Genomic DNA, 52424 nt, shown 5'->3' on the forward strand with positions numbered 1-52424 from the left:
GCCGCGGCGATCTGGCACAACCACAAGACTGGGCAGCCGGTCATGCGGTCCCTGATCGCCTACGACCACTGATCACATCGGAATGACTCGTCTAGGCGCCGAGATGAGTACCTGCGCGGATGGGCCCGTACCGGCGGGAACGGGAGAGTGGAGACACGGCAAGGGGGCGCGGCCCGGCACCGCCGGCACGGGGCGGCGGAACGGTGCCCGCCCGCCTGCCGCTCCTTCCGCCGACCCGTCGGCGGAAGCGAGGCACGGGGGACCCGGGGCAGACCACCACGGGGGACCATCGGGGGAGAACCGTACGTACGGCAAGCACGGGGGGACGTACGGGAGGCAGGTACGGGGGAAGAGGAAGGCGCCGGTCCGCGAGCGGGCCGGCGCCTTCCTCGTGCCCGGACGCGTGCTCGGACATATGCCCGATGCGGGCTTGGACGGATGCCAGGACGCATGCTCGGACGGATGCCGGGACGCGTGCTCGGTTGCCGGCCGCCCGGCGTTCAGGCCTTGCCGCTCACGCGTCCCTGGAGCAGCCGGGACAGGGCCGCGTGGACGTCGTCGAGGGAGCGCTCCGGCTGGAAGGACTGCCAGTCCAGGGCGGCCACCAGGACCATGCCGACCAGCGCGGCCGCCGTCAGCTGGACGTCGATCTCCTCGCTGAACTCGCCTGCCTCCACGCCGTCGCGCAGTACCCCCTCCACGACGGCGACGGCCTCCTGCCTGACCACCATCAGGGTCGACTGCCAGGCGCGGTTGGTGCGCCACAGCTCGGCCACGTACAGCTGGGTGAAGGCGGGGTAGCGGTCGATGAAGACCAGGCCCGCGCGGACCATGGCGTCCAGCGCGTCCACCTTGCTGCCGCCCTCGGTCGCGGTCCGCTCGGCCGCCTGTCGCAGGGAGGCGGTGAGCAGGCCCACGCCGTGCCGCAGCAGCTCCTCGAAGAGGACCGACTTGCTCGCGAAGTTGTAGTAGACCGTGCCCTTCGCGACCCCGGCCCGCTCCGCGATCTCGTCCACCGTGGTGGCGGAGAAGCCCTGCTCGGCGATGAGCGTGACGGCCGCCTCGTAGAGCTTCTGCCGGGTGGCCTCACGGCGCGTGCTGCCGCCGGACGTGGCGCTGCTGCTTTCCATGGACCCGATTCTCACAGGTACGCGCGCGTGCCGGGACTCCTTGGAGATCACAGGCTCAGCTCCGGATGCAGCCGGTCCAGCGTCCACACCTGGCGGCGCCGGGCCGCCAGCGCGGTGAGGGCGAGGGCACCCGCGGTGAACGCGGCCAGCACGGCGCAGGCCTGCCACACCGGTCCCAGCCCGCCGCCCGTGATCAGCCGGCGCAGGGCGTCCACGATGTGGCTCATCGGCAGGAACGGGTGGATCGCGTTGAAGAAGCCCGGACTGGTCTGCACCGGATACGTGCCGCCCGCCGAGGTCAGCTGGAGCATCAGCAGCGCCAGGACGAGAATCCGGCCCGCCGCGCCGAAGCGGGCGTTCAGCCACTGCACGATGGCCGCGAAGCACGCCGTGACCAGGAACAGGAAGCCGACCGTGCCGGCCGCCCGAGCCATCTGAAGCCCGAGTGCCCAGTGCAGGACGGACATCAGGGCGAGCGTCTGCAGCACGCCGACCGCGACCACCGGCAGCCAGCCCGCCAGCGCGATCCGCCAGGCGGACGAACCGGCCGCCAGGGCGCGCCGGTTGAGCGGCGGGATCAGCATGTAGGCGACCATCGCGCCCACCCACAGGGACAGCGGGATGAAGTACGGGGCGAACCCGGTGCCGTAGTCGGGCGCCTTGTGCAGGTCGTGGGAGGCCAGCTGGACCGGGTCGGACATGACGCCGGTGCGCCGGTCGCGGTCCCGCTCGTCGTAGTCGGGGATCTTCGCGGCGCCGTCGTGCAGACCGCCGGCCAGCTTCCCGGAGCCGTCGACCAGCTTGTAGATGCCGCCGTTGAGGGTCTGGGCGCCGGACTCGGCGGTGGCGATGCCCTTGTCCAGCTTGACCGCGCCCGTGTCGGCGGTGCCGAGGCCCGCGTGCAGCTTCTTCGCGCCGGCGGCGACCTTCGCCGCGCCGTCGTTCAGCTTGTTGATCTTCTTGACGGCGTCGTTCACGTCCTCGTGGAGGTGCGGCGCGCGCTCGGCGAGGGCGTCGGCCTGCTTTTGCAGCGTGCCGAGGTTGTCCCGCATCGTCTTGAGGTCGCCGTTCTGGTTGGCGACCAGGGTGTCGAGGTCGTCGGCGACGGCGGCCACGTCGGCGGCCGCCTGCTTGGCCCGCTTCAGGTCCGGGCAGGCCGGGTCGGGGATCGTCAGGGCCTCGCAGCGGGCCTTGTAGACCTCGGTCAGGACATCGGAGGAGGCGTGGGCCGTCTTGGCGGCGCCGGGCGCGAGCTTCACCATCACGTCGAGGTTGTCCTCGACCGTCTTCGCCGAGTCGGCGACCAGACGGGCCGTGTCCCCGATGGTCTTCTGGTTGTCCTTGAGGAACGGACCGGCCTTCGCGTAGACGCCGTTGACGCTGTCGGCGAGCGTCTGCGTGCCGTCCGCGACCTGTTGCGAGCCGTCCTCCAGGTCGGCCGCGCCCTTGTCGAGCTTCTTCAGTCCCTTGGAGAGCTTGCCGCTGCCCTTCTTGGCGTCCTTCAGGCCGTCGGCGAGGTCCTTGGAGCCCTTCTCCGCCTTGCCGATGCCGCCCTTGAGCCGGTCGGCCCCCTTGGCGGCCGTGACCGTCTTGTCGTGGATGGAGGAGAAGGAGACGAAGATCTTGTCCAGGAACGTGCGGGACGCCTTGGTGGACGCGGCCGAACGGACCTCGCTGAAGACCGTCCGCGAGATCTGGCCCACGATGTAGTTGTTCGCGTCGTTCGTACGCACCTGGAGCGCGCCGGTCCGCGGGGAGTCGCCCGAACTGGAGGCGATGCGCGCGCTGAAGTCGGCGGGCATCGTCAGCGACAGGTAGTAGGTGCCGTCCTCGACGCCCCGGCGGGCCTCGGCGTCGCTCACCTCGTGCCACTCGAAGGTCCGGCTGTCGCGCAGCCCGGCGACGATGTCGTCGCCGGCCGTGACCTTCTTCCCGTCGGCGGTCGCCCCCTTGTCGTCGTTCACCAGGGCGACCGGGATGCGGTCCAGGCGGCCGTACGGGTCCCAGAAGGACCACAGGTACAGGGCGCCGTAGAGCAGGGGCAGCACGAGCAGCGCGACCAGGGCGGCGCGCGGCACCCTGCCCCGCCCGAACCGCTTCAGCTCAAGGGCGGCGAGCCGGGGCGAGCGCATCGGCCTTCTCCTTCCGGTCCTGGTCCTGATCCTGGTCCTCGTCCTGGCCGGCGGGTTGGCCGGTGGGGTGGTCGGCGGACTGGTCAGTGGGGTGGTGGGTGGTGTGGCCGGTGGGTTGGCCGGTGGTCCGGTCGTCGGCGGGTCCCGTGCGGACGGTGACGCAGTCCTCGGGGGCGGTACGGCACACCGCCACGACCGTCGTCCCCGCGCGCGTGAGCGACCGCAGCAGGTCCCAGACCTCGGCGCGTTCGGCGTCCGAGAGCAACAGATCGGTGTCGTCGACCGCGAGCAGCCGGGGCCGGCCGACGAGGGCCAGGGCGATGGCCAGGCGCAGCGCCTCCAGCCGCTCCAGGTCCCGCACGGCCGTGCGGGATCCCTTGGGGAGCGTCTCCACGTCGAGTCCGGCGGCGGCCAGTGCCGCGTCGGCGCGCAGCCGTGCGTCGTACACGCGGTCGGTGCCCGGCCGCAGCACCTCGCGCAGCGAGTCGCCGAACCGGCGCTGCAGCAGGGCCCGCTCGCGCAGGTGCTCGCCGACGGTCAGGGCCGGCTCCAGGTCGGTCACGCCGGGCACGTTGGCCACGGCGCCGATCCGGCGCACGGCCGCCATCTGCCGGGGGAGCCGGAACTCGCCCACGGCGGCGGTGCCTTCGGTGGGCTTCATCCGTCCGGTGAGTGCGAGCAGCAGACACGTGCGGCCGGAGCCGGACGGTCCCTCGATCGCGATCAGCGCGCCGGGCTCCGCCTCGAAGGAGACGTCGCGGAAGGCCCACCCCCGCGGCCCCTTGAGCCCGAGGCCTGTCGCCGTCACGTCCACGCCGTTCATCGCCCCGCCCCTCCCCTATTTGAACTGACTGGTCAGTACAAAAATATGCCCGAACTGTCGATCGATGCAAAAGCCCAGGTCAGAACGGATTGTCAGTGGCATACCTCACGATGGGCACATACGGCACCCGTGCCGTCACCCAGACGACAGGAGGTTCGTCATGGCCAACCCCTCCGCAGCCGCCGCACGCCGGCACCGCGCCACCGGCCCTGCCCCCTCACTGACCGGCCCGGCGAGCGATGTGCACCCCGTGCTCCGCCGGGCCACGGCCCCGCCCGCAGCCCTCGACCTGCTCGCCCAGGCCCGCGCCGGACTGGACGAGGCCGCCGTCCTGGAAACACCCAACGAGCGCTATGCGACGGCCCACCTGGCCGCCCTGCGCACCGCCGCCGCCGTGCTCGCCGCCCGTGGCCGCCCCGAGACCTCGCCGCGCCGCCGGGCCCGCATCCGCAGCGCCTGGGAGGTACTCCCCGAGATCGCACCCGAACTGACCGAATGGAGCGCCCTGTTCGCCTCCGGCGCCGCCCGCCGGGCCCGCGCCGAGGCGGGCATCCCGGGCGCCGCCGGCCGGCGGGACGCCGACGACCTGATACGCGACGCCTCGATGTTCCTCCGCCTCGTCGAGCGGATGCTGGTGCTCCAGCCCGTACTGCCCCAGCCCCGCCAGGACACCGGCAGCACTGGCGGCGCCGGCAGCACCGGCGGTACTAGTGGCACTGGCGGCACCAGAGACGCAGCCGGGCCGGACGGCCCGAGAGCCCGCGACGCGCTCCCGGACGCGGGTTGACCCGTCCGCCGTGCGAGACGCATCGGTTCCCGCACCGGCGCGGTGACCAGGTACGGCGGCAGAGGCAATAGGGTGGAGACGCCTGCAGCCTCCTCGTCTCCCGGTTCCGGGCCGGGGAGGCACCCCGTTCGCGCCGCCGGGCAACAGGCGGTGCCGCGCCGAGGAGTCAACTGTCGTGTCGGACCCGATGCGCCCGCCCGTCGCCCACCAGCACCCGCATACGGCGTCGCTGCGCTCCGACCCTCGTCCGCGTGCCTCGCTCCGCACCGCCGTGGTCTGGGAGGTCCTCCAGGACGCCCTCGACCGCCGGGTCAAGGCCACGGGCCGGGAGTCGCTGGACGTCCTCGACACCGGCGGCGGCAGCGGCAACTTCGCCGTGCCCGTCGCCGGTCTCGGCCACCGCGTCACCGTCGTCGACCCCAGCCCGAACGCGCTGTTCGCGCTGGAGCGCCGCGCCGCCGAGGCCGGCGTGGCCGACCGGGTCAAGGGCGTCCAGGGCGACGCCCACGGCCTGTTCGACGTGGTCGAGCGCGGCGGCTACGACGTCGTGCTGTGCCACGGCGTCCTGGAGTACCTCGACGACCCCGCCGAGGGCGTGCGCAACGTGGTCGCCGCGCTGCGCTCCGAGGGCGTGCTCAGCCTGCTCGCCGCCGGACTCGGCGGTGCCGTGCTCGCCCGCGCCCTCGCCGGCCACTTCACCGAGGCCAAGCAGGCATTGGAGGACCCCGACGGCCGCTGGGGCGCCGGTGACCCGGTCCCGCACCGCTTCACCGCCGGGCAGCTCACCGCGCTGGTCGAGGGCGCGGGCCTGACGGCCGGCGCCGTCCACGGCGTGCGGGTCTTCGCCGACCTCGTGCCCGGCGTCCTGGTGGACACCGAGCCGGGCGCCCTCGACGCCCTGCTGAAGCTGGAGGCCGCCGCGGCCGAGCTGCCGGCGTTCCACTCCGTCGCCACCCAGATCCATGTGCTCGGTGAGACGCGGGGTGCCGCACAGGCCTGAGGGGCCCCCGAGACCCGCCGCTGATCAGGGGCTTGGCAGCAGATGGAGTACGCCACAAGCCCCCCGAACGAGGGGTTTGCGCCGTATGATCGAGGTACACCACCCGGCATGACGGGTCGGCCGCCGGGGAATGGAAGCCTCAGCGAGCCGGGACCGTCATGACGGATTCCGGTTGGCCAATTGGCGTAGAGGGGCGGGTTTCACGGGGGCGATTCCCTGCCTATCCTGAAGGGACCCCCCGGGTCGCCCCGGCGACTGCACGATGAGGAGGACTCCGTGCCGCTCTCGGAGCACGAGCAGCGCATGCTCGAGCAAATGGAGCGAGCGCTGTACGCCGAAGATCCGAAGTTCGCGTCAGCGCTTGAGGGAAACGGGCTGCGGACGTACACCCGGCGGCGGGTCTACCAGGCGGCCGCGGGTTTCCTTGTCGGTATCGCGCTCCTCATGACCGGTATGGCCCTGCAGCAGATCTGGGTCAGTGTGGTCGGCTTCCTGGTCATGCTCGGCTGTGCCGTACTCGCCGTCACGGGCTGGCGCAAGGCGCCCAAGCCAGGTGAACAGCCCGCCGGCGGCCCCGCCCGCGGGCAGGTACGGCAGAAGCGTTCGATGATGGACCGGATCGAGCAGCGCTGGCAGCGCCGCCGGGACGAACAGGGGCGCTGAGCGCCCGCCGCTCCGCGCCCACCCGAACGACATCAGACACCCGTGAGGGACATCAGACACCCATGAGGGGTGACCACCGGCCGGTGGTCACCCCTCATGCGTACGGTCGCGCGCGGCTCAGCCCCGCTGGCGCGACGGCCTGCCCGATGGCCTTCGCAGAGTCGGCCGGGCCCCCGCGACGCGGGTTCTGAGGGCCGCCCACCGGGCCGACACCGCCCACAGTGCCCGTACCGCCGAGCGCGGTGCGAACAGCGCACGCAGCCGGGCCCGCCGGCTCACCGAGGCGTTCAGCGCGGCGATCACCTGGCGCACGTCCCCCGCCAGACCCGCCACCGGACGCGGCCGGGGCGCGTACAGCACCTGCTCCAGCGCCTGGGCCACCCGGTGCACCACGGCCCCGGACGCCGCATCGAGATGCCCGAGATCGACGATCCGCTCCGCCGCCCTGCGCGGCGTCTGCGACTCGTCCGGCACGATGCCCACGTCCCAGGCGCTGTCGGTCAGCTCCAGCCAGGCCGCCAGCGTGTGCGCCGCCGCACCCTCCTCGGTCCGGTCGTGTCCGCCGAGGCGCACGGATCGCACCCTGGCCCGCCACAGCATCGGCGACAGCGGGACGGCGAGGACGACCAGCGCCCCGAGCCCGATCAGCAGGGCCCACAATCCGCCCGGCGTACCACCGCCGCTGTGCGCCACCGGTGCCGCGGACGGGCTGGCGCACATGTCCAGCCGGCGCATCCGGCTCGTGCAGTCGTCGCTCGCGGAGGGCTCCGCCGAGGACGTCGCGTTCGAGCCGTGGGACGGCAGCGTCTCGTCCGGCTGCGCGTTGCCGGGCGTGTCCTGCTGGGTGTACGCCGGAGCGGTGCCGCGGGTCGGCGTCGGCTCGAAGCGGGTCCAGCCCACGCCCTCGAAGTACAGCTCGGGCCAGGCGTGGGCGTCCTTCAGGCTCACCGACACCGAACCGTCCCCCTGCGGGGTGCCGGGCGCGAAACCCACCGCGACCCGGGCCGGGATGCCCAGCGTGCGGGCCATCGCGGCCATCGCGAACGAGAAGTGGACGCAGAAGCCCTGCTTCTTCTCCAGGAACGTCGCGATGGCGTCGGGGCCGGTGCCCACCTTGACCTGGGTGTCGTACTGGAAGCCGCCGTCGACGGCGAAGTAGTCCTGGAGCTTGACCGCCTCCTCGTAGTGGTTCGCCGAACCGGAGGTGACCTCCCTGGCGGTGCGGGCCACCACCGCGGGCAGGCCGGACGGCACCTTGGTGTACTCGCGCCGCAGGGCCGCCGACGGCTCCGGTGCCGCGGCCAGTTGCTCCGCACTGGGCTGCACGTCCAGGCTGGCGACCACGTAGCGCCGGCCACGCGTGTCCTGGCCGCGGTCACCCACGAGCGTCATCCCGACGGGCTCGTACCGCCAGCTGCCGCCGATCCGCACGTCGGCCGGCGGGTACGGCATCGGCAGCCAGGCCTGCGCGTACCAGTCGGCCGCCGTGATCGTCGTGCTCACGACGGTGCGCCGGACGTCCGCGCCGAGGCCCGCGGGCGTGGGGAGGACGTCCGGCACGTCGACGACGGGGCGCCGGGACGCCTTCCAGGTGGTGCCGTCGAAGTCGTCCAGGGAGACGATCCGCATGTACATGCCCGACAGGTCGGTCGCCGTGGTCCGCAGGTTCAGCACCTGCCGGTCGTTCTCCACGTTCAGGCTGTCGCGCAACGACACCAGGAGGTTGACCGCGGAGGGTCCGCTGCCGGGGCCGTCGCCCGGACCGATGCCCGTCCCCGTCTTCTCCAGCAGGCCGCCCTGCATCGCGGGCAGGGCGAGCGGCACCATCAGCGCGACACCGAGGGCGACCGCGCCGATCCGGCGTCCGGTGCGCACCGGCGCCACCGCACCGCCCTCCCGGGCGCCCGGGGCGAGGGGCGCGCCGCCGAAGACACGGCCCCACCGCGCCAGCCGGTCCCGGCCCTCGGCGAGCAGCAGCATCAGATAGCCGGCCGCCGCGACCAGGAACCACAGCCAGTCGGCGGCGCCGTCGGCCAGCCCCGCGGCCACCGAGTACAGCGCCAGCAGCGGCAGCCCGGCCGGGGCCGCGCTGCGGAAGGTCACCGCGATGGTGTCGACCAGCAGATGGATGACCAGGACACCGCCGATCAGCAGCAGTTTGATGCCGTCGGTGAGCGGTGCCGGTATGGCGTACCGGCTGACGTCGTCCGAGCCCTGGTGCAGCAGGTCGCCGAAGTACCGCAGCGCGTCCGGGCCGGGGAGCAGCCCGACGACGGCCTGCTCCCGGGCGAAGACCAGTGTCAGCAGCATCAGCGTGACCAGGGCCTGGGCCGCCACGGTCAGCGGCCGTGCCAGCGGCACCCGCCGGGCCGCCGCGCCCACGCCCGTCTGGACGGCCACCAGCAGGACCGCCTGGACCAGCCAGGTGGGCTGGGCGACCAGGGGCAGCAGGGCGCACGAGGCCATCAGCGTCGCCGCGGCGGCGCACAGCGCCAGTCGTGCCCGCCCGCTCACCGCGGAGCCTTTCCGCTCATCCCCGTGTCTCCCCGTGCCTCCCCGCCCAGCGCGGCCAGACCCGAACGCTCCCGGTCCGCCTGCCGCCACAGCTCGTCCGGCGAGGCGCCGCGCGGCACGCCGACCACCGTCCAGCCGGCCTCGCGCAGCATGCGCAGCCGCTCCTCGTACGGGTCGCCCGCGGGCGGCACGTCGGCCGCCTCCCGCGTCCAGACGCCGGGATCCAGGACGAAGGCGACCGCACCGCCGCTGCGCTGGCGCATCTTGGCCACCCCGGCGGCCTGTTCCTCGTCGAGGTCGCCCAGGAAGGCGACCAGCAGCCCCTCGTTCCCGCCGCGCAGCACGTCGTAGGCGCGGGACAGGCCCGTGCCGTCGGAGTGGTCGATCACCGCGAGGGTGTCCATCATCAGTCCGGCCGCGTCCGCGGTCTCCGGGCCCGAGCCCGCGAACCCGTCGGATCCCTCGCCGGGCACCGAGCTGCCACTGTCCGTCAGCAGGCGCACCGAGAAGCCGCGTTCGAGCATGTGCACCAGGACCGAGGCGGTGCCGGAGACGGCCCACTCGAAGGCGGAGTCGGGGCCCGCGCCCTCGTAGGCGATGCCCCGGGTGTCCAGCAGTACCGTGCAGCGGGAGCGGCGGGGCTGCTCCTCGCGGCGCACCATCAGCTCGCCGTAGCGCGCCGTGGACCGCCAGTGGACCCGGCGCAGGTCGTCGCCGTGCCGGTAGCCGCGCGGGATCACGTCGTCCTCGCCGGCCAGGGCGAGCGAGCGCTGCCGCCCGTCGCCGTAGCCCTTGGCCTCGCCGCTGAAGCGGACCGGGGACAGCGGATGCACGCGCGGGACGACCGTCAGGGTGTCGTGCGCCGAGAAGGAGCGGGTCAGTTCGCACATCCCGAACGGGTCGCTCAGCCGCAGCTGGAGCGGGCCGAGCGGATAGCGGCCGCGCAGGTCCGAACGGACCCGGTAGGACACCTCGCGGCTGCCGCCCGGCTCGACCCGGTCCAGCACGAAGCGGGGCCGCGGCCCGAGGACGTAGGGCACCCGGTCCTGGAGCATCAGCAGTCCGGTGGGCAGCCGGGAGACGTTGTCCATCCGCAGATGGACCCGGGCCTCGCTGCCGGCGGGCACGCGCGCGGGGGAGAGCCGGCGGCTGCCGGCCACCTGGTAGCGGGTGCGGTAGAGCACGGCGGCGCAGAGCAGGGGCAGCACGGCGAGCAGCAGGCCGACCCGCAGCAGGTCGCTCTGGCCCAGGACGTACGCGCAGACGGCCGCGGCGATCCCGGCCGCCAGGAAGGAACGGCCGCGGGTGGTCAGCCCGGCCAGCGCGGTACGGACACCGCCCGCCTCGCCCCGGTCGGCCGCCGGCTCGCCCGTCCCCCCGGCGCTCATCACCGACCCCGCGGCGGCTGCTGGGGATAGGCCGGACCGCCCCGGCCGAGCCCGCCCGAGCCGTGCCCGCCCAGGCCGCTGTGCTGCTGCGGGGCCTGGGGCACCGGGGTGCGCTGCAGGATCTCCAGCACGACCTGCTCGGCCGTGCGGCGGTTGAGCTGGGCCTGGGCGGTGGGCAGCAGCCGGTGGGCGAGGACCCCGACGGCGAGTGCCTGGATGTCGTCCGGCAGCGCGTACTCCCGGCCGCCGAGGGCGGCCGTGGCCTTGGCCGCGCGCAGCAGGTGCAGCGTCGCGCGCGGGGAGGCGCCGAGTCTGAGGTCGGGGTGGTCACGGGTGGCCGAGACCAGCTGGACCGCGTACCGCCGGACCGCCTCCGAGACGTGCACCCCGCGCACCGCCTCGATCAGCTTCACGATCTCGTGCGCGTGCGCCACCGGCTGGAGGTCCTCCAGCGGGCTGACCCCGCCGTGGACGTCGAGCATCTGCAGCTCGGCCTCCACACTCGGGTAGCCGACGGAGACCCGGGCCATGAAGCGGTCGCGCTGGGCCTCGGGCAGCGGGTAGGTGCCCTCCATCTCGACCGGGTTCTGGGTGGCCACCACCATGAACGGGCTGGGCAGTTCGTAGGTCTGCCCGTCGATGGTGACCTGCCGCTCCTCCAGGGACTCCAGCAGTGCGGACTGCGTTTTCGGCGAGGCGCGGTTGATCTCGTCGCCGATCACGATCTGCGCGAAGATGGCGCCCGGCTTGAACTCGAAGTCCCGGCGCTGCTGGTCCCAGATGGACACACCGGTGATGTCCGAAGGCAGCAGGTCGGGCGTGAACTGGATGCGCCGCACCGAGCAGTCGATGGACTTCGCCAGCGCCTTGGCGAGCATCGTCTTGCCCACTCCGGGGACATCCTCGATCAACAGGTGTCCCTCGGCGAGCAGTACGGTCAGCGCGAGCCGTACGACCTCGGGCTTGCCCTCGATCACGCCCTCCACCGACCCGCGGATGCGCTCCGCCGTGCCGGTCAGTTCAGTGAGGCTCGCACGATCGTCATAGGTCGTCACCCGGCCCTCCTCGGCCCGTTATTGCTCGGGCCGACGCGCTGTGACGCGAAACCGGCCCACCCCGAAACACGGGCACCGCGCGGAAAAAGTTCCGCGCGACACCGCACACCCCGCATTCTTGCCGCCGTTACCGATTCGTGTCACTCGCCTGTGGACAACTGCCCGCAGGATGTCGGTCTTACGGTCTTATCGACTGCATTTTCGATACGGGGATTCGGCGAGACGGTGCGACGTGTCTGTGCCTAGCCTGTGCTTTGCCTGTGCCGGGGTGGGCCGACGGAGGTTCAGGAAGGGTCGATCTCGCGGAGCAGACCGTCGCGGACGTCGAAGACGAAGCCGCGCACGTCGTCGGTGTGCAGCAGGAACGGCGAGGTGCGCACGCGCTGCATGGACTGCCGTACGTCCTGGTCGACGTCCCGGAAGGACTCCACCGCCCACGCGGGGCGCTGGCCGACCTCCATCTCCAGCTCGTGCCGGAATTCCTCGGTGAGGGACTCCAGACCGCACCCGGTGTGGTGGATCAGCACCACGCTGCGGGTGCCGAGCGCCCGCTGGCTGATGGTCAGGGAGCGGATCACGTCGTCGGTGACGACGCCGCCCGCGTTACGGATGGTGTGACAGTCACCCAGGTCGAGGCCGAGTGCGGCGTGCAGGTCGAGCCGGGCGTCCATACAGGCCACGACGGCGACGTGCAGGACGGGGCGAGCGTCCATGCCGGGGTCGGTGAAGGCGGCGGCATACCGCTCGTTGGCCTCGACCAGTCGGTCGGTCACGGTGCCGCCGCGCGTTATGGCGCCTTCGGAACCAGTGGGAGCTGCTGCGGAAGTCGTCATGGTGACGACGTTACTGGTCACCTTCGCGCTCGGCCTGCTGTGAGAGTGGACAAAGAACGTCATCATGGCTTGTTGTGAGGTAACCCACACGAAGGGCAAACCTGATCCGGACGGGTGAATCCCTTCGAATTGCGGCTCCGGCCGGGATGCGGTACGCGACGCGCAGGCCGGTTGATTGACCGCGAGACACGGTGGACTAAAGTGACGCGAAGCGGGAGGCGTGGCTCTCCCTGCTGGTGAAATCCCCGGAGACCCCGGCACCCGCCCGGACCGTCTCCCCGCGTGCGCGGCGCGTACGTACGGCTCGGCCTCCTCCCACTCCCGGTCGGCTGACGCTTCCGGCGCCGGCAGGCCTTCGGGTCACAGAGCGGACGGGGACCCGGCGGTGCGTACGGCCCGCTCTGTACTGAGAGGCCCCCTTGAGCCAGAGTCGACACGTCCCGGTGATGCTCCAGCGGTGTCTGGACCTGCTGGCGCCCGCCCTGCGGCGCCCGGGAGCGGTGGTCGTCGACTGCACCCTCGGCCTCGGCGGACACAGCGAGGCGCTGCTGACCCAGTTCCCCGAGGCACGGCTCGTCGCCCTCGACCGGGACAAGGAGGCGCTGCGCCTCTCGGGCGAGCGGCTCGCCCCCTTCGGCGACCGCGCCACCCTCGTGCACGCCGTCTACGACGAACTGCCCGAGGTGCTGGACCGGCTCGGCATCCCGCGCGTGCAGGGCGTCCTGTTCGACCTCGGGGTCTCCTCCATGCAGCTGGACGAGGCCGACCGCGGCTTCGCCTACGCCCAGGACGCCCCCCTGGACATGCGCATGGACCAGACGGCCGGGATCAGCGCGGCCGAGGTCCTCAACACCTACCCGGCCGGCGAACTGGTGCGGATCCTGCGCGCGTACGGCGAGGAGAAGCAGGCCAAGCGCATCGTCTCGGCCATCGTCCGCGAGCGCGAGAAGGAGCCGTTCAGCAACAGCGCGCGGCTCGTCGAGCTGATCCGGGACTCCCTGCCGCAGGCCGCCAAGCGCACCGGCGGCAACCCGGCCAAGCGCACCTTCCAGGCGCTGCGCATCGAGGTGAACGGCGAACTGTCCGTCCTGGAGCGGGCGATCCCGGCGGCCGTGAAGGCCATCGACGTCGGCGGCCGGATCGCCGTGCTGTCGTACCACTCGCTCGAGGACCGGCTGGTGAAGCAGGTCTTCGCCGCCGGCGCCGCGAACACCGCCCCGCCCGGACTGCCCGTCGTGCCCGAGCGGTACCAGCCCCGGCTCAAGCTGCTCACGCGCGGTGCCGAACTTCCCACCGAGGAAGAGATCGCCGAGAACCGCCGGGCCGCCCCGGCCAGGCTGCGCGGCGCCGAGCGGATCAGGGAGGACGCCGAGTGAGCGAGCGGGGTGGGCCGCGCCTCCGGATCCTCCCGGGGGCCGCTGAAACCTTCTGGGGGGCGGCTGGGGCCCGCTCGGGGGTTGCTGGGACCCGCGCAGGGGCTGCTGAGACCCGCTTGGGGGCGGCTGAGGCCCGTCCGGGGGTTGCTGGGATCCGCTCGGGGGTTGCTGAGGCCCGTTCGGGGGTTGCTGAGGCCCGTCAGGGGGTTGCTGGGACCCGTTCGGGGGTTGCTGAGGCCCGCTCGGGGGTTGCTGAGGCCCGCTCGGGGGCTGCCGAGACCCGCGCAGGGGCTGCCGAGACCCGCTCGGGGGTTGCCGGGACCCGCGCAGGGGCCGCCGGGACCCGCCCGGGGGCCTCTCGCACGCTTCGGAGGGCCGGCGAGACTCCCCGGAGGGCCAGTGACTAGGAAACCCGAACTGAGGGGGAGGGCGGCCCGGCTCGCCCGGCTCTTCCCGGCAGGACGCGCCCAGGCGGCCCGCACCCCGTTCGTGCTCCTTGTCGTCCTGCTCCTCGGCGGGGGCCTCATCGGACTGCTGGTGCTGAACTCCGCGCTCAGCGAAGGCTCGTTCCAGCTCGACGACCTGCAGAAACGGACGAAGAGCCTCACCGACGAGGAGCAGGCCCTCCAGCGGGACATCGACGCCTTCTCGTCCCCCGACGCCCTCCAGCGGCGCGCCCGCGAACTCGGCATGGTCCCCGGCGGCGACCCCGCCTTCCTCGGCCCCGGCGGCACCGTCAAGGGCGTACCGAGCGCGGCTCCAAGGTCCGCCAGGCTCACCGGGCCGCTCGCCCCCGAGGCCATGACCCCGGGCGCGAGCCCCGCCACGAATCCCTCGACGGTCTCGCTCGCCCCGTCGGGTCCGTCGGCCCCGTACTCCCCGGGCGCGTCGTCCGCGCCGGCCGCCGGGTCCGCCTCGTCCGCGCCCTCCGCGGGAACGGCCGCCACCTCCACCTCCACGCCCGCGCTCTCGGCGCCGGCCACCGCGCCTGGCGCGGCCGCGCCTCCGCTGTCTACCCTCCAGACCGCCCCCACCCAGACCCCCGGCAGGTGACGGAAGTGTCCGACAGGGAACCGCCGCGCCGCCGCGTGCCACGGCCCGCCCAGCCGTCCCCGAACGCCCGGCGCCGCCCGGAACGGGGTGCGGAACGAGGTCCGGAAAGGAACTCGGAGCGGGGCTCTGAACGGGGCTCGGAGCGAAGTGCGCAGCGGAGTCCGGACCGGGGAGGGGCCCCGCGCCCGCGGGGCGACGCGCGCCGCCGACCGGGTCCGGGCAGCGCGCGTCCGGTGCGCCGCCCGGCCGGTGCCCGGCCCGCGGCCCCGCCCGTCCTCCGGCTCGGCAGCCCCCGGCCCCGCCTGCGCATGGTCAGCCTGGCGTTCACGCTGGTCCTGATCGCCTTCGTCGTCCGGCTGCTCCAGGTCCAGGCCGTGGACGCGAGCACGTACACCGCGAAGGCCGAACAGAACCGCTACGTCGTGCACACCCTCGCCGCCGAACGCGGCGGCATCACCGACCGCAACGGAGTGGCCCTCGCCGTCAGCGAGGACGCCTACGACATCACGGCCGACCCCATGATGTTCGCCCGCGAGCAGCTGAAGGTCGACGACGGACCCGAGCAGGCCGCCGCGCTGCTCGCCCCGATCCTCGGCCAGGACCAGGCCGCGATCGTCGCCGAGCTCCGGCCGAAGAACAAGGAGTCGCGCTACGCCAAGCTCGCCTCCCGGCAGACCCCGCAGGTCTGGAAGCAGATCAAGGACCTGAAGGCCGCGCTCGCCAAGAAGGCCGAGACCGACCGCACCGCCGTCAACGTCCTCGCCGGCGTCTTCGCCGACCCCAGCAGCCAGCGCGTGTACCCGGGCGGCGACCTCGCCGCCGGAGTCCTGGGCTGGGTCAACGCCGAGGGCAAGGGCGGCGGCGGCATCGAGCAGTCGCTGAACAAGCTGCTGGCCGGCAAGGACGGCAAGATCCGCTACGCCCAGTCGGGCGGCCGTGAGGTGCCCACCGCGGGCTCGACCGAGACGCCCGCCGTGTCCGGCTCGGACGTCGAGCTGACCATCGACCGCGACATCCAGTGGGCCGCGCAGAACGCCATCACCCAGCAGGTGAAGAAGTCCCGGGCGGACCGCGGCTACGTCATCGTCCAGGACACCCGCACCGGCCAGATCCTGGCCATGGCCAACTCGCCCGGCTTCGACCCGAACGACCTGACGAAGGCCCGCTCCGAGGCCATGGGCAACGCGGCCCTGCAGGACGCGTACGAGCCCGGCTCCACCGCCAAGGTCATGTCGATGGCGGCCGTGCTGGAGGAGAACGCCGCCACCCCGCTCACCCATGTCGTCGTACCGAACCGGCTGCACCGCGGCGACCGGCTCTTCCAGGACGACGTCGACCACATCACCTGGAACCTCACCCTCAACGGCGTGCTCGCCAGGTCCAGCAACATCGGCACGATCCTCGCCACCGGCCAGCTCGGCAAGATCCAGCCCGAGGCCAACCAGGTCCTCTACGCCTACCTGCGCAAGTTCGGCATCGGCGGCTACACCGGGCTCGGCTTCCCCGGCGAGACCCCGGGCATCCTCGCGCCCGCCGCGAAGTGGTCCACGTCGCAGCAGTACACGATCCCTTTCGGCCAGGGCTTCTCCATCAACGCCATGCAGGCCGCCTCCGTGTACTCGACGATCGCCAACGGCGGCGTCCGCGTCGAGCCGACGCTGGTGCGCGGCACCGAGGGCGCCGACGGCCGCTTCACGCCCGCGCAGCAGCCGAAGAAGACCCGCGTGGTCAGTGAGAAGACGGCCCGGAGCCTCGCCCAGATGCTGGAGTCCGTCGTGGACGACGAGCAGGGCACCGGCATCAAGGCCCGCATCCCCGGCTACCGGGTCGCGGGCAAGACCGGCACGGCCAACCGTGTGGATCCGGCCACCGGCCGGTACCACGGCTACACCTCGTCGTTCGCCGGATTCGCCCCCGCGGACAACCCCCGTGTCACCGTCTACTGCGCCATCCAGAACGCCACGTCCGGCAACTACTACGGCGGCCAGATCTGCGGCCCGATCTACAAGCAGGTGATGGAGTTCGCCCTGAAGACCCTCCAGGTACCGCCGACCGGCGCGAAGCCCGCGAACCTGCCCGTCGACTACAAGCCCTGATGCCAGCCCTGATCAGCTCCCCGGAAAGACCCAGGAACGAACTCGTGACAACGATCACCCCGAAACCCGGGAACCAGGGCGCCCCGAGCCCCTCTTTTCGCCCCGCACCGGGTGCGCCCGGTACGCTCACCGCCGTGCCACACGCTGATCAGTCCCCCATCACCCAGAAGGGCGCTTCCGTGACATATCCGGGGCCGCCGCGACCGGTTCAGACCTCCGCCACACCCCTTGCGGAACTGGCCGATCAGCTGGGTGCCGACGCGCCTCAGAGCCCCGCCGAGGTCACGGGAATCACCCACGACTCGCGCGCCGTCCGCCCCGGTGACCTGTACGCCGCCCTCCCGGGCGCCCGCCTGCACGGCGCCGACTTCGTCACCCAGGCCGCCGGCCTCGGCGCGGCGGCCGTGCTCACCGACCCGACCGGCGCCGAGCGCGCCGCCGCGACCGGGCTGCCGGTCCTGGTCGTCGACGACCCGCGCGCGCGGATGGGTGAACTGGCGGCGACGATCTACGGCCGCCCCGGCCGGGACCTGCTCCAGATCGGCATCACCGGCACCTCGGGCAAGACCACCACCGCCTACCTGGTGGAGGGCGGCCTGAAGACCACCCGCGCCACCGGTCTCATCGGCACCGTCGAGATGCGCATCGGCGAGGAGCGCATCAAGTCCGAGCGCACCACCCCCGAAGCCACCGACCTGCAGGCCCTGTTCGCCGTCATGCGCGAGCGCGGCGTCGAGGCGGTCGCCATGGAGGTCTCCAGCCACGCCCTGGTCCTCGGCCGGGTCGACGGCTGCGTCTTCGACATCGCCGTCTTCACCAACCTCAGCCCGGAACACATGGAGTTCCACTCCGACATGGAGGACTACTACCGGGCCAAGGCGGCGCTGTTCACGCCGGAGCGCAGCAGGTTCGGCGTGCTCAACGCCGACGACGAGTACGGCCGCAGGCTCGCGAAGGAGGCGACCGTCCCGCTCGTCACCTTCTCCGCCGAGGGGCACCCCGACGCCGACTGGCGCGCCGAGGACGTGGAGATCGGCCCCATGGGCTCGACGTTCACCGCCGTCGGCCCCGGCGGCGAGCGGGTGCGGGCCAGGTCGCCGCTGCCCGGCCCCTTCAACGTGGCGAACACCCTCGCCGCCCTCGTCGCCCTCGCCGCGGCCGGCCTCGACCCGCAGGAGGCCGCCGACGGCATCGCCGCCGTCCCGGGCGTCCCGGGCCGTCTGGAGCGTGTGGACGCCGGGCAGCCCTACCTCGCGGTCGTCGACTACGCGCACAAGACCGACGCGGTCGAGTCGGTGCTCAAGGCGCTGCGCAAGGTCACCAAGGGCCACCTGCACGTCGTCCTCGGCTGCGGCGGCGACCGGGACACGACCAAGCGCGCCCCGATGGGCGCCGCCGTGGCCCGGCTCTCCGACACGGCCGTACTGACCTCCGACAACCCCCGCTCCGAAGACCCCCTCGCGATCCTCGCGGCCATGCTCCAGGGCGCGGCCTCCGTGCCCGCGCACGAGCGCGGCGAGGTGCTCCTCTTCGAGGACCGGGCCGCCGCCATCGCGGCAGCCGTGGGCCGCGCGGGACCAGGCGACACCGTGCTGGTCGCCGGAAAGGGCCACGAGCAGGGCCAGGACATCGCCGGCGTGGTCCGTCCCTTCGACGACCGCCAGGTGCTTCGCGAAGCTATCCAGCAGACCCAGGGATGAACTTGTGATCGCCCTCTCCCTCGCCGAGATCGCAGCTGTCATCGGCGGGCAGACACACGACATACCGGATCCGTCCGTGAACGTCACGGGACCGGTCGTCCGGGACTCCCGAGAGGTGGTTCCCGGCAGCCTGTTCGCCGCCTTCGTCGGCGAGCGGGTGGACGGCCACGACTACGCGGCGGCCGTCGTGGAGGCGGGCGCGGTCGCCGTACTGGCGTCGCGCCCCGTCGGCGTGCCCGCGATCGTCGTCGAGGACGTCCAGGCCGCCCTCGGCGCCCTCGCCCGCCATGTCGTCCAGCGGCTCGGTGCGACCCTCGTCGCGCTGACCGGCTCGGCCGGCAAGACCAGCACCAAGGACCTCATTGCCCAGGTGCTGCGGAGCAAGGCGCCGACCGTGTTCACGCCCGGCTCGCTCAACAACGAGATCGGGCTGCCGCTGACGGCCCTGTCCGCCACCGAGGAGACGAAGTTCCTCGTGCTGGAGATGGGCGCCCGTGGCATCGGCCACATCCGCTACCTCGCCGGCCTCACCCCGCCGAAGGTCGGGCTGGTCCTCAACGTCGGCAGCGCCCACATCGGCGAGTTCGGCGGCCGGGAGCAGATCGCCCAGGCGAAGGGGGAGCTGGTCGAGTCGCTGCCCGCGGCGCAGGACGGCGGAGCGGCGATCCTGAACGCGGACGACCCGCTGGTGCGCGAGATGGCCTCCCGTACCAAGGCGAAGGTGGTCCTTTTCGGAGAGTCGGCCGAAGCGGACGTACGCGCCGAGAACGTGCGACTCACGGACAGCGGACAGCCCTGCTTCAGGCTTCACACACCCTCCGGTGCAAGCGATGTGACCATGCGCCTGTACGGTGAGCACCACGTGTCGAACGCGCTCGCCGCGGCCGCCGTCGCTCATGAGCTGGGCATGTCCGCAGCCGAGATCGCCACCGCGCTCTCCGGGGCGGGATCCCTCTCCCGCTGGCGCATGGAGGTTACGGAGCGCCCGGACGGCGTGACCATCGTCAACGACGCCTACAACGCAAACCCCGAGTCCATGCGGGCCGCCCTGCGGGCGCTCGCGGCCATGGGCAAGGGGCGCCGCACGTGGGCGGTGCTCGGCAAGATGGCCGAGCTGGGGGACGAGGCGCTCGCCGAGCACGACGCCGTCGGACGGCTCGCCGTCCGGCTCAACGTCAGCAAGCTCGTCGCGGTCGGGGGGATTGAGGCCTCCTGGCTGCAACTGGGCGCATATAACGAGGGTTCGTGGGGTGAGGAGTCGGTGCACGTGTCCGACGCACAGGCGGCGGTCGACCTGTTGCGCAGCGAGTTGCGCCCGGGGGACGTCGTCCTCGTGAAGGCGTCCCGTTCGGTGGGGCTCGAAGGCGTCGCCCAGGCGCTCGTCGAGACCGGTGCCGAGGGTGAGGTTGCCGCCCGATGATGAAGCAGATCCTGTTCTCGGGAGTCATTGGCCTCTTCCTGACGCTGATCGGCACTCCGCTGCTGATCAAGCTGCTGGCCCGCAAGGGCTACGGCCAGTACATCCGTGACGACGGCCCGCGCGAGCACGCCAGCAAGCGCGGTACGCCCACCATGGGCGGTATCGCCTTCATCCTGGCGACGATCGCCGCGTACTTCCTGAGCAAGCTCATCACCGGCTACCCCCCGACCTACTCCGGACTACTGGTCCTCGGCCTGATGTTCGGCATGGGCCTGGTCGGCTTCCTGGACGACTACATCAAGATCGTCAAGCGTCGTTCGCTGGGTCTGCGGGCCAAGGCGAAGATGGCGGGCCAGCTGATCGTCGGCATCGGCTTCGCGGTGCTCTCGCTGCAGTTCGCCGACGCCCGGGGCAACACCCCGGCCTCCACCAAGCTGTCGTTCATCACGGACTTCGGCTGGTCCATCGGCCCGGTGCTGTTCGTCGTCTGGGCGCTGTTCATGATCCTGGCGATGTCGAACGGCGTGAACCTCACCGACGGTCTGGACGGCCTCGCCACCGGCGCCTCCGTCCTCGTCTTCGGCGCCTACACGTTCATCGGCGTCTGGCAGTTCCAGGAGTCCTGCGCCAACGCGGGCACCCTGACCAACCCGGCCGCCTGCTACGAGGTGCGCGACCCGCTGGACCTCGCCGTGGTCGCCTCCGCCCTGATGGGTGCCTGCCTGGGCTTCCTGTGGTGGAACACCTCGCCGGCGAAGATCTTCATGGGCGACACCGGTTCGCTCGCGCTCGGTGGTGTCCTCACGGGCCTGGCCATCCTCTCCCGCACGGAGCTGCTGGTGGCCATCATGGGCGGCCTGTTCGTCCTCATCACCATGTCGGTCGTCATCCAGGTAGGCTCGTTCCGGCTCACCGGGAAGCGTGTCTTCCGGATGGCACCACTCCAGCACCACTTCGAACTCAAGGGCTGGTCCGAAGTCCTGGTCGTGGTCCGCTTCTGGATCATCCAGGGAATCTGTGTGATCGTCGGACTGGGCCTCTTCTACGCAGGATGGGCAGCGGACAAGTGACCTCCTCGGTGCCTTCCGAGTCCTCCGGATTCCAGGGCAAGCACGTCACCGTCGCCGGGCTCGGCGTCTCCGGCGTCCCGGCGGCCAAGGTGCTGCACGCGCGCGGGGCGATCGTCACGGTCGTCAACGACGGCGACGACGCACGCGCGCGTGAGCAGGCCGCGGAGCTGGAGGCGCTCGGCATCACCGTGCGCCTCGGCGACGGGGCGACGCTTCCCGAGGGCACCGAGCTGATCGTCACCGCGCCCGGCTGGAAGCCGGACAAGCCGCTGTTCACGGCGGCGGCCGAGGCGGGCGTGCCGATCTGGGGCGACGTCGAGCTGGCCTGGCGCCTGCGCGGCCCGGACGCGGCCCCCTGGCTGGCCGTGACCGGTACCAACGGCAAGACCACCACCGTCCAGATGCTGGCGTCCATCCTGAAGGCCGCGGGCCTCAGGACGGCCGCCGTCGGCAACATCGGCGTCTCGGTGCTGGACGCGGTCCTCGGCGACACGGAGTACGACGTCCTCGCCGTCGAGCTGTCCAGCTACCAGCTCCACTGGGCGCCCTCCCTGCGCGCCCACTCCGGCGCCGTGCTGAACCTCGCCCCGGACCACCTCGACTGGCACGGCTCCATGGAGGCGTACGCCGCCGACAAGGGCCGTATCTACGAAGGAAATCGGGTCGCCTGCGTCTACAACGTGGCCGACAAGCGCACCGAGGACCTGGTGCGCGAGGCCGACGTCGAAGAGGGCTGCAGGGCCGTCGGGTTCACGCTCGGCGCCCCCGCGCCCTCCCAACTCGGCGTCGTGGACGGCATCCTGGTCGACCGCGCCTTCGTGGAGAACCGGCACAAGAACGCGCAGGAGCTGGCCGAGGTCGGCGACGTCAACCCGCCGGCACCGCACAACATCGCCAACGCCCTTGCCGCGGCGGCCCTCGCGCGTTCCTTCGGGGTGCCCGCCACGGCCGTCCGTGACGGTCTGCGGGCCTTTAGGCCCGACGCCCACCGCATCGCCCACGTCGCGGACATCGACGAGGTGGCCTACGTGGACGACTCCAAGGCCACCAACACCCATGCCGCGGAAGCCTCGTTGGCGGCATATGAGTCGATCGTATGGATTGCGGGCGGTCTGGCGAAGGGCGCCGTCTTCGACGAGCTGGTCGCCGCGTCGGCGAAGCGGCTTCGCGGGGCGGTCCTGATCGGCGCCGACCGCGCGCTGATCCGCGAGGCCCTCGCGCGACACGCCCCGGAAGTACCCGTCGTCGACCTCGACCGGACCGACACTGGGGCGATGCTCCAGGCGGTGACGGAGGCGAAGAAGCTCGCGCGGCCCGGCGACACGGTGCTCCTGGCCCCGGCCTGTGCCTCGATGGACATGTTCACCAACTACAACCAGCGCGGTGACGCGTTCGCGGCGGCGGTCCGCGAACTCGGCGCCTGACCCCGGCCGCCCGCCGGGCGGATCTTGGGAGGGACGCGTGGGACGGCCGACGTTCAGTGGAGGCGCTGATGCCCGGTAGCCGTACCGGCGGGCCGCCCGTGCAGCGGGCGGCCCGCCGCCCAGTGACCCCCCGCCCGCCGCGCGACACCCCCCTGCGCAGGCTCGTCGCCCCCCTGTGGCGGCTCCACACCCGCGCGCACAAGGCCTGGGACCGCCCGCTGACCGCCTACTACCTGATCCTCGGCGGCAGCCTGCTCATCACCGTGCTGGGCCTGGTGATGGTCTACTCGGCCTCCCAGATCACCGCGCTGCAGCTGTCACTGCCCGGTTCGTACTTCTTCCGCAAGCAGTTCCTCGCCGCGCTCATCGGCGGCGCCCTGATGTTCGCCGCCGCCCGCATGCCGGTGAAGCTGCACCGGGCGCTGGCCTACCCGATCCTGGCCGGCGCGGTCTTCCTGATGGCCCTGGTGCAGGTGCCCGGGATAGGGATGTCGGTCAACGGCAACCAGAACTGGATCTCCCTCGGCGGCTCCTTCCAGATCCAGCCCAGCGAGTTCGGCAAGCTCGCCCTGGTCCTGTGGGGCGCGGACCTGATCGCGCGCAAGCAGGAGAAGAAGCTGCTGACCCAGTGGAAGCACATGCTGGTGCCGCTCGTCCCGGTCGCCTTCCTGCTGCTCGGGCTGATCATGCTCGGCGGCGACATGGGCACCGCGATCATCCTCACCGCGATCCTGTTCGGCCTGCTGTGGCTCGCGGGAGCGCCCACCCGGCTCTTCGTCGCCGTGCTGTCGATCGCGGGCGCGATCGGTGTGATCCTCATCAAGACCAGCCCCAACCGGATGGCCCGGCTCGCCTGCATCGGCGCCACCGAACCTCAGTCCGGCGTCGCCGACTGCTGGCAGGCCGTGCACGGGATCTACGCCCTCGCCTCCGGCGGACTCTTCGGATCCGGACTCGGTGCGAGTGTGGAAAAATGGGGCCAACTCCCGGAAGCCCACACCGACTTCATCTTCGCGGTCACCGGTGAGGAACTGGGTCTCGCGGGGACGCTGTCGGTGCTCGCCCTGTTCGCGGCTCTAGGCTATGCGGGTATCCGCGTGGCCGGATGCACGGAGGACCCCTTCGTGAGGTACGCCGCGGGAGGCGTGACCACCTGGATCACCGCCCAGGCGGTGATCAACATCGGTGCGGTGCTCGGCCTGTTGCCGATCGCCGGTGTCCCGCTCCCGCTGTTCTCCTACGGAGGGTCCGCCCTGCTGCCGACCATGTTCGCCATCGGGCTGCTGATCGCCTTCGCACGCGACGAGCCCGCTGCGCGGGCGGCGCTTGCGATGCGGCAACCTCGCTTTGGTAGAAAGCGGGGTGCCGGGGGACCTTCGGGGTCCCGGAGATGGAACACGATGCGACGGCGCGCCTCGGTGGCGCGCCCGTCCGGAGAGCGGTGAATTTCGGTGCATGTCGTACTCGCCGGCGGGGGTACCGCGGGCCACATCGAGCCCGCGCTCGCCCTCGCGGACGCCCTGCGCAGGCAGGATCCGACCGTGGGGATCACGGCCCTGGGCACGGAGCGCGGCCTGGAGACCAGGCTCGTCCCGGAGCGCGGCTATGAGCTGGCGCTGATCCCGGCGGTCCCGCTGCCCCGCAAGCCCACGCCCGAGCTGATCACCGTCCCGGGCCGGCTGCGCGGCACGATCAAGGCCGCAGAGCAGGTCCTGGAGCGCACCAAGGCCGACTGCGTGGTCGGCTTCGGCGGCTACGTCGCCCTGCCCGGCTACCTCGCGGCCAAGCGCCTCGGGGTGCCCATCGTGATCCACGAGGCCAACGCCCGCCCCGGTCTGGCCAACAAGATCGGCTCGCGGTACGCGGCCCGGGTCGCCGTCTCCACCCCGGACAGCAAGCTGCGCGACGCGCGCTACATCGGCATCCCGCTGCGCCGCTCCATCGCCACCCTGGACCGCGCCGCGGCCCGCCCCGAGGCCCGCCACATGTTCGGCCTCGACCCGAACCTGCCCACGCTGCTCGTCACCGGCGGCTCGCAGGGCGCCCGCCGGCTCAACGAGGTCGTCCAGCAGGTCGCGCCCTGGCTCCAGCAGGCAGGCATCCAGATCCTGCACGCGGTCGGCCCGAAGAACGAACTGCCGCAGGTCCACCAGATGCCGGGCATGCCCCCCTACATCCCGGTAAGTTACCTGGACCGGATGGACCTCGCGTACGCCGCTGCCGACATGATGCTCTGCCGCGCGGGCGCGATGACCGTCGCCGAACTCTCCGCCGTCGGACTGCCGGCCGCCTACGTCCCGCTGCCCATCGGCAACGGCGAACAGCGGCTGAACGCCCAGCCGGTGGTCAAGGCGGGCGGTGGACTCCTTGTCGACGACGCGGAACTCACGCCCGAGTGGGTCCAGCAGAACGTGCTGCCCGTGCTCGCCGACCCGCACCGGCTGTACGAGATGTCCCGCGCGGCAAGCGAGTTCGGCCGCCGGGACGCCGACGAGCTGCTCGTCGGCATGGTGTACGAGGCGATCGCCTCGCGCCGTTAGGACCGTATGACGAAAGGGTAGTAAGCGTGGCCGGACCGACGACCGCCGAGCGCGGTGAACGCCAGCAGGAGTCGTCCGGCCCGCCGCCCGCCCGCGGGTTGAGGCGGCCGCACCGTCGTACGGTCGTCGTCCTGGCCGTGGCCCTCGTCCTTCTCGGCGCCGGTACCACCTGGGTGTTGTACGGCAGTGAGTGGCTGCGCGTGGAGCGCGTCCCGGTCTCCGGCACCGAGGTGCTGACCCCGGACGAGGTGCGCTCGGCCGCCTCCGTGCCGCTCGGGGCACCGCTGGTCTCCGTGGACACCGACGCGATCGAAGCCCGACTTCGCCAGAAATTGCCCCGAATTGACACCGTTGATGTCGTCCGGTCCTGGCCCCATGCGATCGGCCTGAAAGTGACCGAGCGCACTCCGGTCCTCCTTGTCCGAAAAGCCGGGAACTTTGTCGAAGTCGACAAGAACGGTGTCCGTTTCGCTACGGTTTCCCGGGCGCCGAAAAGCGTGCCGGCACTGGAATTGACCGCGTCGCGGTCGGGTTCGGGCGCCGCCAGTCTCCGGCGCTTCGGGACCGACCGGCTGGTGCGCGAGGCCGTCAAGGTCGCGGGCGATGTGCCGGCCCCGGTGGCGAAGGACACCCGGAGTGTCCAAGTCCGTTCCTACGACGCCATCTCGCTGAGGCTGGCCGACGGCCGCACGGTGGCGTGGGGGAGCAGCGAGGACGGCCGGGCCAAGGCGCTGGCCCTCACCGCTCTCATGAAAGCAGCTCCCGGCGCACGGCACTTCGACGTCAGCGTTCCCACCGCCCCTGCGTCAGCGGCGAGTTGACGCACATCAGCGCAGGCCAGCACCCTGGTTGGGCACTGCTACGGCTGATCACATAGGGTGAAAAGAAAAACGGGAGGTTCGGCGTGTTCGTTGAACGGGCGCCACTTGTCGACTTAGTGTCCTGTTCGGAAGAGTCCAAGGAACAGGCACACTGGTAACCCTAAACTTCAGCGTTAGGGTTCGGGTCGGCGTTCGGACCGTCCCATTCGGCATCTGCCGTCCCGGCGCGGGCAACCGCGCGGAGGCGGCGACGTAATTCGAGGCGAGAGGCCTTCGACGTGGCAGCACCGCAGAACTACCTCGCAGTCATCAAGGTCATCGGTGTCGGCGGCGGTGGTGTCAATGCCATCAACCGGATGATCGAGGTCGGTCTCAAGGGTGTCGAGTTCATCGCCATCAACACCGACGCACAGGCGCTGTTGATGAGCGACGCCGACGTCAAGCTCGACGTCGGCCGTGAACTCACCCGAGGGCTCGGCGCCGGCGCCAATCCGGCAGTGGGCCGCAAGGCCGCCGAGGATCACCGCGAGGAGATCGAGGAGGTCCTCAAGGGGGCCGACATGGTCTTCGTGACCGCCGGTGAAGGCGGCGGCACCGGCACCGGCGGCGCGCCGGTCGTGGCCAACATCGCCCGCTCGCTGGGCGCCCTGACCATCGGCGTGGTGACGCGCCCGTTCACCTTCGAGGGACGGCGCCGCGCGAACCAGGCCGAGGACGGCATCGCGGAGCTGCGCGAAGAGGTCGACACCCTCATCGTCATCCCCAACGACCGGCTGCTGTCCATCTCGGACCGCCAGGTCTCGGTCCTCGACGCCTTCAAGTCGGCCGACCAGGTCCTGCTCTCCGGTGTCCAGGGCATCACCGACCTCATCACCACCCCCGGCCTGATCAACCTCGACTTCGCCGACGTCAAGTCGGTCATGTCCGAGGCCGGTTCGGCCCTCATGGGCATCGGCTCGGCCCGCGGCGACGACCGCGCGGTGGCCGCCGCCGAGATGGCGATCTCCTCGCCGCTGCTGGAGGCGTCCATCGACGGCGCCCGCGGTGTGCTGCTGTCCATCTCCGGCGGCTCCGACCTCGGCCTGTTCGAGATCAACGAGGCGGCCCAGCTGGTCAGCGAGGCCGCCCACCCCGAGGCCAACATCATCTTCGGCGCGGTCATCGACGACGCCCTCGGCGACGAGGTCCGGGTCACCGTGATCGCGGCCGGCTTCGACGGCGGCCAGCCGCCGTCCCGCCGGGACAACGTCCTCGGCTCGGCCTCCGCCTCCAACCCGCCGCGGCGCGAGGAGCCGGCCCCGGCCCGCCACCAGCAGCCGGTCTCGTCCTTCGGCTCGCTCGGCAGCGTGACCCCGAAGGAGGACCCGGAGCCGGCGCCCGAGCCGGTGGCCGACATCCCGGTCGCCCCGCCGGTCACCCCGGCACCCCGGACCTACGCGGACAGCGCGGCCGAGGAACTGGATGTCCCGGACTTCCTGAAGTGATAGGACTGCGCGAGAGCGTGAGCGGCGCGCACTTCGCCTTCACCGACCGGTGGGGCGGGGTGAGCGCCGCTCCGTATGAGGGGCTCAACCTCGGTGGAGCCGTCGGCGACGACCCCGACGCCGTACGCGCCAACCGGGAACTCGCGGCCACGTCGCTGGGCGTCGACCCGGCGCGGGTGGTCTGGATGAACCAGGTGCACGGCGCCGACGTCGCCGTGGTGGACGCGCCCTGGGGGGAGCGCCCGGTGCCGCAGGTCGACGCGATCGTCACCGCCCGCCGCGGGCTCGCCCTCGCCGTCCTCACCGCGGACTGTGTGCCGGTACTGCTGGCGGACCCCGTCGCGGGAGTCGTCGCCGCGGCCCACGCGGGCCGGCCCGGGATGGTCGCGGGGGTCGTCCCCGCCGCCGTCCGGGCCATGTCCGAACTCGGCGCCGAACCGGCCCGGATCGTCGCCCGCACCGGACCGGCCGTCTGCGGCCGGTGCTACGAGGTGCCGGAGCGGATGCGCGCCGACGTCGCCGCCGCCGAACCGGCGGCGCACGCCGAAACGAGCTGGGGTACACCCGCGGTCGACGTGGGCGCCGGAGTGCACGCGCAGCTCGACCGGCTCGGGGTGCGCGACCGGGCGCAGTCGCCGGTGTGCACGCTGGAGTCGGATGATCACTTCTCGTACCGCCGCGACCGCACCACGGGGCGGCTCGCGAGCTATGTCTGGCTGGACTGATGGGACATGACGGACCGTAAGACCGAACTCGCCGCGAATCTGGCGAGAGTGGAGGAGCGCATCACCGCCGCGTGTGTGGCGGCGGGGCGCAAGCGGGAGGAAGTGACCCTCATCGTGGTCACCAAGACCTACCCGGCGAGCGATGTGCGGATCCTGTCGGAACTCGGTGCGCGTCATGTCGCCGAGAACCGGGACCAGGATGCGGCGCCCAAGGCCGCGGCTTGTGCGGATCTGCCCTTGAAGTGGCATTTCGTGGGCCAGTTGCAGACCAACAAGGTCCGTTCTGTGGTCGGTTACGCCGATTTCGTGCAGTCCGTCGATCGCGCCCGGCTCGTCTCGGCGCTGTCGAAGGAGGCCGTGCGGGCGGAGCGCGAAGTGGGCTGTCTCGTCCAGGTCGCGCTCGACGCCGGCGTGAGCGGGCGCGGTGAGCGCGGGGGCGTGGCGCCGGGCGGAATCGAAGAGTTGGCCGACCTCATCGCCGAGGCGCCCGGACTGCGGCTCGACGGACTGATGACCGTCGCTCCGCTCACCGGCGAGTACGCGGGACGCGAACAGGCGGCGTTCGAAGGGCTCATGGATTTGTCGACCGACCTGCGCCGCGCTCATCCGGCTGCAACCATGGTGTCGGCAGGGATGAGTGCGGATCTCGAGCAGGCCGTTGCGGCCGGGGCGACACATGTGCGCGTCGGCACTGCGGTACTCGGAGTCCGCCCCAGGCTCGGGTAACGTCGCCAGGAAGTCGGACCACAGCAGAAAATATGGTCAATGCCGCCGAAGGTGGCGCAACGACCACGTGGATCGCGGGCACTTGGCAGTCGTCAGCCGATCCACCACAGAGCGGAGGACTCGGAGCATGGCCGGCGCGATGCGCAAGATGGCGGTCTACCTCGGCCTCGTGGAGGACGATGGGTACGACGGCCGCGGATTCGACCCCGACGACGACTTCGAACCCGAGTTGGACCCGGAGCCGGAGCGGGACCATCGACGGCATGAATCGTCACATCAATCACACAGTGCACATCAGCCCCAAAGGGGCGAAGAGGTGCGAATCGTGCAACCGCCCGCGCAGCGCGAGCCGGTGGCCCGGTCGGCTTCGCTCGCGGCGGAATCCGGACGTCCGGCGCGCATCGCGCCCGTGGCGTCCATCACACAAGAACGTCAGTCCCTGGAGAAGAACGCACCGGTGATCATGCCCAAGGTCGTGTCGGAACGAGAGCCTTACCGGATCACCACACTTCACCCGCGGACGTACAACGAGGCCCGTACCATCGGGGAACACTTCCGTGAGGGCACCCCGGTGATCATGAATCTGACTGAGATGGATGACACAGATGCGAAGCGACTTGTCGACTTTGCGGCTGGTTTGGTGTTTGGTCTTCACGGCAGCATCGAGCGGGTGACGCAGAAGGTATTCCTGTTGTCTCCTGCTAACGTCGATGTCACGGCGGAGGACAAGGCCCGCATCGCAGAGGGCGGGTTCTTCAACCAGAGCTGAGACGCACGACCGGTGGAAAGTACGGAACAGGGGAGAGGGAAACACAGACCATGAGCGTGTTCGCGCAGGTGATCTACATCGCGCTGATGGTGTTTCTCGTCGTGCTCATCTTCCGGCTGGTCATGGACTACGTGTTCCAGTTCGCCCGCTCGTGGCAACCCGGCAAGGCGATGGTGGTCGTACTGGAGGCCACCTACACTGTCACCGATCCACCGCTGAAGCTTCTGCGGCGGTTCATTCCGCCGCTGCGTCTCGGGGGCGTGGCGCTCGACCTGTCCTTCTTCGTACTGATGATCATCGTCTACATCCTCATCTCCGTGGCACGGAGCTTCGTGTGATGAGAGTGGACGATACGGTCTTGCCGACTGCCGATGACTACGTTGAGGTGAAGAGATGCCGTTGACCCCCGAGGACGTGCGGAACAAGCAGTTCACGACCGTCCGCCTCCGAGAAGGCTATGACGAGGACGAGGTCGATGCCTTCCTCGACGAGGTCGAAGCCGAGTTGACCCGACTGCTCCGCGAGAACGAGGACCTGCGCGCCAAGCTGGCCGCTGCCACGCGCGCCGCTGCCCAGAACCAGCAGAACATGCGCAAGGGTCCCGACCCGCAGGACCAGCAGCAGGGGATGCCTCAGCAGGGGATGCCGCAGCAGGGGATGCCCCACCAGGGCATGCCGCAGCAGGGCATGCCGCAGCAGGGCATGCGAGGTCCCGGCGCTCCGGTGCCCGCCGGCATATCGGGCCCGCCGCAGCAGCAGATGGGTGGCCCCATGGGTGGCCCCCCGCAGCTGCCGAGCGGCGCCCCGCAGCTGCCCGCCGGTCCCGGCGGTCAGGGCGGCCCGCAGGGTCCCGGCCCGATGGGCCAGGGTCCGATGGGCCAGGGTCCGATGGGCCAGGGTCCGATGGGTCCGGGCCCCATGGGTGGTCAGCCGCCCATGCAGCAGATGGGCGGCCCCATGGGCGGTCCGATGGGCGGTCCGATGGGCGGCCCCGGTCAGGGCCCCGGTGGCGACAGCGCCGCCCGCGTCCTCTCGCTGGCCCAGCAGACCGCCGACCAGGCGATCGCCGAGGCCCGTTCCGAGGCCAACAAGATCGTCGGCGAGGCCCGCAGCCGCGCCGAGGGTCTGGAGCGTGACGCCCGTGCCAAGGCCGACGCCCTGGAGCGGGACGCGCAGGAGAAGCACCGCGTCGCGATGGGCTCCCTGGAGTCCGCCCGCGCCACGCTGGAGCGCAAGGTCGAGGACCTGCGCGGCTTCGAGCGCGAGTACCGCACGCGCCTGAAGTCGTACCTCGAGTCCCAGCTGCGTCAGCTGGAGACCCAGGCCGACGACTCCCTGGCCCCGCCGCGCACCCCGGCCGCCGCGTCCCTGCCGCCGTCCCCGGCGCCCTCCATGGCTCCGGCCGGCGCGAGCGCCCCGTCCTACGGCGGCAACCAGACGATGGGTGGTGCCCCGGCGCCGTCCGCCCCGTCCTACGGCGGCCAGCAGCAGATGACCCCGGCCATGACCCAGCCGATGGCTCCGGTCCGCCCGCAGGGTCCGTCCCCGATGGGCCAGGCCCCCTCGCCGATGCGTGGGTTCCTGATCGACGAGGACGACAACTGACGGCCGCATACGGCCAGTAGCGCCACAGGCGTCGGCAGCGCCCAGGGCGGGCCCCCGGACTTCGGTCCGGGGGCCCGCCCTTTTTACGCGTGTTGACACAGGGAACTGACGTACTGCGTCGACGCATTGAGTCGATGGGCTAAGCCGACGGGCTGAGTCGATGGGCTCAGTCGACGGGCTGGGGGTGCGGGGTCGAGAAGCCTGGCCGAGGGAGCCGGGTGGCCGGCCCGCGGGACGCGGAAGGGCCCGGCCTCCGCGCGGAGACCGGGCCCTTGCCGGACGGCCGGCGCTTACGCCTTGCGCAGGCGGAACGTGAGGGACAGGCCCTCGTCGGTGAACGGCTCGCCGTACGACCCGTCCGCCTCGCCCTGGGCGAAGTCGGTCGCGAGGACCTCGTCGGAGATCAGGGCCGTGTGCTCGGCGAGGGCCGCGAGGACCGCCGGGTCCGTCGACGTCCAGCGCAGGGCGATCCGGTCGGCGACGTCCAGGCCGCTGTTCTTGCGGGCCTCCTGGATCAGCCGGATCGCGTCACGGGCCAGGCCCGCCTGCCGCAGCTCCTCGGTGATCTCCAGGTCGAGGGCGACCGTGGCACCCGAGTCGGAGGCCACCGACCAGCCCTCGCGCGGGGTCTCGGTGATGATCACCTCGTCCGGGGCGAGGGTCACCGTCTCACCGTCGACCTCCACCGACGCCGTGCCCTCGCGCAGGGCGAGGGAGAGCGCGGCGGCGTCGGCCGCGGCGACGGCCTTCGCCACGTCCTGCACCCGCTTGCCGAACCGCTTGCCCAGGGCACGGAAGTTGGCCTTGGCGGTGGTGTCCACCAGGGAGCCGCCCACCTCGGAGAGCGACGCCAGCGAGGAGACGTTCAGCTCCTCGGTGATCTGCGCGTGCAGCTCGCGGTCGAGGGACTCGAAGCCGGCCGCCGCGACCAGCGCGCGCGACAGCGGCTGACGCGTCTTGACACCCGACTCCGCGCGCGTGGCACGGCCCAGCTCCACCAGCCGGCGGACCAGGACCATCTGCTTGGACAGCTCCGGGTCGATCGCGGACAGGTCCGTCTGCGGCCACGACGCCAGGTGCACCGACTCCGGCGCGCCCGGGGTCACCGGCACGACCAGGTCCTGCCACACCCGCTCGGTGATGAACGGGGTGATCGGGGCCATCAGCCTGGTGACCGTCTCCAGCACCTCGTGCAGCGTGCGCAGCGCGGCCTTGTCGCCCTGCCAGAACCGGCGGCGCGAGCGGCGCACGTACCAGTTCGAGAGGTCGTCGACGAACGCGGACAGCAGCTTGCCGGCGCGCTGGGTGTCGTACGCCTCAAGGGCCTGGGTCACCTGGTCGGTGAGCGCGTGGAGTTCGGACAGCAGCCAGCGGTCGATCAGCGGGCGCTCGGCCGGGGCCGGGTCGGCCGCGGACGGCGCCCAGTTCGACGTACGGGCGTAGAGCGCCTGGAAGGCCACCGTGTTCCAGTACGTGAGGAGCGTCTTGCGGACGACCTCCTGGATGGTGCCGTGGCCGACCCGGCGGGCCGCCCACGGGGAGCCGCCGGCCGCCATGAACCAGCGCACCGCGTCCGCGCCGTGCTGGTCCATGAGCGGGATCGGCTGCAGGATGTTGCCCAGGTGCTTGGACATCTTGCGGCCGTCCTCGGCGAGGATGTGGCCCAGGCAGACGACGTTCTCGTACGACGACCTGTCGAAGACGAGCGTGCCGACGGCCATCAGCGTGTAGAACCAGCCGCGGGTCTGGTCGATCGCCTCGGAGATGAACTGCGCCGGGTACCGGCTCTCGAACAGCTCCTTGTTCTTGTACGGGTAGCCCCACTGCGCGAACGGCATCGAACCCGAGTCGTACCAGGCGTCGATGACCTCGGGCACGCGCGTGGCCGTCTTCCCGCAGCCGTCGTGCCGGCAGGCGAAGGTGACCTCGTCGATGTAGGGGCGGTGCGGGTCCAGGTCCGACTGGTCGGTGCCGGTCAGCTCGGTCAGCTCCGCGCGCGAGCCGACGACCGTGAGGTGGTCGTCCTCGCAGGCCCAGATCGGCAGCGGGGTGCCCCAGTAGCGGTTGCGGGACAGCGCCCAGTCGATGTTGTTGCTCAGCCAGTCGCCGAAGCGGCCGTGCTTGACGGTCTCCGGGAACCAGTTGGTCTTCTCGTTCTCCGAGAGCAGCCGGTCCTTGACGGCCGTGGTGCGGATGTACCAGGAGGGCTGCGCGTAGTAGAGCAGCGCGGTGTGGCAGCGCCAGCAGTGCGGGTAGCTGTGCTCGTAGGGCAGGTGCCGGAAGAGCAGGCCGCGCTGCTTGAGGTCCTCGGTGAGCTGTTCGTCCGCCTTCTTGAAGAAGACGCCGCCGACCAGCGGGACGTCCGCCTCGAAGGTGCCGTCCGGGCGGACCGGGTTCACGACCGGCAGGCCGTAGGCGCGGCAGACCTTGAGGTCGTCCTCACCGAAGGCCGGGGCCTGGTGGACCAGACCCGTACCGTCCTCGGTGGTGACGTAGTCGGCGTTCACCACGAAGTGCGCCGGCTCCGGGAACTCGACCAGCTCGAAGGGACGCTGGTACGTCCAGCGCTCCATCTCGGCGCCGGTGAAGGACTGCCCGGTGGTCTCCCAGTCCTCGCCGAGCGCCTTGGCGACCAGCGGCTCGGCGACGACGATCTTCTCCTGGCCGTCGGTGGCGACGACGTAGGTGACGTCCGGGTGCGCGGCGACCGCCGTGTTGGACACCAGGGTCCACGGGGTCGTCGTCCACACCAGGAGCGAGGCCTCGCCGGCGAGCGGACCGGAGGTCAGCGGGAAGCGGACGTAGACGGACGGGTCGACGACCGTCTCGTAGCCCTGCGCCAGCTCGTGGTCCGACAGGCCGGTGCCGCAGCGCGGGCACCAGGGGGCGACGCGGTGGTCCTGGACCAGCAGGCCCTTGCCGAAGATCTCCTTCAGCGACCACCAGACCGACTCGATGTACTCGGGGTCCATCGTGCGGTAGGCGTCGTCCAGGTCGACCCAGTAGCCCATGCGGGTCGTCAGGTCGGCGAAGGCGTCCGTGTGCCGGGTCACCGACGCGCGGCACTTGTCGTTGAACGCGGCGATGCCGTACGCCTCGATGTCCTGCTTGCCGGAGAAGCCCAGCTCCTTCTCGACCGCCAGCTCCACCGGCAGGCCGTGGCAGTCCCAGCCGGCCTTGCGGCCCACGTGGTAGCCGCGCATGGTGCGGAAGCGGGGGAAGACGTCCTTGAAGACGCGCGCCTCGATGTGGTGGGCGCCGGGCATGCCGTTGGCGGTCGGCGGGCCTTCGTAGAACACCCACTCGGGGCGGCCCTCGGACTGCTCCAGGCTCTTGGCGAAGATCTTCTGGTCGCGCCAGAAGTCGAGCACGGAGTGCTCAAGAGCGGGCAGGTCGACCTGAGCGGGCACCTGGCGGTACGTCGGCGCTGTCATCTGCGAGCATCCTCCAACGGACTTGCTGCCTTCCGTCGGAGGGACGAGAGCCTTCGATCCTGGACGCCGTGTGCGGCGCGCTCCCGCGGTACCACCCTCCTTGGCCCCCCGCCGCGCCGTACACGCCGGTGAGCCCCCTCATTGGGGTTGCGAAGCCGGTTCTACGGCCCTGGCCGGCTGACGGGGCGAACCCTCATCCGCTGTCCACGGCTTCTTCCGGCGGCTCCGGGGTGATCTTCACGTCGCGCTCGCCCCCGGGCTCACACCGTCCCCGGGTCGCTCTGGGCTGCGTACGCCGCTACTCGTCCCCATCCACGCTTTTCGCTCCGGCCAGTGTACGGCGCCGCACGGACAGCGGCCGACCGTATTTCGCGCGGTACGGGCGGTGACGGTCGCGGGGCGGCGGGTGACCCGAATGGCGAGGGGGCGGGCGCCCGCCGGCCGGGCGCGTGCGGCTCGGGCGGATTACCCGGCGAGGAGCTGGGCACAACGCATGCAGGTCTGCTGCTCGGGGGGTGCGGGGCAGGCGAATCGGGCGGCGTGCCCCGTTGCCGCGGGACTGAAGTCGATTTATCGTCCCAGCACGATTCGCGTGCAAGATCACAATATGTGAAGGGGCCGCGGCCATGGTGGTGAAGAAGACCGCCGTACAGCAGCCGGCGACCGGCCGGGCCACAGGCGCGGCCGCCCCTGGTGGTACGGCAGCAGCCTCCGGCGGCGAGACCAAGGGCGCCGACGGCAAGAAGAGCACGCGCGCGCGTACGGCTGCGGCCGGCCGCGCCGGGCCGGTGAAGACCCTCCGGACGGCGTCCGCCGAACCGGCGAAGGCTCCCTCCGGCCGGACCCCGGCCGCGATGGACACGGATCCTCCCGTGCGGAAGGCGGCGGCCGGGAAGACCGGGGTCGAACCTACCGGGGTCGAACCTACCGGGGTCGAGAAGACCGGGGTCGAGAAGGCCACCGCCAAGAAGGCCACCGCCAGGAAAGCCGCTGCCAAGAAGGCCGTCGGCAAGAAGGCGGGCGCGAAGGAGTCGGTGGGCGAGGAGAGGCATGCGGCCAAGAAGGGCGAGGTCGAGAAGCCTGCCGCCAAGAAGGCGGCTGTGCGGAAGACCGCGGCCAGTAAGGCTGCCGCGAAGTCTCCTGCCGCCGAGAAGACGGGACCGGCCGGGAAAGCGGCTGTGGAGGACGGGACAGCGGCTGTGGAGGAGGTGACGCCCGAGGAGAAGGCCTCCGGGAAGGCGGCTGCGAAGAAGACGGCCGCCAAGAAGGCCGCCGGGAAGACGGCCGCGCCGAGGAAGGCGGTCGCCGAGGGAGTCCCCACCGGCGCGAAGGCGCAGGGCACGGACGTGAAGGCCGCGAAGAGCACGGCCAAGAGAGCGGGCGCGGCGCGGGCCGCGAAGCAGACGGGAGCCACGACGGTGGTTGCGAAGAAGACTCCTGGCACGGCCGCGGCGGCGCAGACCGCCGTCCCCAAGGCACGGGGCGTCGCGGTGGAGCCCGGCGAGCTGGCGGTGCGCCCCGGTGAGGATCCCTGGACCCCCGAGGAGGTCGAGGAGGCCCGCGCGGAGCTGCTGGCCGAGGCGGAGCGGCTGAAGAACGAGATCAGCTCCTCCGAGGCGTCCCTCGTGGGCCTGATGCGGGACTCCGGGGACGGCGCCGGCGACGACCAGGCCGACACCGGGACCAAGAACATCACGCGTGAGCACGAGATGGCCCTGGCCGCCAACGCGCGCGAGATGGTGATCCAGACCGAACGCGCCCTGGAAAGGCTGGAGGCGGGCACCTACGGCCTGTGCGAGAACTGCGGCAACCCCATCGGCAAGGCCCGCATGCAGGCGTTCCCCAGGGCCACCCTGTGCGTGGAGTGCAAGCAGAAGCAGGAACGCCGGTCCTGAGCAGGGGGGTCCGCGCAGGCGTGCCGTAGTCTCGTCCTCAGTCAGGCACCTAGGTTGAGGGACTCACGTGGCAGAGGCGGAGCGCATCATCGGTACGCCGGACACTCCGGACGACAGCGACGAGCGCGTGGCGCGGGCGGAGGCGGGGGCGCAGGCGTCCGCCGGTCGCGGCGCGTCCGACGAGCCCGGTGCGTCCGGCGAGCCCGGCGCGGGCGAGCAGGACGCCGCCGCGCAGCGGTCGGCCGGGCGCGGGCGCCGGATCGGTGTGCTGTTCGCCGTGGCCGTGTTCGCGTACGCCCTCGACCTGGTCAGCAAGATGCTCGTGGTCGCGAAGCTGGAGCACCACGCGCCGGTCCAGCTGATCGGGGACCTGCTGGAACTGCACGCCATCCGCAACCCCGGCGCGGCCTTCGGCTTCGGCGCGGCCTTCACGGTCATCTTCACGATGATCGCGGCCGCCGTGATCGTGGTGATCATCCGCCTGGCCCGCAAGCTCTACAGCCTGCCCTGGGCGATCGCGCTCGGCCTGCTGCTCGGCGGCGCGCTCGGCAACCTCACCGACCGGATCTTCCGGTGGCCGGGGATCTTCGAGGGCGAGGTCGTGGACTTCATCGCGCCCAAGGGCTTCGCGGTGTTCAATCTGGCCGACTCGGCCATCGTGTGCGGCGGCATCCTGATCGTGCTGCTGTCCTTCCGCGGCCTGGACCCGGACGGCACGGTCCACAAGGCCTGAGGCACCGGTGCCGGCGGGCGGTTGTCCACAGGCTCGTCCGGTGCTCTGCGTCCCGTCCGGCATACTCGACGGGTGAGCACGATTCCCGAGATCCGTACCCTGCCCGTGCCCGACGGCCTGGAGGGCGAGCGCGTCGACGCCGCCATCTCGCGCATGTTCGGCTTCTCCCGCACGAAGGCGGCGGAGCTGGCCGCGGCCGGCAAGGTCCAGGTCGACGGCGCGGTGGTCGGCAAGTCCGAGCGGGTGCGGGGCGGTGCCTGGCTCGAGGTCGAGATGCCGCAGGCGCCCGCGCCGGTGCAGGTGGTCGCCGAGCCGGTCGAGGGCATGGACATCGTGCACGACGACGACGACGTGGTCGTGATCGTCAAGCCCGTCGGCGTGGCCGCGCACCCCTCGCCGGGCTGGAACGGACCGACCGTGATCGGCGGTCTCGCCGCCGCCGGCTACCGGATCTCCACCTCCGGTGCCGCCGAGCGCCAGGGCATCGTGCACCGCCTCGACGTCGGCACCTCCGGCCTGATGGTGGTCGCCAAGTCGGAGCGGGCGTACACCTCGCTCAAGCGCCAGTTCAAGGAGCGCACGGTCGACAAGCGCTACCACACCCTGGTCCAGGGCCACCCGGACCCGACGAGCGGCACGATCGACGCGCCCATCGGCCGCCACCCCCAGCACGACTACAAGTGGGCGGTCACGGCCGAGGGCAAGCCCTCCGTGACCCACTACGACCTCATCGAGGCCTTCCGCGCCGCCTCCCTGCTCGACGTGAAGCTGGAGACCGGCCGCACCCACCAGATCCGCGTGCACATGTCCGCCCACCGTCACCCCTGCGTCGGCGACCTGACCTACGGTGCCGATCCGACCCTCGCCAAGCGGCTGCGGCTGCACCGCCAGTGGCTGCACGCCGTCCGGCTCGGCTTCGAGCACCCGGGGGACGGGCAGTGGGTGGAGTTCGAGAGCGAGTACCCCGAGGATCTGCGCAAGGCCCTCGACCAGGTCCGTGAGGAGACGTGGGCGTGAGCGTGCCGTACACCGTCCGGACCGCCGAGGACCCCGCCGACCGCGAGGCCTGCTTCGCGGTGCGCAAGGCGGTCTTCGTCGTCGAGCAGGACGTCCCGGAGGACATCGAGTACGACGCGTACGACGCGGTGGCCGTGCATGTGCTGGCCGTCCGCGAGGACGGCGTGCCGCTCGGCACCGGGCGCCTGCTGCACGGCGAACCGGCCGCCGCGAAGACCGGCGGGGACGCCTCGGTGGGTTCCCTCGGGCGGCTGGCCGTCGCCCGGGAGGCGCGCGGCCTCGGCGTCGGCGCGGCCCTGGTGCGCGCCATCGAGGAGGCGGCACGCGCACGCGGCCTGGCCGCCGTGGACCTGCACGCGCAGACCCAGGCCCTGGGCTTCTACGAGCGTCTCGGGTACGAGGCCTACGGCCCGGAGTTCCCGGACGCCGGGATTCCGCACCGGGCGATGCGGCGCGCTCTCTAGCGCTCTGCAGTGCTATGCAGTGCTCTGTGGAGCACTGTAGTGCTATGCAGTGCTCCACAGGGGCGATGAGGGGGATCACATGGCACCCTTGAGGCTCGCCGTGTGATCGTCGACTCCCGGAGTGCCGGCCGTGGACCAGTTGGCTCTGTTGTTCCTGCTGCTGCTCGGGGCCGTGGTGAGCGTCCCGGTCGGCGACCGGTTCGGGCTGCCGGCACCGGTGCTGATGACCCTGTTCGGCGGGGTCCTCGCGGTGAGCGACTTCGTCCCCAACGTGAACATCCCGCCCGCGCTGATCCTGCCCGCGGTGCTGCCGCCGCTGCTCTACGCCGCCGTGCGCCGCACCTCCTGGCGGCAGTTCGCGGCCAACCGGCGTCCCATCTTCCTGCTGGCCGTCGCCCTGGTGTTCGTGACGACACTGTGTGTGGCGGGCGCCGCCCACGCGTTGGTGCCCGGACTGTCGGTCGCCGCCGCGGTGGCGCTGGGCGCGCTGATCGCCCCGCCCGACCCGGTGGCCGTCACCGCCGTCGCCGGACAGCTGGGGCTGCCGCGCCGGCTGGTGTCGATCCTGGAGGGCGAGGGGCTCTTCAACGACGTCACGGCGATCGTGCTCTACCACGTGGCGATCGCCGCGGCCGTCAGCGGGGAGTTCTCGGTGTGGCGGGCCGGTCTCGACCTGGTGCTGTCGGCCGTGGTGGCGGTCGTCGTCGGGCTGGTACTGGGCTGGGGTGCCAACCGGCTGCTGGACCTCCTCGGCGACACGACCCTGCAGATCGGGCTGACCCTGCTGGTGCCCTACGCCGCCTACGTGCTGGCCGAGGAGCTGCACGGCTCCGGTGTCCTGTCCGTGCTCACCGCCTCCCTCTTCCTCGCCCAGTACGCCACCGACGCGGACGACGTGCTGACCCGGCTGGCCGGGCAGTCCTTCTGGGACGTCGTCGACACGCTCGTCACCGGGGTCGCCTTCGGCCTGATCGGGCTCGAACTGCACAACGCGATCACGGCGGCGCCGGGCCGCTGGGGCACGCTGCTCGGCTACTCGGCGGCGGTCGCGGGCGTCGTCATCGTTGTACGGCTGCTGTGGCTGCTGCCCGCGACCTGGCTGACCAAGCGGATGCACGCGAGCCGGGACTACGAGGAGGAGATCCCGCTCGGCTGGCGGGAGACCGTCGTCATGTGGTGGTCCGGGATGCGCGGGGTGGCCTCGGTGGCGCTGGCGCTCGCCATCCCGCTGACCACCGAGGACGGGTCGCCCTTCCCGGACCGGAACGAGATCGTGTTCATCGCCTTCGGGGTGATCGCCGTGACGCTGGTGCTCCAGGGGATGACGCTGCCCTGGCTGGTCAAGCGGCTGAGGGTGCGGGCCGATTCGGCGCGGGAGAAGGAGTTCGAGAAGGAGCTGGCCGTACGGGCGATGAAGGCCGCGCGGCAGAAGCTGCGGGACATCGAACAGGTCGAGGAGCTGCCGGAGGACCTGTCGGAGCAGATGCTCCGGCGGGCGTACGACATCGGGATCCGGATCAGCCCGGACATGGCGGAGGAGGAGCGGCGGGAGGCGTACCGGCAGGGGGCCCGGCGGCTGAAGAAGGTGCGGCGGATCCAGGCCGAGATGATGAGCGCGGCGCGGCACGAGGTGCTGGCCGCACGGAATGAGCCGGGGGCGGATCCGGAGATCGTGGATCGGGTGCTGAGGCATCTCGACGTGCGGAGCTTGCGCTGAGCGGTCTTTGCCCACCCACGCCCGCCCGTTTCTGTTTCCCGAGAAGTGGACCTTTGCCGTGGGGGTTCGGCGCCGTCGGCGGCTCACCGTAGGGGTCTCGCGCCGCGGGGTTCCGCGTGGTCGGTGGCTCGCCGTCAGGGTTCCGGGCCGTGGGGGTTCCGCGTGGTCGGTGGCTCGCCGCTGGGGTCCCGCGCCGCTGGGGTCCCGCGTCGTCGGGGTCTCGTGCCGTATGGGTTCCGTGCGGTCGGCGGTCCACCATCGGGGTTCCGGGCTGTGGGGGTTCGGCGCCGTTGGCGGCTCACCGTCGAGGTTCCGCGCCGTGGGGGTTCGGCGCCGTCGGCGGCTCACCGTAGGGGTCTCGCGCCGCGGGGTTCCGCGTGGTCGGTGGCTCGCCGTCAGGGTTCCGGGCCGTGGGGGGTCCGCGTGGTCGGTGGCTCGCTGTCGGGGTCCCGCGCCGCTGGGGTCCCGCGTCGTCGGGGTCTCGTGCCGTATGGGTTCCGTGCGGTCGGCGGTCCACCATCGGGGTTCCGGGCTGTGGGGGTTCGGGCCCGTCGTGGGGCTCGCCGTCGGGGCGTTGCCGTGCGGGTCCCGCGTCATCGGTGGCTCGGCGTTGGGGGGCGTTCGGCTGCACGGGGCTTCGGTGGCGGTTGTTCAGTGGCCGTTGCTGGCGGTTGAGGTCGGTGGCTGCTGGCACCATGGGGGCATGAACATCATGCTTTTCCACTCGGTCCATGGGCTGACGCCTGCCGTGCGTGACGCGGCGGAGCGGTTGAGGGCGGCCGGGCACCAGGTGTGGACGCCGGATCTGTTCGAGGGGCACACCTTCGGGACCGTCGAGGAGGGCATGGAGTTCCAGGAGCGGACCGGCAAGGACGAGCTGCTGAAGCGGGCCGTGCTGGCCGCCGCGCCGTACTCGGAGCGGGGACTGGTGTACGCGGGCTTCTCGCTGGGCGCCTCGATCGCGCAGACCCTGGCCCTCGGCGACGACAAGGCGCGCGGTCTGCTGCTCCTGCACGGCACGTCCGACATCGCGCCGAACGCGACGGCGGAGGACCTGCCGGTGCAGCTGCACGTGGCGGAGCCCGACCCGTTCGAGACGGACGACTGGCTGAGCGCCTGGTACCTGCAGATGGGCCGGACCGGCGCGGACGTCGAGGTGTACCGCTACCCCGGGGCCGGTCACCTCTACACCGACCCCGAGCTGCCGGACTACGACGAGGAGGCCGCCGAGGCCACCTGGCGGGTGGCGCTCGGCTTCCTCGGCACTCTGGAGTGAGCGGTCACACCGGGTCGTAGGTCCGCTCGACCTTCTGCGTACCGCTGAGGGTGCGGTACGAACGCACCCAGTTGGAGGTCGCGCCGGCGTCCGTGCGGTCGGACAGGACGTAGTAGTCCATCTGCGCGCGGGCGGCGGTGATGTCCAGGACGCCGTAGCCGTGGCGGTCGGTGTCGACCCAGTGGACGTGCCGGTTGGCGGCCCGGATGACCGGCGAGGCGATCGCGGAGACGGTGCCCTCGGGGACCTTCACGATGTCGTCGAGGTTGTCGGAGGTGACCGAGGTGACCACGAACTCGGTGGCGGCCGACGCGGACAGCGGGTAGGTGCCCGCGTCGTAGGGCACGTCGTTGGCCCACGCCATGTGGATGTCACCGGTCAGGAAGACGGTGTTGCCGATGGCGTTGGCGCGCAGGTGGCCGAGCAGTTCGCGGCGGTCGTCGGTGTAGCCGTCCCACTGGTCGGTGTTGGTGGCGATCCCCTCCTGCGGCAGCCCGAGCAGCTTGGCGAGCGGCTTGAACAGGTCGGCGGACAGGGAGCCGAAGGAGAACGGCGAGATCATCACCGAGTTGCCGACCAGCCGCCACTTGGTGTCGGAGGCCTTCAGACCGGCCTTCAGCCAGTCGAGCTGGGCGCGCCCGGTGATCGTACGGTCCGGGTCGTCCACGGAGCCGCTGGCCGTGGCCGCCTGCTGGGAGCGGAAGGAGCGCAGGTCCAGCAGGGACAGGTCGGCGAGCTTGCCGAAGCGCAGCCGGCGGTAGGTGGTGCCGGCGACCGCCGGACGGACCGGCATCCACTCGAAGTAGGCCTGCTTGGCGGCGGCCTGACGGGCCGTCCAGGTGCCCTCGGCGCCCTCGGTGTGGTTGACCGCGCCGCCCGACCAGGAGTTGTCGGCGAACTCGTGGTCGTCCCAGATCGCGACGACCGGCGCCTTGTGGTGCAGCGCCTGCAGGTCCGGGTCGGTCTTGTACTTCGCGTGCCTCATCCGGTAGTCGGCGAGGGTGAGGATCTCGTGGGCGGGCGCGTGCGGGCGTATGACCTTCCCGCGGGCCGCGTACGCGCCCGACTCGTACTCGTAGATGTAGTCGCCGAGGTGCAGCCAGGCGTCCAGGTCGCCGCGGGCCGCGAGGTGGCGGTAGGCCGAGAACCAGCCCGCCTCCCAGTCGGCGCAGGAGACGACACCGAAGCGCAGCCCGGACACGGACGCGTCCGCCGCAGGCGCGGTGCGGGTGCGCGCCACCGGGGAGTCCGTGCCGCCGGCCGAGAAGCCGAACCAGTAGTCGGTTGCCGGGGCCAGACCGCGGACGTCGGCCTTCACCGTGTGGTCGGAGGCGGCCCTCGCGACCGTGGAACCGCGGGCGACGACGTTCGTGAGCGCCTTGTCCCTGGCGACGACCCAGCTGACCTGGGTGTCGGGGCCGAGTCCGGAGCCGGGCACCGCCTCGGGGGTGGGGGTCACCCGGGTCCACAGCAGGACGCCGTCGGGGAGCGGGTCACCGGAGGCGACACCGTGCGGGAAGGCGGGGGCGCCCGGGGCGGCGTGGGCCGGCAGGGCGGCGACGAGCGGGCCGGCCAGCACAGCGGTGGCCGCCGCGGCCTTGACGACCGTACGGCGGCTCGGAGTACGCGAGTCGAGGCCCTGGACGGCCCCGGATGATCTGTATCGACTGGTCACGACCGATCAAGTTACTGACCGGTACGTGCGAGAGCGGGCGAACTCCGGAAAGTTCGCCCGCTCTTCACCGGACCATCGGCTTCGGGCAGGTGGTCAGCCCTTGAGGGCGGCGTCCACCACGCGGTTGAAGTCGGCGACCGTCATGGGCGGGTTGCCCTGGCTGTCGGTGGTGAGCTTCTTGCCGTCCATGACGAAGCTCGGGGTGCCGGTCACGCCGTCCTTGTTGGTGTCGAAGGTCTTCGACATGGCCAGGGCCCAGGCGTCGTAAGTGCCGTTCTTGACCGCGTTCTGGAACTTCGCGTTGTTCTTCAGCGCCGGGACCGTGTCGGCGACCTTGATGAGGTAGTCGTCGTTCTTGAACTTGTCGTCGGTCTCCTCCGGGTGGTACTTCGCGGAGTAGAGCGCGGTCTTGTACTCCAGGAAGGCTTCCGGGCTGATGTTGAGCGCGGCGCCCATGGCGCTCAGCGCGTTCTTGGAGCCCTCGCCGCGCGAGCCGATCTGGCCCTTGCCGAGCGCGTCGCCGTCGAGGAACGTGCCGCCGACGTACTGGATCTTGAACTTGCCGTCGTCGATGTCCTTCTTCACCGTCGCGCCGACGGTCTGCTCGAACTGGGCGCAGACCGGGCAGCGCGGGTCCTCGTAGACCTTGAGGGTCTTCGTGGCGGTGTCCTTGCCGATGACGACGTCGGTGCCCTTCGTGCCCGTGGTGTTGGCCGGGGCGACGACCTTGGCGTCCTTCAGGCCCTCCCAGTAGCTGGGCTTGTTCGACTGGACGACGGCGTAGCCGATGCCGCCCGCGGCGGCCAGGACGGCCACCACCGACGCGGCCACGACGACCTGCCGCTTGGCCTTGTCGCGCTTGGCCTGCCGCTCGCGCTCCTCGCGCAGCCGCTCCCGGGCCGCCGTCTTCGCCGCCTGGCTGTTCCGCTTGCTCATAGGTGTTCTCTCCATGTGGGACGCGCACATGTCGTACGCGGGATACGTAGGGGGACTGCTGGTGCTCAGCTGCCGTCGCTCAGGCGAGGGCCGGTGCCGTCGCCCGGCCGAGAGCGGCGAGGGCGGGCGAGCACGGCGGTCCACGCCGTCCCAGGGAGAGCGCGAGGAGGAGTTCGCGTGCGGTGGCCCGGCGCGGGGAGGCCGGGCGCGGCAGCAGGCGGGCCGGGGACAGCCGTACGGTCACGGCGGACGCGGCCACCAGCAGCGGCCGGAACGTGGTCGCGGCGACCGAGCGCACCAGTCGGCCCAGGGCGCGTTCGCCCCGGCGCAGCCAGGCGGCGGCCAGCAGCCCCACCCCGATGTGCGCGGCGAGCAGCAGCCAGGGGGCGGCCGGGCTCGCCTGCGTGAGGAGAGCGCCGGTGCGGGAGCCTGCGGCGACCTGGGCGAGCGGGGTGCCCATGGCACCGCCCTGGCACAGCACGTCCAGGCCGACCGCGTGCAGCGTGCCCGCGACGGGGCCGCCGGCCCGGCCGTAGCAGGCGTGCTGGCCCGTGGTGAACACCGTGTCGGCGGTCAGCTCCAGCGGGATCAGCAGGGCCGCGATCCGGCCGAAGCCGCGCTCGCGGCCCGCCAGCGCGTACGCGGCGGCGAAGACCCCGGCGGCGACCGTGAGCACGGCCCCCGCCGGCAGCGGGGTCCGGGACAGCAGCACGTGCGACGCGGTGCTGAGCGTCACGACGAAGGCCGTGAACAGCGCCGCGCGCACGGCTCTGAGCTGGGTCCCGGATATGTCCATAGCGAAAGGAGAGTCTGTCACGGACCGAGGTAAGGGACCCCTAAAGAGTGGCTGTGGGTCCGGGAAGGTTACAGGCCCGGAATCCGGCCGTTGCGGAACAGGTCGACGAAGATCTGGTGGTCGGCACGCGCGCGTGCGCCGTAGGAGTGCGCGAAGTCCACCAGCAGGGGCGCGAGGCCCTCCTCGTCGGCCGCGAGCGCCGCGTCGATGGCCCGCTCGGTGGAGAACGGCACCAGGGACTCGCCGGAGGTGTCGTCCGCCGCCGCGTGCATGGTCGCGGTGGCCCGGCCCAGGTCGGCGACGACGGCCGCGATCTCCTCCGGGTCGTCGATGTCGCCCCAGTCCAGGTCGACGGCGTACGGCGAGACCTCGGCGACCAGCTGGCCGGTGCCGTCCAGCTCGGTCCAGCCGAGCCACGGGTCGGCGTGCGCCTGCAGGGCGCGCTGCGAGATCACCGTGCGGTGGCCCTCGTGCTGGAAGTAGCCGCTGATGGCCGGGTCGGTGACGTGCCGGGAGACGGCCGGGGTCTGGGCCTGCTTGATGTAGATCACGACATCGTTCTCCAGGGCGTCGCTGTGGCCCTCCAGGAGGATGTTGTACGACGGCAGGCCGGCCGAGCCGATGCCGATCCCGCGACGTCCCACGACGTCCTTCACGCGGTACGAGTCCGGGCGGGCCAGCGAGGTGTCCGGCAGCGTCTCCAGGTAGGCGTCGAAGGCGGCCAGCACCTTGTAGCGGGTGGCCGCGTCCAGCTCGACGGAGCCGCCGCCCGGGGCGAAGCGGCGCTCGAAGTCGCGGATCTCGGTCATCGAGTCCAGCAGCTCGAAGCGGGTCAGCGCGCGGGCGTCACGCAGCGCGTCCAGCAGCGGGCCCTGCGCGGTGTCCAGCGTGAAGGGCGGCACCTCGTCGTTCTTGGCGCCGGTGGCCAGGGCGTGGACGCGCTCGCGGTAGGCGTCCGCGTAGATCGTCACCAGCTCGGCGATCTGCTCGTCGCCGAGCGCCTTCGCGTACCCGAGGAGGGCCACGGAGGCCGCGAAGCGCTTGAGGTCCCAGGTGAACGGGCCGACGTACGCCTCGTCGAAGTCGTTGACGTTGAAGACCAGGCGGCCGTTGGAGTCCATGTACGTGCCGAAGTTCTCGGCGTGCAGGTCGCCGTGGATCCACACGCGCGAGGTCCGCTCGTCCAGGTAGGGGCCGCCCCGCTTCGACCCGAACTCCTTGTTCGCCGTCAGGTCGTGGTAGAAGAGGCACGCCGTGCCCCGGTAGAACGCGAAGGCCGAGGCGGCCATCTTCCGGAACTTTACCCGGAACGCGGCCGGGTCGGCGGCCAGGAGCCGGCCGAAGGCGGTGTCGAAGACGGCGAGGATCTCCTCGCCGCGCTGCTCGTCACTGAGCGTGGGGACCGACATCGCGGGGTGCCTCCTGGTGCAATCGCCTGTACGACAGCGTCTCTGCCGTACCCAACGCACGAAGGTACGGGTGAGTGCCCGCCGGGTGTCAGTCCCGGGGCATAGACTTCGGCGCTGACCCCAGAACTGTCCGCCCGCCCGTCCCCCAGTGTTCGCCGTTGGAGGCCATACCGTGTCAAAGCCGCCCTTCACGCACCTGCACGTCCACACCCAGTACTCGCTGCTGGACGGTGCCGCGCGGCTCAAGGACATGTTCAATGCCTGCAATGAGATGGGCATGACACACATCGCCATGTCCGACCACGGCAACCTCCACGGGGCGTACGACTTCTTCCACTCGGCGAAGAAGGCCGGAGTCACCCCGATCATCGGGATCGAGGCGTACGTCGCCCCCGAGTCCCGGCGCAACAAGCGCAAGATCCAGTGGGGCCAGCCGCACCAGAAGCGGGACGACGTGTCCGGTTCCGGCGGTTACACCCACAAGACGATGTGGGCCGTGAACAGCACCGGCCTGCACAACCTGTTCCGGCTCTCCTCGGACGCGTACGCCGAGGGCTGGCTGCAGAAGTGGCCCCGGATGGACAAGGAGACCATCGCCCAGTGGTCCGAGGGGATCGTCGCCTCCACCGGCTGCCCCTCCGGCGAGGTCCAGACCCGGCTGCGCCTCGGCCAGGTCGACGAGGCCCTCAAGGCCGCCGCCGACTACCAGGACATCTTCGGCAAGGACCGCTACTTCCTGGAGCTGATGGACCACGGCATCGACATCGAGCACCGGGTCCGCGAAGGCCTCCTGGACATCGGCAAGAAGCTCGGCATCCCCCCGCTGGTCACCAACGACTCGCACTACACCTACGCCCACGAGGCGGGTGCCCACGACGCCCTGCTGTGCATCCAGACCGGCAAGAACCTCTCCGACCCGGACCGCTTCAAGTTCGACGGCACCGGCTACTACCTGAAGTCCACGGACGAGATGTACGCCATCGACTCCTCGGACGCCTGGCAGGAGGGCTGCGCCAACACGCTCCTCGTGGCCGAGATGGTCGACACCACCGGCATGTTCGAGGCCAGGAACCTCATGCCGAAGTTCGACATCCCCGACGGCTACACCGAGGTCACCTGGTTCAAGGAGGAGGTCCGCCGCGGCATGGAGCGCCGCTTCCCCGGCGGCATCCCCGACGACCGCCAGAAGCAGGCCGACTACGAGATGGACGTCATCATCCAGATGGGGTTCCCGGGCTACTTCCTCGTCGTCGCCGACTTCATCATGTGGGCCAAGAACAACGGCATCGCGGTCGGACCCGGGCGAGGCTCCGCGGCCGGCTCGATCGTCGCCTACGCCATGGGCATCACCGACCTCGACCCGATCCCGCACGGCCTGATCTTCGAGCGGTTCCTGAACCCCGAGCGCGTCTCCATGCCCGATGTCGACATCGACTTCGACGAGCGCAGGCGCGTCGAGGTGATCCGGTACGTGACCGAGAAGTACGGCGCCGACAAGGTCGCCATGATCGGCACGTACGGAAAGATCAAGGCGAAGAACGCCATCAAGGACTCCGCGCGCGTGCTGGGCTACCCGTACGCCATGGGCGACCGGCTCACCAAGGCGATGCCCGCCGACGTCCTCGGCAAGGGCATCGACCTGAACGGCATCACCGACCCCTCGCACCCGCGCTACAGCGAGGCGGGCGAGATCCGCGGGATGTACGAGAACGAGCCGGACGTGAAGAAGGTCATCGACACCGCCAAGGGCGTCGAGGGCCTGGTCCGGCAGATGGGCGTGCACGCCGCCGGCGTGATCATGTCCAGCGAGACCATCACCGAGCACGTGCCTGTGTGGGTCCGGCACACCGACGGCGTGACCATCACGCAGTGGGACTACCCGAGCTGCGAGTCGCTCGGCCTGCTGAAGATGGACTTCCTCGGCCTGCGCAACCTGACGATCATGGACGACGCCGTCAAGATGGTGAAGTCCAACAAGGGCGTCGACATCGATCTGCTGAGCCTCCCGCTCGACGATCCGACGACCTTCGAACTGCTCCAGCGCGGCGACACCCTCGGCGTCTTCCAGTTCGACGGCGGCCCCATGCGCTCGCTGCTGCGCCTGATGAAGCCCGACAACTTCGAAGACATCTCCGCCGTGTCGGCCCTGTACCGTCCGGGCCCGATGGGCATGGACTCGCACACCAACTACGCGCTGCGAAAGAACAAGCTCCAGGAGATCACCCCGATCCACAAGGAGCTGGAGGAGCCCCTCGAAGAGGTCCTGGCCGTCACCTACGGCCTGATCGTCTACCAGGAGCAGGTGCAGAAGGCCGCCCAGATCATCGCCGGCTACTCCCTCGGCGAGGCCGACATCCTGCGCCGCGTGATGGGCAAGAAGAAGCCCGAGGAACTGGCGAAGAACTTCACCATCTTCCAGACCGGCGCCCGCAAGAACGGCTACAGCGACGAGGCCATCCAGGCCCTGTGGGACGTGCTGGTCCCCTTCGCCGGCTACGCGTTCAACAAGGCCCACTCCGCCGCGTACGGCCTGGTGTCGTACTGGACCGCCTACCTCAAGGCGAACTACCCCGCCGAGTACATGGCCGCCCTGCTGACGTCCGTCAAGGACGACAAGGACAAGTCGGCGATCTACCTCAACGAGTGCCGCCGCATGGGCATCAAGGTGCTCCCGCCGAACGTGAACGAGTCGGTGCACAACTTCGCCGCCCAGGGCGACGACGTGATCCTCTTCGGCCTCGAAGCCGTGCGCAACGTCGGCACCAACGTGGTCGAGTCGATCATCAAGAGCCGCAAGGCGAAGGGTAAATACGCCTCCTTCCCCGACTACCTCGACAAGGTCGAGGCGGTCGCGTGCAACAAGCGCACCACCGAGTCGCTGATCAAGGCCGGCGCCTTCGACACCATGGGCCACACCCGCAAGGGGCTCACGGCCCAGTACGAGCCGATGATCGACAACGTGGTCGCGGTCAAGCGCAAGGAGGCCGAGGGGCAGTTCGACCTCTTCGGCGGCATGGGCGAGGAGACCAGCGACGAGCCCGGCTTCGGTCTCGACGTGCAGTTCACCGACGAGGAGTGGGACAAGGCCTATCTCCTCGCCCAGGAGCGGGAGATGCTCGGTCTGTACGTCTCCGACCACCCGCTCTTCGGCCTGGAGCACGTGCTGTCCGACAAGGCCGACGCGGGCATCGCCCAGCTCACCGGCGGCGAGCACGCCGACGGCGCGGTGGTCACCATCGGCGGCATCATCTCCGGCCTGCAGCGCAAGATGACCAAGCAGGGCAACGCCTGGGCGATCGCCACCGTCGAGGACCTCGCCGGCTCCATCGAGTGCATGTTCTTCCCGGCGACCTACCAGCTGGTGTCGACCCAACTCGTCGAGGACGCGGTCGTGTTCGTCAAGGGCCGCCTGGACAAGCGCGAGGACGTGCCGCGGCTGGTCGCGATGGAGCTGCAGGTGCCCGACCTGTCGAACGCGGGCACCAACGCGCCGGTGATCCTCACCATCCCGGCCACCAGGGTCACCCCGCCGATGGTCAGCCGCCTCGGCGAGATCCTCAGCCACCACAAGGGCGACAGCGAGGTCCGCATCAGGCTCCAGGGCCCGCGCAAGACCACCGTGCTGCGCCTGGACCGGCACCGGGTCAAGCCCGACCCGGCGCTCTTCGGCGACCTGAAGGTCCTGCTCGGCCCGTCCTGCCTGGCGGGCTGACCCGATGGACACGGGAAGGGGCGCACCCCGGTGGGGTGCGCCCCTTCCTCATGCCTGGGCCGGGCGGCCCGCTAGCCGCTCAACTGCCCTCTAGTTGTGGCCGAAGCGCTGCTGCTTGCCCTTGCGCGCCATGTCGCCGGGCGTCGCCGGGGCGATGCGCTGCTCGGTCCCCGTCTCGTTCGAGGACGACTGGTTCTGCTGCTGACCGCGCTCGGCCTGGGGCTGCTTGCGATCCTGCTTCTTGTTCTTGGCCATGGTGATCTGCCTCCTGAGGGGGATCTGGGGGCCAGGTCCGGGACCAGATTCACATATGCTGTCATCAGGCGCATGTCGGACAATTACCGTGTGTGACAGGGTCGGTGGGCGCGCGGGAGCCGCAAACGCCACGCCGAAGATCGAGTTCGGGCCGTTAACCTCCGCGCCGTCGGGCAGACTCGAAGGAAGTCCGAAACAAACCTCCGGGGAAGAGGGTGAGTCGCGTGGACCGCTGCATCGTCCTGGTGGACGCCGGGTATCTGCTGGGTGCCGCCGCCAGCCTCCTCGCCGGTGAGCCCTCGCGGTCCCGGATCGCCGTCGACCACGCCGCGCTGATCCAGGCGCTGCGCGAATGCGCGGAGTCGGACACCGAACACCCGCTGCTGCGCATCTACTGGTTCGACGGCGCCCCCGACCGGGTTCCCCAGCCGGAGCACCGCCGGCTGCGGGTCATGCCCCGAGTCACCGTACGGCTCGGCGCCCTCACCCGCAGTGACGGACGCTGGGCCCAGAAGGGCGTGGACGCCGCCATGCACGCCGAGCTGACCGAGCTGGCCCGCAACCGCGCCTGCTCCGACATCGTGCTGGTCACCGGCGACGGCGACCTCCTGCCCGGCATGATGGCCGCCAAGGAACACGGCGTCGCCGTCCACCTGTGGGCCGTGCAGGCCGCCGACGGGGACTACAACCAGTCCGAGGACCTGGTCGCCGAGGCCGACGAGCGGCGCGTGCTGGACCGGGCCTGGATCACGAAGGCCGTCCGGGCCAAGGAGCTGACCGGCGTCTGCGCGCCGCAGCCCGTGCCGCGCCCCGAGATCGCCGCGATCCTCTCCGCGCCGCTGCCGGACTCCGCGCTCGCCGGGACCGCCGAGCGGGCCCCCGAGGAGGGCGCGCGTCCGCCGGGCGTCGCGGCCACGCAGGACGGCGCCCAGGAGCGGGTGCCCGCGCCCAAGGGCGTCCCCACCCCCAAGGACCTCGCCGGCCTGCGCGCACCCGGCGCCGCGGCCGCACAGCATCCGACGACCGCGACCCTCAGGTGGTCCTCCGACAAGGGCTGGGTGGACCGTCCGGGCGCGGTCCCCGAACCGCCCGAGATCGCCTCCATGCCGACGCTGGCCCAGCTCACCACCGCCGAGCAGCGGTGGGCCGACCGGGAGGAGGACATCACCACCGTCGGCGGCGACCCCTACGAGGTGGGGCAGGTCTTCGCCCGCCGCTGGATGTCCCGGCTCGGCGACCAGAACCATCTGCAGCGGCTGTCCACGATGTACCCGCGCATCCCGCACCGCGTCGACGGCGAGCTGCTGCGCTACGCCGCGCGCTTCGGACTGCTCGCGCACAAGGACGACCAGATCGACGAGCACGACCGTTACGCCATCCGGGCGGGGTTCTGGCGGGAGGTCGACGTCCCGGCCGCGGCGGAGAACGTCTCGGCGGGGGAGTGAGGTCCCGGCGGGGCTTTGGCGGGGGGTGAGGTCCCGGCGGGGCTCGGCGGGGGAGTGAGGTCTCGGGGCCGCCCGGTGGGCCCGTGCGGGGTGCCCGGCGGGGGCCACGCGGTGAGGCGGGTGGGGGCGATGTGGCGAGCCGAGCGGGGGCCATGCGGTGAGTCGGGCGGGGGCATGCGGTGGGCCGGGCGCGGGGCATGCGGTCGGTCCGGCACCGACGGTTCGCGGCGGTGTGGTCGATCGCCGTTGAGGTGTGGCGTCTGGCGCGTCGTCCTGGGCCGTTCCAGGGGTGTGCGGTGAGAGTCCCCGAAGGCGGCCCCGTCGGTCGGTGGCGGCGGCGGGTGACGGGTGGGGGAGTAGTGCCTCCGAAGGCGTCCGCCGGTTCGCGGCGGTGTGGTCGATCGCTGTTGAGGTGTGGCGTCTGGCGTGTCGTCCTGGGCCGTTCCAGGGGTGTGCGGTGAGAGTCCCCGAAGGCGGCCCCGTCGGTCGGTGGCGGCGGCGGGTGACGGGTGGGGGAGTAGTGCCT

Annotated in this window: 40 protein-coding genes; 27 read left to right on the forward strand and 13 right to left on the reverse strand. The window is 71.4% G+C overall.

The window, feature by feature from the left end; all coding sequences use genetic code 11:
- Positions 1-500 precede the first annotated feature (500 nt).
- From ACGFYV_RS27990 to ACGFYV_RS28000, 3 genes are read right to left on the reverse strand one after another with little or no spacing between them, the layout of a single operon-like run.
- Positions 501-1130, reverse strand: a complete 630-nt coding sequence (locus tag ACGFYV_RS27990; RefSeq protein WP_393881259.1) for a TetR/AcrR family transcriptional regulator — start codon at positions 1128-1130, stop codon at positions 501-503.
- 47 nt (positions 1131-1177) lie between these two features.
- On the reverse strand, positions 1178-3262 hold the full coding sequence (locus tag ACGFYV_RS27995; protein ID WP_393881260.1) for a YhgE/Pip family protein: 2085 nt from the start codon (positions 3260-3262) through the stop codon (positions 1178-1180).
- Positions 3234-4085, reverse strand: coding sequence for an ATP-binding cassette domain-containing protein (locus tag ACGFYV_RS28000; RefSeq protein ID WP_393881261.1), 852 nt, complete (start codon positions 4083-4085; stop codon positions 3234-3236). The genes ACGFYV_RS27995 and ACGFYV_RS28000 overlap by 29 nt, the downstream gene beginning before the upstream one ends.
- 160 nt (positions 4086-4245) lie before the next feature.
- Here ACGFYV_RS28000 and ACGFYV_RS28005 point away from each other — a divergent pair, with 160 nt between their 5' ends.
- From ACGFYV_RS28005 to ACGFYV_RS28015, 3 genes are all read left to right on the forward strand, one after another.
- Positions 4246-4872, forward strand: a complete 627-nt coding sequence (locus tag ACGFYV_RS28005; protein WP_393881262.1) for an SAV_6107 family HEPN domain-containing protein — start codon at positions 4246-4248, stop codon at positions 4870-4872.
- 175 nt (positions 4873-5047) lie between these two features.
- Positions 5048-5872 carry a class I SAM-dependent methyltransferase gene (locus tag ACGFYV_RS28010; protein ID WP_393881263.1) on the forward strand — a complete coding sequence of 275 codons (825 nt, stop codon included), beginning with the start codon at positions 5048-5050 and terminating at the stop codon, positions 5870-5872.
- A gap of 276 nt (positions 5873-6148) precedes the next feature.
- Positions 6149-6535: a DUF3040 domain-containing protein gene (locus ACGFYV_RS28015; protein WP_393881264.1), complete on the forward strand. Its 387-nt coding sequence runs from the start codon at positions 6149-6151 to the stop codon at positions 6533-6535.
- A gap of 117 nt (positions 6536-6652) precedes the next feature.
- On the opposite strand, the gene ACGFYV_RS28020 is transcribed toward ACGFYV_RS28015, so the two are convergent.
- The 4 genes from ACGFYV_RS28020 to ACGFYV_RS28035 form a co-directional block, all read right to left on the reverse strand.
- Entirely contained in the window at positions 6653-9049 is a 2397-nt protein-coding gene (locus tag ACGFYV_RS28020; protein WP_393881265.1) for a DUF3488 and DUF4129 domain-containing transglutaminase family protein, read from the reverse strand.
- Positions 9046-10437 carry a DUF58 domain-containing protein gene (locus ACGFYV_RS28025; protein WP_393881266.1) on the reverse strand — a complete coding sequence of 464 codons (1392 nt, stop codon included), beginning with the start codon at positions 10435-10437 and terminating at the stop codon, positions 9046-9048. The genes ACGFYV_RS28020 and ACGFYV_RS28025 overlap by 4 nt, the downstream gene beginning before the upstream one ends.
- Positions 10437-11492, reverse strand: a complete 1056-nt coding sequence (locus ACGFYV_RS28030) for an AAA family ATPase (RefSeq protein ID WP_393881267.1) — start codon at positions 11490-11492, stop codon at positions 10437-10439. Before ACGFYV_RS28030 ends, ACGFYV_RS28025 begins: the two co-directional genes overlap by 1 nt.
- A 284-nt stretch (positions 11493-11776) precedes the next feature.
- Entirely contained in the window at positions 11777-12325 is a 549-nt protein-coding gene (locus tag ACGFYV_RS28035; RefSeq protein WP_393881268.1) for a beta-class carbonic anhydrase, read from the reverse strand.
- Positions 12326-12744: 419 nt separating this feature from the next.
- On the opposite strand from ACGFYV_RS28035, the gene rsmH reads away from it, so the two are divergent.
- From rsmH to ACGFYV_RS28115, 16 genes are all read left to right on the forward strand, one after another.
- Entirely contained in the window at positions 12745-13701 is a 957-nt protein-coding gene (gene rsmH, locus ACGFYV_RS28040; RefSeq protein WP_393881269.1) for a 16S rRNA (cytosine(1402)-N(4))-methyltransferase RsmH, read from the forward strand.
- A 399-nt stretch (positions 13702-14100) separates the two neighbouring features.
- Positions 14101-14754, forward strand: a complete 654-nt coding sequence (locus ACGFYV_RS28045) for a septum formation initiator family protein (protein ID WP_393881270.1) — start codon at positions 14101-14103, stop codon at positions 14752-14754.
- A 233-nt stretch (positions 14755-14987) separates the two neighbouring features.
- Positions 14988-16850: a peptidoglycan D,D-transpeptidase FtsI family protein gene (locus ACGFYV_RS28050; RefSeq protein WP_393881271.1), complete on the forward strand. Its 1863-nt coding sequence runs from the start codon at positions 14988-14990 to the stop codon at positions 16848-16850.
- Between the two features lie 44 nt (positions 16851-16894).
- On the forward strand, positions 16895-18550 hold the full coding sequence (locus ACGFYV_RS28055) for a UDP-N-acetylmuramoyl-L-alanyl-D-glutamate--2,6-diaminopimelate ligase (RefSeq protein WP_393881272.1): 1656 nt from the start codon (positions 16895-16897) through the stop codon (positions 18548-18550).
- 4 nt (positions 18551-18554) lie between these two features.
- Positions 18555-19970 carry a UDP-N-acetylmuramoyl-tripeptide--D-alanyl-D-alanine ligase gene (gene murF / locus ACGFYV_RS28060; protein ID WP_393881273.1) on the forward strand — a complete coding sequence of 472 codons (1416 nt, stop codon included), beginning with the start codon at positions 18555-18557 and terminating at the stop codon, positions 19968-19970.
- Positions 19967-21040 carry a phospho-N-acetylmuramoyl-pentapeptide-transferase gene (mraY, locus tag ACGFYV_RS28065; RefSeq protein ID WP_393881274.1) on the forward strand — a complete coding sequence of 358 codons (1074 nt, stop codon included), beginning with the start codon at positions 19967-19969 and terminating at the stop codon, positions 21038-21040. The genes murF and mraY overlap by 4 nt, the downstream gene beginning before the upstream one ends.
- Positions 21022-22464 (forward strand): UDP-N-acetylmuramoyl-L-alanine--D-glutamate ligase, encoded by a 1443-nt coding sequence (gene murD, locus ACGFYV_RS28070; RefSeq protein ID WP_393881275.1) that lies wholly within the window; start codon positions 21022-21024, stop codon positions 22462-22464. The genes mraY and murD overlap by 19 nt, the downstream gene beginning before the upstream one ends.
- A gap of 68 nt (positions 22465-22532) precedes the next feature.
- A complete protein-coding gene (gene ftsW / locus ACGFYV_RS28075) occupies positions 22533-23909 on the forward strand; it encodes a putative lipid II flippase FtsW (protein ID WP_393881276.1) in 1377 nt (458 codons plus the stop codon).
- 6 nt (positions 23910-23915) lie between these two features.
- Positions 23916-25004, forward strand: a complete 1089-nt coding sequence (murG, locus tag ACGFYV_RS28080; protein ID WP_071375415.1) for an undecaprenyldiphospho-muramoylpentapeptide beta-N-acetylglucosaminyltransferase — start codon at positions 23916-23918, stop codon at positions 25002-25004.
- A gap of 26 nt (positions 25005-25030) precedes the next feature.
- The gene (locus tag ACGFYV_RS28085; protein ID WP_393881277.1) at positions 25031-25825 is read left to right on the forward strand and encodes a cell division protein FtsQ/DivIB; all 795 of its coding nucleotides are present in this window, start codon (positions 25031-25033) and stop codon (positions 25823-25825) included.
- Positions 25826-26103: 278 nt separating this feature from the next.
- Positions 26104-27309 carry a cell division protein FtsZ gene (gene ftsZ, locus ACGFYV_RS28090; protein WP_393881278.1) on the forward strand — a complete coding sequence of 402 codons (1206 nt, stop codon included), beginning with the start codon at positions 26104-26106 and terminating at the stop codon, positions 27307-27309.
- Positions 27306-28034 carry a peptidoglycan editing factor PgeF gene (gene pgeF / locus ACGFYV_RS28095; RefSeq protein ID WP_393881279.1) on the forward strand — a complete coding sequence of 243 codons (729 nt, stop codon included), beginning with the start codon at positions 27306-27308 and terminating at the stop codon, positions 28032-28034. The genes ftsZ and pgeF overlap by 4 nt, the downstream gene beginning before the upstream one ends.
- Positions 28035-28040: 6 nt before the next feature.
- On the forward strand, positions 28041-28760 hold the full coding sequence (locus tag ACGFYV_RS28100; protein WP_393881280.1) for a YggS family pyridoxal phosphate-dependent enzyme: 720 nt from the start codon (positions 28041-28043) through the stop codon (positions 28758-28760).
- A gap of 127 nt (positions 28761-28887) precedes the next feature.
- Positions 28888-29529: a cell division protein SepF gene (locus tag ACGFYV_RS28105; RefSeq protein ID WP_393881281.1), complete on the forward strand. Its 642-nt coding sequence runs from the start codon at positions 28888-28890 to the stop codon at positions 29527-29529.
- Between the two features lie 50 nt (positions 29530-29579).
- Entirely contained in the window at positions 29580-29867 is a 288-nt protein-coding gene (locus ACGFYV_RS28110; RefSeq protein ID WP_393881282.1) for a YggT family protein, read from the forward strand.
- A gap of 55 nt (positions 29868-29922) precedes the next feature.
- On the forward strand, positions 29923-31134 hold the full coding sequence (locus tag ACGFYV_RS28115; protein WP_393881283.1) for a DivIVA domain-containing protein: 1212 nt from the start codon (positions 29923-29925) through the stop codon (positions 31132-31134).
- Positions 31135-31424: 290 nt separating this feature from the next.
- Here ACGFYV_RS28115 and ileS read toward each other — a convergent pair whose 3' ends face one another.
- Positions 31425-34568: an isoleucine--tRNA ligase gene (ileS, locus tag ACGFYV_RS28120; protein WP_393881284.1), complete on the reverse strand. Its 3144-nt coding sequence runs from the start codon at positions 34566-34568 to the stop codon at positions 31425-31427.
- A gap of 626 nt (positions 34569-35194) precedes the next feature.
- Here ileS and ACGFYV_RS28125 point away from each other — a divergent pair.
- From ACGFYV_RS28125 to ACGFYV_RS28150, 6 genes are all read left to right on the forward strand, one after another.
- On the forward strand, positions 35195-36463 hold the full coding sequence (locus tag ACGFYV_RS28125) for a TraR/DksA family transcriptional regulator (protein ID WP_393881285.1): 1269 nt from the start codon (positions 35195-35197) through the stop codon (positions 36461-36463).
- A 67-nt stretch (positions 36464-36530) separates the two neighbouring features.
- Entirely contained in the window at positions 36531-37196 is a 666-nt protein-coding gene (gene lspA, locus ACGFYV_RS28130) for a signal peptidase II (RefSeq protein ID WP_393881286.1), read from the forward strand.
- Between the two features lie 72 nt (positions 37197-37268).
- Positions 37269-38213: an RluA family pseudouridine synthase gene (locus tag ACGFYV_RS28135; protein WP_393881287.1), complete on the forward strand. Its 945-nt coding sequence runs from the start codon at positions 37269-37271 to the stop codon at positions 38211-38213.
- Positions 38210-38677 (forward strand): GNAT family N-acetyltransferase, encoded by a 468-nt coding sequence (locus ACGFYV_RS28140; RefSeq protein ID WP_393881288.1) that lies wholly within the window; start codon positions 38210-38212, stop codon positions 38675-38677. The genes ACGFYV_RS28135 and ACGFYV_RS28140 overlap by 4 nt, the downstream gene beginning before the upstream one ends.
- Before the next feature lie 130 nt (positions 38678-38807).
- Positions 38808-40394, forward strand: coding sequence for a Na+/H+ antiporter (locus ACGFYV_RS28145; protein WP_393881289.1), 1587 nt, complete (start codon positions 38808-38810; stop codon positions 40392-40394).
- A 703-nt stretch (positions 40395-41097) separates the two neighbouring features.
- Complete coding sequence (locus ACGFYV_RS28150) at positions 41098-41670, forward strand: dienelactone hydrolase family protein (protein ID WP_393881290.1); 573 nt, start codon at positions 41098-41100, stop codon at positions 41668-41670.
- A gap of 4 nt (positions 41671-41674) precedes the next feature.
- On the opposite strand, the gene ACGFYV_RS28155 is transcribed toward ACGFYV_RS28150, so the two are convergent.
- From ACGFYV_RS28155 to ACGFYV_RS28170, 4 genes are all read right to left on the reverse strand, one after another.
- Complete coding sequence (locus ACGFYV_RS28155) at positions 41675-43345, reverse strand: alkaline phosphatase D family protein (RefSeq protein ID WP_393881291.1); 1671 nt, start codon at positions 43343-43345, stop codon at positions 41675-41677.
- 93 nt (positions 43346-43438) lie between these two features.
- Complete coding sequence (locus ACGFYV_RS28160; protein ID WP_393881292.1) at positions 43439-44281, reverse strand: DsbA family protein; 843 nt, start codon at positions 44279-44281, stop codon at positions 43439-43441.
- A 79-nt stretch (positions 44282-44360) separates the two neighbouring features.
- A complete protein-coding gene (locus ACGFYV_RS28165) occupies positions 44361-45077 on the reverse strand; it encodes a hypothetical protein (RefSeq protein WP_393881293.1) in 717 nt (238 codons plus the stop codon).
- Between the two features lie 68 nt (positions 45078-45145).
- Positions 45146-46486 carry a DUF2252 domain-containing protein gene (locus ACGFYV_RS28170; protein ID WP_393881294.1) on the reverse strand — a complete coding sequence of 447 codons (1341 nt, stop codon included), beginning with the start codon at positions 46484-46486 and terminating at the stop codon, positions 45146-45148.
- A 172-nt stretch (positions 46487-46658) separates the two neighbouring features.
- Here ACGFYV_RS28170 and dnaE point away from each other — a divergent pair, with 172 nt between their 5' ends.
- Positions 46659-50198: a DNA polymerase III subunit alpha gene (dnaE, locus tag ACGFYV_RS28175; protein ID WP_393881295.1), complete on the forward strand. Its 3540-nt coding sequence runs from the start codon at positions 46659-46661 to the stop codon at positions 50196-50198.
- Between the two features lie 90 nt (positions 50199-50288).
- Here dnaE and ACGFYV_RS28180 read toward each other — a convergent pair whose 3' ends face one another.
- Entirely contained in the window at positions 50289-50453 is a 165-nt protein-coding gene (locus tag ACGFYV_RS28180; RefSeq protein WP_393881296.1) for a hypothetical protein, read from the reverse strand.
- A gap of 224 nt (positions 50454-50677) precedes the next feature.
- On the opposite strand from ACGFYV_RS28180, the gene ACGFYV_RS28185 reads away from it, so the two are divergent.
- Complete coding sequence (locus ACGFYV_RS28185; protein ID WP_393881297.1) at positions 50678-51898, forward strand: NYN domain-containing protein; 1221 nt, start codon at positions 50678-50680, stop codon at positions 51896-51898.
- Positions 51899-52424: the final 526 nt, after the last annotated feature.

The organism is Streptomyces sp. NPDC048297, from assembly GCF_043201585.1.
Classification (GTDB): domain Bacteria; phylum Actinomycetota; class Actinomycetes; order Streptomycetales; family Streptomycetaceae; genus Streptomyces.

Coding starts and splice junctions, on each gene's coding strand:
- ACGFYV_RS27990 (WP_393881259.1), bottom strand. CDS start 1,130: ATGGAAAGCAGCAGCGCCACGTCCGGCGGCAGCACGCGCCGTGAGGCC.
- ACGFYV_RS28025 (WP_393881266.1), bottom strand. CDS start 10,437: ATGAGCGCCGGGGGGACGGGCGAGCCGGCGGCCGACCGGGGCGAGGCG.
- mraY (WP_393881274.1), top strand. CDS start 19,967: ATGATGAAGCAGATCCTGTTCTCGGGAGTCATTGGCCTCTTCCTGACG.
- ACGFYV_RS28150 (WP_393881290.1), top strand. CDS start 41,098: ATGAACATCATGCTTTTCCACTCGGTCCATGGGCTGACGCCTGCCGTG.
- ACGFYV_RS28000 (WP_393881261.1), bottom strand. CDS start 4,085: ATGAACGGCGTGGACGTGACGGCGACAGGCCTCGGGCTCAAGGGGCCG.
- ACGFYV_RS28100 (WP_393881280.1), top strand. CDS start 28,041: ATGACGGACCGTAAGACCGAACTCGCCGCGAATCTGGCGAGAGTGGAG.
- ftsW (WP_393881276.1), top strand. CDS start 22,533: ATGCCCGGTAGCCGTACCGGCGGGCCGCCCGTGCAGCGGGCGGCCCGC.
- ACGFYV_RS28160 (WP_393881292.1), bottom strand. CDS start 44,281: ATGAGCAAGCGGAACAGCCAGGCGGCGAAGACGGCGGCCCGGGAGCGG.
- ACGFYV_RS28180 (WP_393881296.1), bottom strand. CDS start 50,453: ATGGCCAAGAACAAGAAGCAGGATCGCAAGCAGCCCCAGGCCGAGCGC.
- ACGFYV_RS28125 (WP_393881285.1), top strand. CDS start 35,195: ATGGTGGTGAAGAAGACCGCCGTACAGCAGCCGGCGACCGGCCGGGCC.
- ACGFYV_RS28105 (WP_393881281.1), top strand. CDS start 28,888: ATGGCCGGCGCGATGCGCAAGATGGCGGTCTACCTCGGCCTCGTGGAG.
- ACGFYV_RS28115 (WP_393881283.1), top strand. CDS start 29,923: ATGCCGTTGACCCCCGAGGACGTGCGGAACAAGCAGTTCACGACCGTC.
- ACGFYV_RS28170 (WP_393881294.1), bottom strand. CDS start 46,486: ATGTCGGTCCCCACGCTCAGTGACGAGCAGCGCGGCGAGGAGATCCTC.
- ACGFYV_RS28035 (WP_393881268.1), bottom strand. CDS start 12,325: ATGACGACTTCCGCAGCAGCTCCCACTGGTTCCGAAGGCGCCATAACG.
- ACGFYV_RS27995 (WP_393881260.1), bottom strand. CDS start 3,262: ATGCGCTCGCCCCGGCTCGCCGCCCTTGAGCTGAAGCGGTTCGGGCGG.
- ACGFYV_RS28110 (WP_393881282.1), top strand. CDS start 29,580: ATGAGCGTGTTCGCGCAGGTGATCTACATCGCGCTGATGGTGTTTCTC.
- ileS (WP_393881284.1), bottom strand. CDS start 34,568: ATGACAGCGCCGACGTACCGCCAGGTGCCCGCTCAGGTCGACCTGCCC.
- murD (WP_393881275.1), top strand. CDS start 21,022: ATGGGCAGCGGACAAGTGACCTCCTCGGTGCCTTCCGAGTCCTCCGGA.
- ACGFYV_RS28165 (WP_393881293.1), bottom strand. CDS start 45,077: ATGGACATATCCGGGACCCAGCTCAGAGCCGTGCGCGCGGCGCTGTTC.
- ACGFYV_RS28005 (WP_393881262.1), top strand. CDS start 4,246: ATGGCCAACCCCTCCGCAGCCGCCGCACGCCGGCACCGCGCCACCGGC.